This is a genomic window from Planctobacterium sp. R6 (genome assembly GCF_055755215.1).
Genome location: NZ_JBVTQY010000040.1, coordinates 1 through 40528, shown reverse-complemented (window position 1 = coordinate 40528; position 40528 = coordinate 1). Strand labels below are relative to the sequence as shown.

Annotated in this window: 39 protein-coding genes; 18 read left to right on the top strand and 21 right to left on the bottom strand. The window is 45.5% G+C overall.

From position 1 onward, the window contains the following. Positions 1-125: 125 nt before the first annotated feature. Complete coding sequence (locus AC0J20_RS19205; protein ID WP_473022965.1) at positions 126-653, bottom strand: Hcp family type VI secretion system effector; 528 nt, start codon at positions 651-653, stop codon at positions 126-128. Positions 654-825: 172 nt separating this feature from the next. Here AC0J20_RS19205 and AC0J20_RS19200 point away from each other — a divergent pair, with 172 nt between their 5' ends. Genes AC0J20_RS19200 through AC0J20_RS19190 form a run of 3 tightly spaced genes read left to right on the top strand, consistent with a single transcriptional unit; the run spans position 826 to position 2002 of the window. After that, the gene (locus AC0J20_RS19200; protein WP_473022964.1) at positions 826-1257 is read left to right on the top strand and encodes a YeeE/YedE family protein; all 432 of its coding nucleotides are present in this window, start codon (positions 826-828) and stop codon (positions 1255-1257) included. Positions 1258-1266: 9 nt separating this feature from the next. Further along, complete coding sequence (locus AC0J20_RS19195) at positions 1267-1698, top strand: DUF6691 family protein (protein ID WP_473022963.1); 432 nt, start codon at positions 1267-1269, stop codon at positions 1696-1698. Positions 1699-1708: 10 nt separating this feature from the next. Continuing rightward, positions 1709-2002 (top strand): ArsR/SmtB family transcription factor, encoded by a 294-nt coding sequence (locus AC0J20_RS19190; protein WP_473022966.1) that lies wholly within the window; start codon positions 1709-1711, stop codon positions 2000-2002. A 7-nt stretch (positions 2003-2009) separates the two neighbouring features. Here the strand turns inward: AC0J20_RS19190 and AC0J20_RS19185 are convergent, their stop codons facing one another. The 3 genes from AC0J20_RS19185 to AC0J20_RS19175 all read right to left on the bottom strand — a co-directional run bounded on the left by AC0J20_RS19185 (position 2010) and on the right by AC0J20_RS19175 (position 4439). Then, positions 2010-2507, bottom strand: coding sequence for a GNAT family N-acetyltransferase (locus AC0J20_RS19185; RefSeq protein WP_473022962.1), 498 nt, complete (start codon positions 2505-2507; stop codon positions 2010-2012). 77 nt (positions 2508-2584) lie between these two features. After that, on the bottom strand, positions 2585-3304 hold the full coding sequence (locus AC0J20_RS19180) for a rhomboid family intramembrane serine protease (protein WP_473022961.1): 720 nt from the start codon (positions 3302-3304) through the stop codon (positions 2585-2587). Positions 3305-3374: 70 nt separating this feature from the next. Then, positions 3375-4439, bottom strand: a complete 1065-nt coding sequence (locus tag AC0J20_RS19175; protein WP_473022960.1) for an alkane 1-monooxygenase — start codon at positions 4437-4439, stop codon at positions 3375-3377. Between the two features lie 144 nt (positions 4440-4583). Between AC0J20_RS19175 and AC0J20_RS19170 the strand changes: the two genes are divergently transcribed. From AC0J20_RS19170 to alr, 3 genes are all read left to right on the top strand, one after another. Continuing rightward, positions 4584-5636, top strand: coding sequence for an AraC family transcriptional regulator ligand-binding domain-containing protein (locus AC0J20_RS19170; RefSeq protein ID WP_473022959.1), 1053 nt, complete (start codon positions 4584-4586; stop codon positions 5634-5636). After that, positions 5633-6484 carry an alpha/beta fold hydrolase gene (locus AC0J20_RS19165; RefSeq protein WP_473022958.1) on the top strand — a complete coding sequence of 284 codons (852 nt, stop codon included), beginning with the start codon at positions 5633-5635 and terminating at the stop codon, positions 6482-6484. The genes AC0J20_RS19170 and AC0J20_RS19165 overlap by 4 nt, the downstream gene beginning before the upstream one ends. A gap of 254 nt (positions 6485-6738) precedes the next feature. After that, the gene (gene alr, locus AC0J20_RS19160) at positions 6739-7830 is read left to right on the top strand and encodes an alanine racemase (RefSeq protein ID WP_473022957.1); all 1092 of its coding nucleotides are present in this window, start codon (positions 6739-6741) and stop codon (positions 7828-7830) included. Between the two features lie 95 nt (positions 7831-7925). Here alr and fur read toward each other — a convergent pair whose 3' ends face one another. Continuing rightward, positions 7926-8345: a ferric iron uptake transcriptional regulator gene (gene fur / locus AC0J20_RS19155; RefSeq protein ID WP_229527538.1), complete on the bottom strand. Its 420-nt coding sequence runs from the start codon at positions 8343-8345 to the stop codon at positions 7926-7928. Between the two features lie 299 nt (positions 8346-8644). Here fur and AC0J20_RS19150 point away from each other — a divergent pair, with 299 nt between their 5' ends. Then, positions 8645-10666 carry a HAMP domain-containing methyl-accepting chemotaxis protein gene (locus tag AC0J20_RS19150; RefSeq protein WP_473022956.1) on the top strand — a complete coding sequence of 674 codons (2022 nt, stop codon included), beginning with the start codon at positions 8645-8647 and terminating at the stop codon, positions 10664-10666. A 60-nt stretch (positions 10667-10726) separates the two neighbouring features. Here the strand turns inward: AC0J20_RS19150 and fldA are convergent, their stop codons facing one another. The 3 genes from fldA to AC0J20_RS19135 form a co-directional block, all read right to left on the bottom strand. Continuing rightward, positions 10727-11251 carry a flavodoxin FldA gene (fldA, locus tag AC0J20_RS19145; RefSeq protein ID WP_229527535.1) on the bottom strand — a complete coding sequence of 175 codons (525 nt, stop codon included), beginning with the start codon at positions 11249-11251 and terminating at the stop codon, positions 10727-10729. A gap of 90 nt (positions 11252-11341) precedes the next feature. Continuing rightward, positions 11342-11551, bottom strand: coding sequence for a DUF2788 domain-containing protein (locus AC0J20_RS19140; protein ID WP_229527534.1), 210 nt, complete (start codon positions 11549-11551; stop codon positions 11342-11344). 98 nt (positions 11552-11649) lie between these two features. After that, positions 11650-12420 carry an alpha/beta fold hydrolase gene (locus tag AC0J20_RS19135; RefSeq protein ID WP_229527533.1) on the bottom strand — a complete coding sequence of 257 codons (771 nt, stop codon included), beginning with the start codon at positions 12418-12420 and terminating at the stop codon, positions 11650-11652. A 245-nt stretch (positions 12421-12665) separates the two neighbouring features. Between AC0J20_RS19135 and pgm the strand changes: the two genes are divergently transcribed. From pgm to AC0J20_RS19105, 6 genes are all read left to right on the top strand, one after another. After that, a complete protein-coding gene (pgm, locus tag AC0J20_RS19130) occupies positions 12666-14318 on the top strand; it encodes a phosphoglucomutase (alpha-D-glucose-1,6-bisphosphate-dependent) (RefSeq protein WP_473022955.1) in 1653 nt (550 codons plus the stop codon). 229 nt (positions 14319-14547) lie between these two features. Next, complete coding sequence (locus AC0J20_RS19125) at positions 14548-17082, top strand: glycogen/starch/alpha-glucan phosphorylase (RefSeq protein WP_473022954.1); 2535 nt, start codon at positions 14548-14550, stop codon at positions 17080-17082. Between the two features lie 178 nt (positions 17083-17260). Continuing rightward, on the top strand, positions 17261-18574 hold the full coding sequence (locus AC0J20_RS19120) for a putative bifunctional diguanylate cyclase/phosphodiesterase (protein WP_473022953.1): 1314 nt from the start codon (positions 17261-17263) through the stop codon (positions 18572-18574). Positions 18575-18691: 117 nt separating this feature from the next. Further along, a complete protein-coding gene (astE, locus tag AC0J20_RS19115) occupies positions 18692-19732 on the top strand; it encodes a succinylglutamate desuccinylase (RefSeq protein ID WP_229527529.1) in 1041 nt (346 codons plus the stop codon). Then, positions 19733-20155: an HIT domain-containing protein gene (locus tag AC0J20_RS19110; protein WP_229527528.1), complete on the top strand. Its 423-nt coding sequence runs from the start codon at positions 19733-19735 to the stop codon at positions 20153-20155. Then, positions 20152-20484, top strand: coding sequence for a heavy metal-binding domain-containing protein (locus tag AC0J20_RS19105; RefSeq protein WP_229527526.1), 333 nt, complete (start codon positions 20152-20154; stop codon positions 20482-20484). Before AC0J20_RS19110 ends, AC0J20_RS19105 begins: the two co-directional genes overlap by 4 nt. 6 nt (positions 20485-20490) lie before the next feature. Here the strand turns inward: AC0J20_RS19105 and AC0J20_RS19100 are convergent, their stop codons facing one another. After that, entirely contained in the window at positions 20491-21354 is an 864-nt protein-coding gene (locus AC0J20_RS19100) for a prolyl hydroxylase family protein (RefSeq protein ID WP_473022952.1), read from the bottom strand. A 90-nt stretch (positions 21355-21444) separates the two neighbouring features. On the opposite strand from AC0J20_RS19100, the gene AC0J20_RS19095 reads away from it, so the two are divergent. From AC0J20_RS19095 to AC0J20_RS19085, 3 genes are all read left to right on the top strand, one after another. Further along, positions 21445-21960, top strand: coding sequence for a hypothetical protein (locus AC0J20_RS19095; protein ID WP_473022951.1), 516 nt, complete (start codon positions 21445-21447; stop codon positions 21958-21960). A gap of 142 nt (positions 21961-22102) precedes the next feature. Further along, complete coding sequence (locus AC0J20_RS19090; protein WP_229527521.1) at positions 22103-22645, top strand: hypothetical protein; 543 nt, start codon at positions 22103-22105, stop codon at positions 22643-22645. An 8-nt stretch (positions 22646-22653) separates the two neighbouring features. Beyond that, complete coding sequence (locus AC0J20_RS19085) at positions 22654-23472, top strand: DUF2189 domain-containing protein (RefSeq protein WP_229527519.1); 819 nt, start codon at positions 22654-22656, stop codon at positions 23470-23472. Positions 23473-24133: 661 nt separating this feature from the next. Here the strand turns inward: AC0J20_RS19085 and AC0J20_RS19080 are convergent. From AC0J20_RS19080 to AC0J20_RS19060, 5 genes are all read right to left on the bottom strand, one after another. Further along, positions 24134-24547: a hypothetical protein gene (locus AC0J20_RS19080; RefSeq protein ID WP_229527518.1), complete on the bottom strand. Its 414-nt coding sequence runs from the start codon at positions 24545-24547 to the stop codon at positions 24134-24136. 13 nt (positions 24548-24560) lie between these two features. After that, positions 24561-25454, bottom strand: coding sequence for a LysR family transcriptional regulator (locus tag AC0J20_RS19075; protein ID WP_473022950.1), 894 nt, complete (start codon positions 25452-25454; stop codon positions 24561-24563). Positions 25455-25541: 87 nt separating this feature from the next. Continuing rightward, positions 25542-26777, bottom strand: coding sequence for a hypothetical protein (locus AC0J20_RS19070; protein ID WP_473022949.1), 1236 nt, complete (start codon positions 26775-26777; stop codon positions 25542-25544). Positions 26778-26839: 62 nt separating this feature from the next. After that, positions 26840-27427, bottom strand: a complete 588-nt coding sequence (locus AC0J20_RS19065) for a cupredoxin domain-containing protein (RefSeq protein ID WP_473022948.1) — start codon at positions 27425-27427, stop codon at positions 26840-26842. An 81-nt stretch (positions 27428-27508) separates the two neighbouring features. Next, positions 27509-29158, bottom strand: a complete 1650-nt coding sequence (locus AC0J20_RS19060) for a methyl-accepting chemotaxis protein (RefSeq protein WP_473022947.1) — start codon at positions 29156-29158, stop codon at positions 27509-27511. A gap of 384 nt (positions 29159-29542) precedes the next feature. On the opposite strand from AC0J20_RS19060, the gene AC0J20_RS19055 reads away from it, so the two are divergent. After that, complete coding sequence (locus tag AC0J20_RS19055) at positions 29543-31504, top strand: hypothetical protein (RefSeq protein ID WP_473022946.1); 1962 nt, start codon at positions 29543-29545, stop codon at positions 31502-31504. A 167-nt stretch (positions 31505-31671) separates the two neighbouring features. Here the strand turns inward: AC0J20_RS19055 and AC0J20_RS19050 are convergent, their stop codons facing one another. The 6 genes from AC0J20_RS19050 to AC0J20_RS19025 form a co-directional block, all read right to left on the bottom strand. Beyond that, entirely contained in the window at positions 31672-32574 is a 903-nt protein-coding gene (locus AC0J20_RS19050) for a hydroxymethylglutaryl-CoA lyase (RefSeq protein ID WP_473022945.1), read from the bottom strand. Next, complete coding sequence (locus AC0J20_RS19045) at positions 32574-34568, bottom strand: acetyl/propionyl/methylcrotonyl-CoA carboxylase subunit alpha (RefSeq protein ID WP_473022944.1); 1995 nt, start codon at positions 34566-34568, stop codon at positions 32574-32576. Before AC0J20_RS19045 ends, AC0J20_RS19050 begins: the two co-directional genes overlap by 1 nt. Positions 34569-34570: 2 nt before the next feature. Further along, positions 34571-35359, bottom strand: coding sequence for an enoyl-CoA hydratase/isomerase family protein (locus AC0J20_RS19040; protein ID WP_473022943.1), 789 nt, complete (start codon positions 35357-35359; stop codon positions 34571-34573). 9 nt (positions 35360-35368) lie between these two features. Beyond that, entirely contained in the window at positions 35369-36991 is a 1623-nt protein-coding gene (locus AC0J20_RS19035; RefSeq protein ID WP_473022942.1) for a carboxyl transferase domain-containing protein, read from the bottom strand. 97 nt (positions 36992-37088) lie between these two features. After that, positions 37089-38258 carry an isovaleryl-CoA dehydrogenase gene (locus tag AC0J20_RS19030; RefSeq protein WP_229527506.1) on the bottom strand — a complete coding sequence of 390 codons (1170 nt, stop codon included), beginning with the start codon at positions 38256-38258 and terminating at the stop codon, positions 37089-37091. Positions 38259-38262: 4 nt separating this feature from the next. Beyond that, positions 38263-38652 carry a MerR family transcriptional regulator gene (locus AC0J20_RS19025; RefSeq protein ID WP_229528025.1) on the bottom strand — a complete coding sequence of 130 codons (390 nt, stop codon included), beginning with the start codon at positions 38650-38652 and terminating at the stop codon, positions 38263-38265. 208 nt (positions 38653-38860) lie between these two features. On the opposite strand from AC0J20_RS19025, the gene AC0J20_RS19020 reads away from it, so the two are divergent. After that, positions 38861-40042 (top strand): thiolase family protein, encoded by a 1182-nt coding sequence (locus AC0J20_RS19020; RefSeq protein WP_473022941.1) that lies wholly within the window; start codon positions 38861-38863, stop codon positions 40040-40042. 50 nt (positions 40043-40092) lie between these two features. Here AC0J20_RS19020 and AC0J20_RS19015 read toward each other — a convergent pair whose 3' ends face one another. Next, positions 40093-40467 carry a hypothetical protein gene (locus AC0J20_RS19015; protein ID WP_473022940.1) on the bottom strand — a complete coding sequence of 125 codons (375 nt, stop codon included), beginning with the start codon at positions 40465-40467 and terminating at the stop codon, positions 40093-40095. Positions 40468-40528: the final 61 nt, after the last annotated feature.

Genomic DNA, 40528 nt, shown 5'->3' with positions numbered 1-40528 from the left:
AGGCCAGGAATTTAGTTCAAAAAAATCCCCACTAATTACTTAGCAGGGATTTGTGTATAAGAGACAGCTGTTGAGCGCCTTTTTTATTCGCGGCAGAAAAGACTTCTAATTCCTGTAATATGAAATCAGGTTTCACTCCAGAAAAACACATAATTCCCTGTGGTGTTTGCCTGACTGTCCTGTTCTGATGTGGTCCATTCGATATCGGTAAAGTTGAGAGTTAATTGTTCTGTGGCCATATCATTTGCTTGTGACTGGGTTTCAATGGAGCTGATCATGCAGTTGAAGAGTTTAACCGTCACTATATTACCGATGATGGAATTGCCATCTCCATCGATGTTGGCATTGCGGCATAAAAATAATTGTGTTGGTTCAATACCATCGTCAATTGGGGTAGCGGATAGCATATGCTTGTATAAGAGCGGTGATGCTTTGTCTACGTATTTAACGATTTTGAGATCTTCCATATCAGGACGCCCTGAGGTTCTGGCAGAATTACTCACATTGGTGGTCATTTGTTGTTTAAAGCCATACCCCATGGAAACAAGCTCGATACATCCTGACAAGTCTTCGCCGGACGTCATCAGGTCACCATCAATCATGCTGGATCCCGCTAATTCTTGACGTCCAGGTTTTAGCAAAACTAAATCCAACTGTTTTTCCTCTGGATGGGGTTAACCGATCCAGCATAGGAAAGATCACCGTCGTTGTAAAACTATTCTCCGCTATGACTGCGAAGGACGTAAAATAAGGAGCTGCACTTTTCTTAATCGCTAAACAGGGTTATCATATCGTATATTTAAAAAATACAATATAGGGTGGATTATGACAGAATTTACACCGTTGATGGCAATGGTTGGGGGAGTATTCATTGGCCTGGCCGGGGTGATATTGTTATTGGCTCACGGACGGGTAATGGGGGTATCTGGTTTAGTGGGTAATATTATCAATGCGCCAAAACAATCCCGTATTGCAGTTTGGTTTATTCTGGGCTTACTCACTGGCCCCGCGATAATCAATGCATTTCAGTATGATTACGCACAGATTAAATTACCTGCGGAAATATCTCTGTCCTGGTGGCAAATAATTACTGGTGCGGTTTTAGTGGGGGTGGGTACCCGCATGGGTGCCGGTTGCACGAGTGGTCATGGTATCTGTGGTATTGGGCGGTTTTCACTTCGTTCGGTCATTGCTACCTGTGTATTTATGCTAACGGGCATTGTTGCTGTCGCGCTAATGCGCCACCTGGTGATATAGGGAACAACCATGACAAAAGTATCAAATTTGATGGCATACTTATCTGGCCTGACTTTTTCTATTGGATTACTCCTGTCTCAGATGGTGAATCCGCTGAAGGTTCAGAACTTTTTAGACTTCTTTGGTAGCTGGGACCCCAGTTTACTGTTGGTTATGGTAGCAGCGCTGACAGTTTATTGGGCTGGTTATTTCATGGTTAAACCCAGGCTGTCTAAACCCTGGTGTGAAGCGGGTTTTAACCTGCCTGTTCAGCAACAACCTGACAAATCCTTGCTATGGGGGGCTGTTTTATTCGGCGCCGGTTGGGGAATAACCGGGTTGTGTCCTGGTCCGGCATTGGCCAACATACCTGGTGGGGAGCCGCGGTTATTGGTGTTCGTTACTGTGATGGTTGTCAGTATGAAAGTGTTTGACGCACTGAGATATTCAGGAAAAGGATGAATTCATGAACATGCCTTTTTCTGAAATGGAACAACATGCCGGGCAGGCGGTCGCCATGCTAAAAATGCTGGCCAATAAACACCGCCTGTTGTTGCTATGTATTTTACAATCGGGTGAAAAGTCAGTTTCTGAGTTAAATGCGCTGGTGACTATACCGCAGTCTACCTTATCTCAACATCTGGCGTTTTTACGGCGGGAAAACCTGGTGTGTACAAGGCGAGACGCACAAACTATTTATTATTCACTGGCAGACAAGAAGGTGATCCCTATTATCAGTTTATTGCACCAATTGTATTGCCAGTAAACAGGCGTTAATCGATGCCTACCACCTGACTACGGCGTTCCATTGCAACCACATTCATCCAGGTGTTATGCAGTTTACCGAGTCGTTCCTGGGTGCCCAGTGTTTTGAATCCGCATTTTTGGTGAAGCGCAATGCTGGCCAGATTTTGTTCGAAGATACCGGCTTTTAATGTCCAGATCCCTTGTTGTTCAGAGCATTTGACTAACGCCTGCAAAAGTTGTTTGCCACCGCCAAAGCCTCTGGCATCTGATGCCATATAGACGGTAACCTCAGCCACGCCGGCGTAACAACATCGACTGGAAACCGGCGACAAGGCTGCCCAACCACATACCCGGTTACTTTCGTTAACGATCACCAGGCGACAGGAATGGACAAAGGACTCGTCCCATTCCTGCCAGGACTTGACCTCAGTTTGAAAGGTGGCTAAACCACTATCAATGCCTTGCTGGTAGATAGCCTGAACACATTCAAAATCCATTTTAACAAATGGGCGAACCTCAAACATAGTGTTGTCAATTTGCAATTTTAACTGTGCTAAGTGTGAGATAAACCGCCAGGGTTCGCAACTTATAGAACCTGTCTTTAGAGTAAGTTATTGTCTTTATTAGTATTGTTCGATATTTGCGAATCCGGTGTTGGGGAGTTTTGTTGTTCGGGTAATTGCCATTCATCACCAATCACTTCATCCTCCTGGTCTTGCTCTTCCCAGGGGTATAGTGGCTCGACCGGCTTGGGATCTGCGCGGCGGAAAAACACAGCGGCTAGTAAGCCCGCAACAGCGCCAAACAGGTGATATTCAAAGGACACCCCTTGCTCTCTGGGGAAGATAGTCAGGGTCATACTGCCGTACATAAAAAATGCTATCATCATCAGGGCAATTGAACGTTTGTCCCGCCGCAATATACTGGCCAGCAGCAGGTAGAAGAAAAGTCCGTGAGTTAAACCACTGGCACCAAAGTGCCACGCTTCACGCGCAAATACCCAGGTACCCAGCCCGGAACCAATCCAGACAATAGCGATAGTCCAATATTTAGAGTTGGGGTAGCCAAAATAGAGCGCCCCCAGCAACAGTAATAACGGCAAACTATTGCTGGCGAGGTGTTCGAATGAACCATGTACTAAAGGCCCCGTGACAATGCCGACTAACCCCGCAAGTTTACCCGGGTAAACACCGAGTTCATGGAGCGAGACGCCCAGCGTTACCTCAGCAATTTTAATACACCACAAACTCACTACAAACAACAGGCCGGGTATGGCAGCCTGTTTAATACTGACTAAAGCACCAGGTTTTACAGAAGACAAACTAATTTCCAATCACTCATCGTTAAGGAAGATATAGGGTGGCTGGCCGGAAATACCAGTACTTTGTGCTTTAGTGTTGTTCATTTTGTTTAAGCAGCCATTGTCGCTCTTCCGGGGAGGCGAATTGTTCATCCCATGCTGCCAGCCTGGGTTTCATTAGGTAAAACCATAATGGAGGAACCAGAGTCAGCCCCAACGTGCCCAGATAACCGGTGGGCATCAATGGCGCCTCTTTCATCGGTTTAAGGTACTGAAAGGGCACATTGGCATTGGCGTGGTGATGCGAATGTCGGGTTAAGTTGAACAGTGACCAGCTGCTAATTTTGTTATTGGCATTCCATGAATGTCTGGGAAATACGCGTTTTCCGGGAACTCTCACCAGACCATAGTGCTCCATGTAGTTGACAATTTCCAACAAACTTTTGGCAATAACGCCTGATAATACAAAGAACAGTAGACCGGATAATCCCCCCAATACATAACTGAACAGCATTAATATCAGACTCAATATCACCCCGTGAATAAATCGATTCTGCAGCGACAATACGGCTGTGTTTGCTCGCAACAACCGCTTTTTTTCTATGTTCCATGCACTGATATTGCCCTGGATTGTGGATATCACCATGTGCTGGTAGACGTTTCTGCCGCGCGGAGCACTGGCGGCATCCTGTGTGGTTGCGATGTTGATATGGTGACCAAAAACATGTTCAATGGCAAAGTTACTATCAAAACTGAATGCCAGTAACCAACGTCCGATGCTGTGGGCTGTGCTTCCCCATTTCCGGTGCACTAACTCATGGGCTGTGACTGTACCCAGTGTGCCTGTCAGTAGCCCACAATAAAAAACGGCTACCCACCAGATTAAGTCAATTTCCCCTGTTGCTCGGGCAAGTTGCCAAATGGCACTGAAAATCAGCACTGATAATAGTGGTAATGCGCTCCAGAGTTGCCAATGATAAAACACGTTCGCTTTGGGTGCAGGCTCGGATAAATCATCACCCAACATCAGGTCTCCCAAAATAATGGACATCAGGGTGAAAAGAAAACCCGCAACAATCCACATGCCTCCCAGACTCAGAGACACAATTCCAACCAGCGCGTAAAAGTGAAACAGAAAAAATTTTAAATAGTGCATGCACGTTTTCTCAAAGTAACAGTAAAACCGGTACCGCCAGATATTGAACTAACAGCCAGCCTTGTGGGGAGGTGTACTTGTGACAAAAGGGGAGTCATTTATTGACAAGGTCAACAATAACCGGCATAACGTGCTTCTATCATAGTGATAAAAGCACCGCGAATTAGTTTGTACGTCCCGGCACATTACATAACGCACATTGGTAAATTACTTCAGGCAATGGGCATTGATGCTTTGCAGTGGCTAAAAGAGTGTGACGCATCGCCAAAACTGTTGGAAGATGACTCGTTGTGGCTCCCTCGTCGACAATATGAGCAACTTGTCGAAGCAGCGCTGCGTCTGTCACCGGTGCCTGATATCGGATTAAGACTGGGAGAAATGCTGGGGATAGGAAGCCATGGTTTACTGGGGTATGGTTTGTTGTTGTGCGAGGATCTGGCTCAGGCGACCAGGCTGTTGAATAAATACATCAGTACCCGAAGCGGTTTTATTAAAACCGCGATTGAAGAAACATCCGACAGTCTGAATATCCAAATTTGCTCCACCTTTGAAAATCAAGCTTTACACCAGGCGTTTTGTGAAACTGTAGCGGTTTCGTTGAGCAAGCTGTTTACTGTTCTGGCCGGGCAGGATCGCATGGCAGCGGTTATCAAAGCCGTTCACTTTGACTTTGCTAAACCCGATTACATCGCGAGTTTTCAGCACCACCTGCCGACTTCACTGTACTTTTCCGCTCATGAGTGCGTAATTGGTCTGGAGAAACAATGGCTTCACCACCATTTTAGTCAGGCCGATGAGATGGCGCTCAAACAATTAACCCGTCAGTTTGAACAGCAGTTAAAGCAGATTAGCACGGATATACCTGAATCATGGCAACATAAAGTGCAGGCTATATTAAAACAGGAACAGCATTGCGTGCCTGCGTTGCAGGAAGTGGCGAAGTTATTATTCGTAACACCCCGCACCTTACATCGCAGACTAATCGCTGAAGGTACCAGCTTTCGGGATTTAATGGTAACCCACAAAAAAACGCAGGCAGAGAAATATTTGTCGGAGTCCGCTATGACCATACAGCAAGTTGCCTGGGCATTAGGCTACGACGATGTAGCAAACTTTCGGCGAGCCTTTAAAGCCTGGTTTAACATGACACCCACTCAATTTCGCCAGCAAATACTGGATAAAGCAACAACACCATGAATAACACTGAACACAATTTGATTCCGACAGATATCGCTAAACCTGTTACATTGCATTTCGCCCATGCGAATGGGTTTCCGGCCAGCAGTTATAAAAAGTTATGGCAGTTTTTCCCGGATAATTTTGTGATACATGCCCATGAAAAATTCGGCCATGACAAACGATTCCCGGTTAACGACAACTGGCAAAATCAGGTGAATGAGTTAATTTGCTATTTGCAGGACAACTGCCAGGAAGCCGTATATCTAGTGGGGCATTCTTTTGGTGGTGTGATTTCCTTTTTAACCAGTTGCCAACGACCTGATTTGGTAAAAGGGCTGATAATGTTAGATCCTCCCATCATGGTGGGAATGATGAGTCACGTATTTCGGGTTCTCAAAAAAACGCCTTTGATTGATAAATTAACCCCATCGGGAAAATCTAAAATTCGCAAGGTAAGTTGGGATGATAAAGAACAGGTACTGGAATACTTTAAACCCAAAGCGTTATTTCGGAATTTTGACCCTGAATGCGTACAAGATTATGTATCCTCAGCTATCAGGGCGGAAGGCAAGGGAGCCAAACTGGCCTATCATGCAGAAGTTGAAACCGCGATTTTTAGAAATATTCCTCACAATCTGAACTTATTCAGTAACAAACTAAGCGTTCCTGCTAAGCTTTTTACTGCACAACATACTAATGCCTGCTTTCCGCCGATGGTGCGGCGCTTGCTAAAGCAACAGCCTGCAATGGAACATCAGTTAATTAAGGGCGTGGGCCATATGTTTCCCCTGGAAAAGCCTCAAATGACCGCCGGATTAATTACTCAGACACTGAATAGCTGGGAATCTGACGCTGTGCAAAAATGAACCTGTGAGCGGTAAAGACATTCAGCTTCTGCTGTCTGAATGTCGATTTTATATAAAATCGCGATGGTGTATTTCATCAGGCCGGGTTGTACTGTTACAATCGCAATTCAGTTACTGCGCGTTCATTGAGCCCCGGGTGACACAGAATTAGTGCTCAAAACAGCAATCGGACTCAAATAAGTAATTCGTTTCTTAGTTTTTCGCAGCGTACCTATTTAGTAAGGGAATAAACAGTCTTGTCTCGCCCAGCTTCTATGACAATTAATCTTGATGCTCTGCGCCATAACCTGGCCATTGCTAAAAAGAGCAGCCCGCTAAGCAAAATCGTTGCCGTGTTAAAGGCCAACGCTTATGGACATGGTGCTGTGGAAGTGGCGTTTGCTATCCAGGACCGGGTGGAAATGTTTGCGGTTTCCAGTATTGAAGAAGCCATGCACTTACGGGATGCCGGGCTAACACGCCCGGTTTTATTGCTGGAAGGCTGTTTCAGTGAAAACGAGTTAGCCCAGGCTGCAGCCTTTGATTTTTCGGTTGTATTTCACAGTGAGTATCAGGTTAACGCTTTGGAAAAGCAGTCGCTGACTAAACCCTTATCGGCCTGGCTTAAAATCGATACCGGAATGCATCGGCTTGGCGTGTATCCTGATTCAGCTTTGCGTTTGTATCAGCGCTTAAAACAATCAAATAAAACGCGAGACCTGGTCACCCTGATGACCCATATGGCCAGCGCAGATTTACTGGATGAACCATACACTGCGCAGCAACTGGCGATATTTAAACAGGTTAAAAAACACATCATCGCCTCCGGAGCCAGTGATATTTCAACCAGTATTGGGAATTCCGGCACTATCCTGGGCTGGGACGAGGGGCGCAGTGATTTTGTCAGGCCCGGCATAATGCTTTATGGCTTGTCACCTTTCGACGTTCCGCATCCTGAGGCAGATAAACTGCAACCGGTCATGTCACTTCAGTCAAAAATCATTGCGATACGCACTATTGATAAAGACGAACGCGTTGGTTATGGCAGTACGTGGGAGGCACCGCAACCTTCGCGCATAGCGACTGTGGCAATAGGCTATGGTGACGGATATCCCCGGAATGCCAAAAGTGGCACCCCGGTGTTAGTGCGAGGAAAACGAGCCTGTTTGGCGGGCAGGGTTTCCATGGATATGCTGAGTATTGATATTACGCATATTCCGGAAGTGAGAATGGGCGATACGGTAACTCTGTGGGGGGAATCGTTAAGTGCTAACGAAGTGGCACGTTGGGCTGATACTATTGGGTATGAATTGGTTACCCGAATGCCGCTGCGCGTGCCGAAAACCTATATCCTTTCGGAGACGTAAAAAAGGCTGGTTCTGATCGGCCAGCCTTGCGGTAAATATTTAACAGATTAAGAGTAGTATCCTACCTGTAATCACTAATCTGCTTAGACAGCGAATTAGTGATTACATTTACCGTCAATACATCTGCCATATAGATACAAGCTATGGTTGGTTAGTTTAATACCATGCGCTTCACAGATTTCCTTCTGGCGGGTTTCGATAACGTCATCTTCAAATTCAATGACTTTACCGCAATCAAGGCAAACCAGATGGTCGTGATGATTTTTATCACTGATTTCAAATACGGATTTACCACCTTCGAAGTGGTGTCTGTCCAGGATACCCGCATCATCAAACTGGTTTAATACGCGGTACACAGTCGCCAGGCCAATATCTTCGCCTTGCTCTAACAAAATCTTATAGACATCTTCTGCGCTAATGTGCTGATTTTTCGGTTCTTTTAAAATTTCCAGTATCTTTAGACGGGGCAGCGTAACCTTCAGGCCGGCTTTCTTTAGTTCTTGATTTTGATCCATGTTCTTGGCTTTTCAGACATTAATTATCGTTATTATAAGTGACTTCTACAGGATTGAAAGGGGGGTATTCAGAATAAAAATATTGGCTATTTGTTAAAAACAAGTTAACTGGTTGTACCACATGGCGCTATACTAGGCTAGAATTAAGAGAGTATGCTAAGAAAATCAGAGATTTAAAGCCCTATGTTGGAACATGTTTATTCAGGCCCGAAGGCAACATTAAAGGGTAACCTGGATTTGGTCGATACAAACCTAACCGATTGAATGCCAATTAGAAAAATAATGAGGCAAGGAAAGATATGCGATTTACAGTAGTAGCGAAAACAATTCTCGGCTTTATCTTGCTGGGTTTTGTGTTGTTTATCACCAATGTCATGTCATATGTTGGCCTTTCGGATATTCGCGAGTCATCTGAGTCGGTAATAAATGAAAAAATGCCTCTGCAAAGTCAGGTTCTGAAAATCCAAACCCAGTTGCTCAATCTGGGCAAAGCGTCTTTAAGCGGTTATTACCTGGATAATCTGTCAGCACTTAATAGCAATAAAGCACAATTCGACGAACTACTCGGTGAGTTTGAAGGAACGCTACGCGATTTACAGCGCATGCCGATGGGCGATGGTCAGCTTCGTTATTTGAGTGACGGCAAGCGTTCAGTGGAGTCCTACCTGCAGAATGCGAAAAACATGTATTTAGAAAGACAGAGTTTTTTAAATCAGCGGGACAACATAATCAGCTACATGGACAAGGTTTCGCTGGCAGTGGATGATACCAGCGCACCCTTACTGGATTTAGCGTATATGCCGGGTGCGGAGAGCGACGACAACCTGAAGAGTCTGGCGGGAGCCGGCAACAACATAGATACGCTGCTGATTACGTTGCTTAATTCCACGAACGAATTGGTTGTTACCCAGGACCCCAAAGTATCAGAAGACATCGCCAGTACCATGGAGTTTTCCATGAGTAATATCGATGAAGCTGATCAGTTTGTATCGCGGCTCGCTGAGTCGGTAGATACTGATGGATTAGTGGAAGATTACAAAGAACAACTGGCAAAACTCAAGCCGCTGATTTTTGGCAGCAATGGTGTCATTGCTATGCACCGATTTAAACTGGACAAACTGGCCAGCGCACAACAGGCCAAAACAGCCTCTGAAACCAGCCTGGATCAGGCAATCGAGCATTTTAAAGCGTTGTTTGACGAAGTTAATGACAGCACCCTGGCCGGGCAGAACGAAATACTGGAGATTATCGAGAGTAACATCACTATCGGTGTCATTATTATGTTGTTGGGCACGGGGTTGGCTGTCGGCACAGGCTTTGTAGTCTACAAGAGTATCTCTGTGCCAATTGGCCGAATTGCCCGCAGCTTGCGTGTGATCAGCTCAGGTGATCTGACGCATAAGGCGGACGCTTCCAGCAACTGTGAATTTGGTGACTTATCGAAGCAGGTTAATGTACTTTCAGAGAACCTGCATCAGTTGGTGGTACATATCCTTGAACAGCAGGAGGGATTAAATGCTGCAACTGCGCAAACTGTAGAGTTGGGTCATGAAGCGCTTGAAAAAGTGGATAAACAGCGGGAGGAAATCCACCTTACTGCAGAAAGTACCGAATTAGTCAGAAAAAGTAGCCAGGATAACGTTGAGCAAATCCGCATGGGAATGGAAAAACTCAATGAAGTGGCACAACAATCCGCGCAGGCAAGTGGGCTTGCTGCCCAGGGTGAAAAGCAAATTCAGCAACAGGCGACGCAGGCAGATTATTCCCGGGAGGTTATCTCAAACCTGGCTGAAAACAGTCGCAATATCGGCGGCATCCTGGATGTGATTAAGAGTATTGCTGAGCAAACAAATTTACTGGCACTCAATGCCGCTATCGAAGCGGCCCGGGCGGGTGAGCAAGGCCGGGGCTTCGCCGTTGTGGCGGATGAAGTTAGAACCCTGGCGACAAAGACACAGAATTCCACACAAGAAATCGAAACTATGATTGGCAGTTTGCAATCTGATGCTGATAAAGCTGTACGGACTATTGAAGAAGGTAAAGAGTTGTCAGATAAGAGTGTGGCTATGATCCGCGAAGTAAACAGCAAGGTTTCTCAGATCACAAATATTATCGAAGAACTGTCAGACGTGAATCATCGCATTGTGAAAGATTCAGGCGAACAGGACAGGGTGCTTAATGATGTCTCGAAACGTCTGAACACCATTGTTGATCTGGCGGATAACAGCGCAGCACTGACAGAACAGTCTAATACAGCGACCGAAGAAGTCAATTGCCTGATGGCGCAATTGCAGGACGCGGTAACGCGATTCAAAGTTTAATTGAGGTGTCAGAAAACAAAAAAGGGAGCGAGGCTCCCTTTTTTGAGTTATCAATCTGAATCAGGCTAATTCAGCCAGACACATTTCATCAAATATTTGCTTAGACCAGGCTTTAACTCTTTGTTCTGTTAATTCTGGTTGGCGGTCCTCATCAATGCCCAAACCAACAAAGTGGTTATCATCAACAAGGCCTTTGGACGCTTCAAAATCATAGCCTTCAGTTGACCAATGCCCAACGATGATGGCGCCTTTTGTCTCTACGATATCTCTGACCATGCCCATGGCATCTAGAAAATATTCAGCATAGTCTTCCTGATCACCACAACCAAAAATACCCACCAGTTTGTCTGTAAAGTCAATTTCTTCCAGCTCAGGGAAAAAGTCATCCCAGTCACATTGAGCTTCACCATAGTACCAGGTAGGGATACCTAAAAGTAAGAAATCATACTTCTCAATATCTTCTTTTGTGCTTTTAGCAATGTCATGAATTTCGATGACATTTTTGCCTATTTCTTTCTGAATCATTTTGGCGACGTGTTCGGTATTCCCCGTGTCACTACCAAAAAACAGTCCGACGATTGCCATAAACTTATATACTCACTCTAAAACATTATTCCTGAACTGGTTCAGGCCTGATAAGTTACTAAATCTAATAAAAAGCGCTGATGTCAGGCATCAGGCGCTAAAAAATACCTGGATTACGCCTTTGGCTAAAAATCCGACACAACCAAAAAACAGCACAGAATATACTACAATTCTGCCACCCATTGGGATGTTGTTCTTTTTCAGTACATCATGTACTGCAAACCCCATTAATACGAATAAGCCACTCAATGCCAGATACATTACAATGGCTTCTATCTGTTCATAGTACTCGCTTAGCATGGCGTTCTTGGTTCGACCCTTTTAAATTGGCGCGCACTATAGCACAGACGCGACTTGTTGTTAATTGTGCAATTGATTTTCATTATCATCTTGACGATTTAGTCACTGTCTTCTAAAAATCTTGAAACAATTCCCGCGAACACGTTGGGTTTTTCTGCGTGTAACCAGTGCCCCGTGCCATTAATGACCTTTGCTTCCGCGTGCGGAAAAAGCGCCCCAATAGCTGGTTGATGGTCTCGGGTGATATAGTCACTGTTACCACCTTTAATAAATAGAGTCCTGGCCCGGTAAGGGGCACTACCCAGGATCGCCTGCGACAGAATGGCATAGTCACGGATTAACAGATCTAAATTAAAACGCCAGGCATAACTGCCGTCATCCTGCTTGTATAAACTTTTTAATAAAAACTGTCGCACGCCGGGTTCCATGATGAATTCCGCCATCAGTTTATCCGCTTGCTGACGACTGTTTATTTGTGCCAGATCAACATTTTGCAGACCATTAAACACATTCTGATGCCTCGGTGAGTATTGCACCGGTGCGATGTCTGCCACCATGAGTCGCTTCACCAGTGAAGGTTGTGATAACGCCAGATGCATTGCCACTTTGCCTCCCAGTGAGTGACCCAGTAAATTCACTTGGGATACTTCAATACTTTGCAGTGTTGCGGCAACACTTTGCGCATAGTGCTCAAAACTGAAGGTGTCAGAAAACGGGGATTTTCCATGGTCCGGCAAATCAATACTAATTACCTGATATTCGCCGGCAAGCTGCCTGGCAATCACGCCCAGGTTTTCCAGGCTACCAAACAATCCATGTAGCAATACAATCGGCTCTCCACGGCCCTTAACGTCATAATTCAAAGTCATATGGTTACTTATTTACTGGTCAGCGATGTTATTTTATAAATTTAATTGAAATGTGTAGGCAATAGGTTAATTTAACAAGTATAAAAATACTGGTATTTGCATTTTGGACATGAAAACAGCCCTGATACTGCCAATGAACCAGAACAAGAGTGATATTGTGCTGCTGTCGGCAGATACAATATTATTCCCCGTTACCCCTGCAATCGTCGCTTCGTTTATTGTCTTAAAAAATAGGATTTATTGATATGGCACTTCATCCGCAGGCCGGTCAACCGGCTTCCCGAGAGCAGTTAGTTAATGTTCCCCGATTGATGACCAGTTATTACAGTAAGGTACCGGATGCTTCTGACAGCACCCAAATGGTCTCGTTCGGCACGTCTGGGCACAGAGGTAGCTCAATTTCTTCCACCTTTAATGAAACCCACATTGCTGCGATTAGCCAGGCGCTGGCGGAATACAGAATAAATCAAGGCACAACCGGTCCTATGTTTATCGGCATGGATACTCATGCACTGTCAGAAGCGGCGTTTGTTACTGCAGTTGAAGTGTTAGTTGCAAATGGCGTTACAGTGGTCGCTCAGCAAAATCAGGGTTATACACCCACACCGGTTATTTCCCACGCTATTTTGTGTTACAACCAAAACAGCAGCGGCGCCCAGGCAGACGGTATCGTTATTACGCCTTCACACAATCCCCCCGAGGATGGTGGCTTTAAATATAATCCACCCAATGGTGGCCCTGCTGATAGTGATGTTACGACGATTATTCAAACACGGGCAAATCAAATTATTGTTGATGGAAATCGCGATATTAAGAAAGTGACCTTCAATCAGGCGGTTAACAGCGATTTATACTCTGAACGAGATTTCAAGCAAGATTACATTGCGCAACTGGACCAGGTAATAGACATGCAGACAATTGCGGCTGCTAATCTGAAATTGGGCACGGACCCACTGGGCGGCGCTGGATTAGAGTACTGGGACCATATCGCCGATCGCTATGGATTGAATATCGATGTTGTTAATCGCCGTGTCGACCCGACCTTTTCATTTATGACCCGGGATAAGGATGGCAAATTGCGAATGGATTGTTCTTCACCGTATGCGATGGCCGGGCTTATTGGGCTTAAAAATAAATACGATTTGGCATTTGGTAACGATCCTGATTTTGATCGGCACGGTATCGTCACCCCTTCAGTGGGACTCATGAACCCCAATCATTACCTGGCGGTTGCTATTCATTATTTGTATCAAAACCGTCCACAGTGGCCAGGCTCACTGCAGATAGGTAAAACCCTGGTATCCAGCTCCATGATCGACAGAGTTGCCAATGCTTTGGGTCGTAATGTTGCTGAAATGCCGGTTGGCTTTAAATGGTTTGTGCAGGGGATGTTGAATGCTGAATTGGGTTTTTCCGGGGAAGAAAGTGCAGGGGGCATCTTTTTACGTCGAGATGGTTCTGCCTGGGCAACAGATAAAGACGGGATTATTTTGTGCTTATTGGGCGCTGAAATTCTGGCAAAAACCGAAAAAGACCCCGGTGAACATTACCAGGCATTAACCCAACAGTTTGGAGCACCTGCCTACAAACGCATCGACGTGGCTGCCTCACCGGCACAAAAAGATGCATTAAAGTCACTCAGTGCGAATGACGTCAGTTCAGAACAATTAGCCGGTGAAACGATTAAGCAGGTGCAGACTCATGCGCCCGGAAATGGTGCAGCGATCGGTGGCGTGAAGGTCAGTACAGAAAATGGTTGGTTTGCTGCCAGACCATCCGGTACCGAAAATATCTATAAAATTTATGCTGAAAGCTTTAAGGGCGATCAGCATCTTGATGAGTTGCTCGCTGAAGCACAAAAATTGGTTGATGAGGTATTCAAAAAGCAAGGTTGTTAATGGCTGGTTTCTCAAGTGTTAATATGGTGTTAATAAATGCGTTAATGAGTTGTTATGCATACGTTTGCGCTGAAAAAATAACAAAAAAATAACATTTAACCCCTTAAATTTGTGATCTAAACATGGTTAACTCTGCACTAAATGTAATTTAATTACAGAACGGTGTAGAGTTTTTTCATTTTTGAACTGAAAAATAAGCACCAGATGTGCATTAACGAGGTTTAAATCAATGGCAACCAGATCCACGACAAAAAGAACTACAGCTAAAAAAGCCGCCGTTTCTAAAACGGTTAAGCCAAACACACCTGTCAGCAGCGAAATTAAGTTTGACAAAGAAGCATTAAAGCAATCAATCGTTCGTCATCTGCATTGCAGCCTGGGGACAGATGAGAACAAAGCGAATAATCACGCCTGGTGGAAAGCCGTTTGTGCAGCCATTAATGAGCAGGTATTAGAGCGTTTGCGTACCACGCAAAAAACGCATTATTTTAATGATACCCGCGCGGTACATTATTTTTCGGCAGAATTTTTAATGGGCAGATTGCTGTCCAACAATATGCATAACCTGGGATTGTTTGAAAATACAGACAAAGCCTTACAGGAACTGGGCATTAATCTGACGGATATCATGGAAGAAGAACCGGATATGGCGTTGGGTAATGGCGGCCTGGGCAGACTGGCAGCCTGTTATATCGATTCACTGGCGACACTGGAGTTTCCGGCGATTGGTTATGGTCTGCATTACGAGCACGGCCTGTTTCGCCAGGAGATCCAAAATGGTGCACAGATTGAGCGACCAGACAGTTGGCGTGACTACGGCAATCCATGGGAAATTTGCCGTCCTGAGTCTATCCAGGAAATTCCCTTATATGGTTACGTAGAGACTAAATACGGCGAAAACGGCAAAATTCAAAAAGAATGGCACCCGGGTTCCATCGTTAAAGGTTTACCCTGGGATATCCCGGTAGTGGGCTATGAAGGTAAAACCGTCAACGTTTTGAGATTGTGGCAAAGTCAGTCATCTGATTACTTTAACTGGGATGTATTTAATGCCGGAGGTTATGTCGACTCTCATTCAGAAACGGTACAGGCAGAGACCATTTCCAAGGTACTGTACCCCAATGATGAGACCGAAGCGGGTAAAGAGCTGCGTTTAATTCAGCAATATTTCTTCTGTGCCTGTTCACTGAAAGATATCGTAAGACGCTACAAGCGCGCCCATGGAAACGACTGGAGCCGCTTTGCCGAGCAGGTTGTTATTCAGCTGAACGATACTCACCCGGCGATCGCCATCCCTGAACTGATGCGTATCCTGGTGGATCGCGTTGAAATGCCCTGGGAAGACGCCTGGAGTATGACCACAAAAGTATTCGCCTACACCAACCACACATTGCTTCCTGAAGCGTTGGAGAAGTGGCCGGCTAAAATGATTGAGAAAATCTTGCCGCGTCACCTTGAAATCATTTATGAAATCAATCACAGATTCATGAAGGAAGTCGATGCTAAGTGGCCGGGGCAGGCAGAGATTAAAACCAAGCTTTCGATTATTGAAGAAGGCAATGAGAAAATGGTCCGCATGGGACATTTAAGCGTTGTCGGATCATTTGCAGTAAACGGTGTTGCCGAAATTCACTCTAAATTAGTGAAAGCCAACCTGTTCCCTGAATTTGATCAAATGTGGCCTGGCAAATTTACTAACGTCACCAACGGCATTACCCCGCGACGCTGGCTTAAAGCCTGTAATCCGGAGTTGTCTGCGCTGATTGACAACAAAATCGGTACTGACTGGCCGGTACACCTGGATAAATTAACCGGGTTAAACCAATTTGCGAAAGATAAAAAGTTCCAGAATGAATTTATGGCAATTAAACGTCGCAATAAGGTCGCGCTGGCAGATGAAGTATTGCGTTTGACCGGTGAGACCATTGACCCTGATGCCATTTTTGATATTCAAATCAAACGTTTGCATGAGTATAAGCGTCAACATCTGAACTTGCTGCACATCATGGCATTGTATCGTCGCCTGCTGGAAAATCCGGACTACGATATGCACCCAAGAGTATTTATCTTTGGCGCTAAAGCGGCACCGGGCTACAAACTGGCAAAAGACATCATTTATGCCATTAACAAGGTGGCAGAACGCATCAATGCCGATAAGCGTGTAAACAGCAAACTTAAAGTGATCTTCATGCCAAACTATCGGGTGTCGTTGGCAGAAAAAATGATTCCTGCGGCTGACGTATCAGAACAAATTTCTACCGCGGGTAAAGAGGCCTCCGGAACCGGTAACATGAAACTGGCGCTAAACGGAGCCCTGACTATCGGTACTATGGATGGCGCTAATATTGAGATTGCCGAAGAGGTGGGTGAAGATAATATCTTTATATTTGGACTGACAGTGGACGAAGTCAATGCACTGCGAGAAAAAGGCTATAACCCACACGATCACTATTATCAGAACGCTGAAATTAAAGCGGTTCTGGATTGGTTGGATACTGATTACTTTACCCCGGGTAAGCCTGGTGAATTATCTTCCATAAAACGTAGTTTATTGGAACACGGCGATGCCTATTTAGCACTGGCGGATTACGAGTCTTATTCAGAGGCACACAGTCGGGTTGACAAGGCCTACAGAGATAAAACTGGCTGGGCAGAGATGGCCATAATCAATACGGCGAACATGGGTAAATTTAACTCAGACCGCTCTATCCGTGATTATGTGTCTAAAATCTGGAAATTAGACAGTTGTAAGGTAACTTCTTAACCCAAAAAGGCAGGTGAAAGTAAGACAAGTATCTTATATAACACCTTTTAAACTAAGGCGTTAAGCAAGTTTACGCGATACTTTACAGAATTAAGCCCTGATTATTGTTTCAGGGCTTTTTTTTTGATTAAAAAAGCGCTAAATTCCCTGTTGGTTTTTTGAGGTTCAGTCGTACTCTATGAGTGTTATTCACAATGTGCTTGCTGAGATTCCGAGTCGGTATGCTTTTTTGCAGAAAGTGCAAAGCTTAATCGACCAGAACGAACAGGTATCGTTGTTCATTATTGATGTTGTCAGATTTTCGGACGTTTCCACCAGCTTTGGCTACAAAGCGGGTGATTATATTTTGTCTGAAATTGTTCGACGCATTCAGTCAATTTTTGCTTTTGATGCTGAAGTGGGCAGGGTCAGTGGTGATGTCTTTGGTCTGGTATTTCCGGGGCAACACAGAACAACCCAGTTAAACAGCTTTTACACCCGACTCAACGAACATTTTAAGTCGCCAATTCACATTGGTGATCACGCCTTTATCGCCGATTTCAACGTAGGCGCAGTGTCTAACCCGGATGAAAATCGCGACGTTAATAAACTCTTTTCAGGTGCAGAAACCGCACTAAAACAAGCTAAAGGCAACAAATACGATAATTTCGCAATTGTCTCACTGACGCAAAAAAAGCACACAGGTGGGCGTGCTCTGGCCTTAAAGGCTGACTTAAAACGCGCTTTCGCAAATGACGAACTGGAGCTTTATTTTCAACCTAAGATTGATCTTAAAACACTTAAGATCATTGGGGCTGAATGTCTGTTGCGCTGGCATCACCCGTTGGACGGCGTATTGTTTCCCGGTGCGCTCATTGACGCTGCTGAATCCTACAATATGATGAATGAACTGGGGTATTGGGCGTTGCGTAAAGCGTTTGATAGCCTGTTGTATTTTCAGGCCGCAGGGTTTGATATCAATCTCGCGGTCAATGTTTCACCGACGCAATTGTACGACGATAAGTTTGTTCACCGCTTAAAACAATACAGCGAAAATATGTGTATTGATTTAAGTCGTATCGAGCTGGAACTGACCGAAGATGCAGCCATGTCTAACTCGCTGATGGTGAATCAACAACTTGCGGCTGCAAAGCGTCTGGGAGCCAAAATTGCTATCGATGATTTTGGCAAAGGCTATTCTAACCTGGCATACATTCGTGATTTGGATATCGATACCATCAAGATCGATAAAACCTTTGTCATGCAGTTACTGGAAAATCCGGTAAATAAAGCCATTGTCGAAGCGACAAAAGTGATTGCCGATTCGCTGTCCTGTAATGTCGTAGCGGAAGGTATCGAAGAGTTACAACACCTGCATATTTTGCGGGAACTGGGAATTGGGTCAGGCCAGGGATATTTGTTTTCTCAGGCTGTTCCAATGCAGGATTTTATCGCTTTGTTGCACACTGATATCAGTGTGGGGGGCTCCTACGCTTTTACCGAACGAGCCTAATCGTCAAATCTGACAAGCCAAACCGGGCATTCTTGCTGGTCCCCGTCTTATAAAAGCCTTTGCATTCCTGTATTATTGCGCTATCAAAGACTAAAAAAATAAATACCCTACATTATTATGTCCAAAACCATCGATCTTTTACTGGCACAGGGTAACTTTCTGCAGTTATCCAGAAAATCGCCCGAATTATTTGCTCATCCACTGCAATTTACCTTATCCAATCAAACGACTGTGCAGATTCACTCTGAAGGTGTCATTCAGTTTGAGCCTGCAAATTATGGGGCGAAAGATATTGTCTATTCCTGTGGTGTTCACGGCAACGAAACTGCGCCAATTGAAATTTGTGACGATATTGTTCAGGCGGTGCTGCGCGAAGAACTGCAATTAGCCCATCGTCTGCTTGTGTTATTTGGCAACTTACCCGCTATGGATATTGCACAGCGATTTGTTCATGAAAACATGAATCGTTTGTTTGATGGCGAACACAGTAATCCTCAGGTAGATAGCAACCCGGAAAGAAAGCGCGCCAAACACCTGGAAGAAAGGGTCAGGGATTTCTTCCTGTCGGTGCCAGGCGGCAGACAGCGCTATCATTATGATCTGCACACGGCGATTCGGGATTCTAAAAACGAAAAGTTTGCGGTATACCCCTTTACTCACGGCCGGGCAAGAAATCCGGAACAATTGGTCTTTTTACAGCAATGTGGCGTGTCCACTATTCTGTTATCCGAATCGCCAACAACAACCTTTAGTTATTTCAGTTGCAAACATTTTCATGCTGACGCCTTTACAGTGGAATTGGGTAAAGTGCGCCCCTTTGGTGAAAACGACATGTCGCGTTTTGCCGCAGCAAAACGAATGTTGCAACGCTGGGCAACAGAGTCAGAAGTCGCATTACCTGAATTCGACGAAACGCAGTTTCACATTTATCGGGTCAATCAGATAATCAATCGCCACAAACCGGAATTTGTACTTCACTTTGAAGACGATACCCCCAATTTCACTGATTATCCCAAAGGAACATTACTGGCTTCCGAGCCTGGCGCGGAGTACCGGGCAGAACAGGATGGCGAAGCGATTGTGTTTCCTAATGCCAGGGTGGCTTTAGGGCAACGGGCGTTACTGACAGTCGTTCCTACCAGCCTGAAGGATAAGTAAATGGACAAGCCTTTTACACTGCATCAGCGTCTGCAGGAAGATTGTTTTACGGTAAAGGACTTGCCGTTATGCCGGGTACTTTTAATGAATGAAACCAGGTACCCTTGGTTTATTCTGGTGCCTCGAGTTGCAGGGTTAACCGAGTTGATGCAGTTATCCGACGCAGATGCCCGGCAATATTGGTTTGAATCGGCTCTTACACAGCGCTTTTTAAGTACAGAGCTTAACGCCGATAAACTCAACGTGGCGGCATTGGGTAATGTGGTCCCACAACTTCACGTACATCATATTGGCCGCTTTAGTCATGATGAAGCCTGGCCTGCACCGGTATGGGGTAAATTTCCTGCGAAACCCTATAGTCAGGACGCCAGTTCAGCGTTAATCTCACAATTTATCGAATACACACAAGGAGAACCAGGATGATAGTAACCACCACACACGAATTACAGGGATATGAGATTGAGCACTATTACGGGATTGTCGTCGGCGAAGCGGTAATGGGCGCCAATCTGTTCAAAGATATTTTTGCGTCAGTCAGAGATATTGTCGGTGGTCGCAGTGGCGCCTATGAAGATGTATTAACTAAAGCTCGTAAAATTGCTTTTTCTGAAATTGAGGCTGAAGCCAGAGGTTGCGGTGCGAATGCTGTAATTGGTATCGACATCGATTATCAGATAGTTGGCGATAAAGGCAGTATGTTAATGGTGAGTATCGCCGGTACAGCGGTTAAAGCACATAAAGCGAAGGCCTGATCCACATTATAAATAGGGCCGGGCTCTGAACCAGGCTGTGAGAATAAACTTGTTGCCTTTTGTGACAGGCTTACCTTCGTGGTAGGCCTGCGTGTTGACGTCGCCTGAGGCCTGTAAATTGTTCCAGATGCAGGCGGCACCTGCGACGGGTTTGACCACTTGCTGCGCCTGAGTGAAATAAGTGTCTCCACCTTCAAAATCATCATTTAAATAAAGCAGGCAGGTCCAGGTGCGTTGCCCCTGATCTTTCATCGCTTGCTGGTAGCCCGGATGCTTTTCGTCAAACCAGTCCGCATGGTTCTGATAAGATTGCCCCGGCTCGTAGCGCTGTATTTGCAAAGGCTCACAATAAGCAGGGTGTATCCCCATGACCTTGCTGATGTGCTGCGTGACTTTTTGTTCGATGTCCCTGGCAATATCCCTGACCAGCGCGGTGTCGGAAGTACGCCCCGAGTTACTTTGCGCATAGGCTTTACCAATGACCTTTGAAGGGGCGAAATGTCGTTTTGAGCGAATGATAAGTTGCTCGCACAATTTAGCGTCCAGTATATTGGGAACAACAAACAACTGCAGTTCGTCACACCGGATCTGATGACGCATAAATCGCTGTGTAAAGTTGAGCCTGGATAATGCATAAAAATAACCGGTCGAGCCGAACACATCCGCCTGCGAGGAAATGTTGTCAGGTAGTTGCTCAATAATCGCGCCTGGTGTGGGTGGCGTATACCCGCCCAGCAAAGCAGCTACGACAGATTCAGAAAACCCTCTTTTTAACAGATAGTAAAAAAGTTGCTGCTTGTTTACCCCTTTGCGCAATTGCTGGGCAATCCACTGTTCCAGTTTTTCGGTGGCTTCCTGTAGGTCAGACATACAATTTTACGAAGTTGGATTTGCTTTCATCTTGGCTTGTTGCTTATATCCTGATTAATAATTCATTAATGTCAATGTAATTTCATCCTTATGGCAATACCCCTTTTATGGTTAGGTGCCGCTGCAGCCACCTATGCCGGCATAAAATACAGCAGTAAAGTTTCACAATATCGCGGCTATGCTGATGTGTTGCCCGGTGGTAGTCTGCAAACCGTTAAACCTGTTAATGGCGCCATTATTTGTTGTGAAGTATATGGCGTTCTGGATCACACCGGCATATGGGTGGAAGATAGCATTATCGAATTAAACGGCAATGGCCTGGTGAGAAGTATCAGTCCGGAACGATTTCTGGCCGACCGCTCAGGAGAAGTCGCCTACATTGCTTGTGATGCAACAGGCTCACCCATGATCTCGGAAAATACCCAGATAAATGCCGTAAAACACATCTATCAATATCGAAACTATGATTTATTCAGCAATAACTGCCATCGCTTTGTTTGGGAAATGCTCAGTGATATCAGAGAGCCGGTGCATTCTTTCACCGACCTCAATAAACGACTGAGTGCTTTTCATCAGGGGCCGGTTTCATGGTTAAAACTGGTCTGAAATGGCAAATTCCCCATGAAAATTTGACCTGGAACAAATTTTCTGTACAGAAATTACGCTATAACTAAACTGCCTGCTAAAATTGACAGTATAAAAACTAACCAATGTCGGTTGTTTTAACTCTATAGTGGAGGGTGTTGTTATGCAACATCAATTTCTGTTAAATAATTTGGATAAATCTGATCTGCTGCAATCTAGCTTAGTCGCGACTGGAATCAAAGAAAACGACATTCACTTTGTGACCGAAACGAACCGCGACTATGCCGGGCATCATATACATGAGGCATCAATCTTTGAAGAACGTGATTTGCTACACAGTGCTGTACGTTATGGCATTGTGGGCTTTTTTGTCGGTATTTTACTGAGTGTTATCCTGTATCAAACCCAGCCTTACGGATGGCAATTTGGAGCGGTTAACGCCGCTTTTGTTCTGGCGTTGACGACGGGGTTCGGTGGTTGGATAGGGGGCCTTTTTGGCATCAGTCACAGAAATTATCGCATTAGTCGCTATGAAAATGAGCTGAAAAATGGCAAAGCTATCATGCTTGTATATACTGATGATGAGCACGCCGATAAAGCGAAGCAGATTGTGCAACAAACAGAAGCCGGTTCGCGATACCTCGGCAAGGATACGACCTTCGATAATCCGTTGAAAAACCAAAAACTAGAAGAACTGGAAGATTAGGAGAATATATGTCGCATAAGTTTGAGGAACAACCGCAAAATGCCATCACAGACAGTAAAATTGCGCGAGTAATACGCTGCAAAGAGTTAGATTACGGCGACCCCATTAAATGGTTACGCCTGGGGCTGAAAGATATGCTGAAAGCCCCACACATTACTGCCTTTTTCGGCTTGCTGTTTGCCATTGTACCTTGGTTTATTGCATACCTCGTGGAGCAAACCGGGTGGCACCTTGTAATATTACCCGCCCTGGTTTGTTTTATGTTAATTGGCCCGTTTTTAGCTGCCGGGCTGTACGATGTTTCCTGGGAGCTGGAGAAAAATCACGTTCCCAGTATCTGGCACAGTATCAAAGCAATTACCCGCAACGCCGTGAACGAATGGGCATTTGGAATATTGCTGATGGTGTTGATGATCTTCTGGCTGAGAGTGGCCGCATTGATACATGCGTTGTACCCGCCTTATCTGGAAGACAATTTAGAAAACTTGCTTCCCTTCCTGACGGTAGGAACCTTGGTGGGGGCTGGCTTTACCTTACTGGTGTTTTTCATTAGTGCGTTTACCCAACCTATATTAATGGAGCGCAAGGTGGATCTGGCAACTGCAGTAATGACCAGTATGAATGCTGTGTGGGTCAACAAAAAAGTCATGGCTATTTGGGGTGGCTTTATATTTACCTGTGTTGCTTTTGGTTTTGTTGTCGGCATTACGCTGGATTATATTCTTGGGTTTGGTAGTTTCCTGTTTACCATGCCGTTAATTGGCTATGCCTCTTGGCATGCCTATATTGATACAATCGAAACTAAGCGGGCCAGAAAGTTCGAATAAGTTTCCTTGTTTAATTTCGAGTGGCAGTCTTCAGAACTGCCGCTTTCATTTTAATCTGATGAATATCATGTGCTTACCAGTTTAATTGACTGTTGGTCAGTTGATTTGTCTTTTTATCGCTATCACTTAAATTCAATCAGGTCCCATTTTTATGATTTGAAGGCTTGCAGGTTAAAGCCGATTATTATTCCTCTGCTAATCTGTATCCATGCTTACACAGCGAGGCGGAAGGCAGGACGCATTCAGGCCATATCAACGGGACGTTGACACTAATTTAAATTGTTAGTTGCACAAGGGAACAGTAAGCAGAGGGAGCAAGTTAATGTGAACTCAGGATGAGCTTCGCATTTAATTTTTAAGCAGGATGCTTGGGTCCGAAATTAGCCAGGGAGGCGGTTAGCTCAGCGTTGATGGGCAACAAGGGAAGGGGCAACAGTGCAGCGCCAGGTTAGCAGGAAATAACCTGTGTTGGACAGGACCAGTGACAACCCTTACAAGGAGTTGTCGGTAAAAGGGAATTGTCAGAGCAAGGAGAATTCTTCAGGGGCAGGAAGCAAGTTGTGAAGAATCTGACAGACAGACAAGGGTTGTTGTGTGGCACGCAGTTAAGTCACACAACACTCTTTTCCCCTGCATGATAATTTATCGGCTATTTTCGGTTTTATTGAGTGTTATTGGCGATCGCCTGATTGAAGTAATTTTCAACGCTAATTTGACTGTCATTCACCAGACGTTGATAACAAACCCCGGCAAAAGCATAGGAGTGAATGCCGTATTCAAGAAGTACATACGGGGCATCCGGGTTTGATTCGTCATAACTCCATTGACCACCTACAGTGGATCTAAATACTTCACCTACATAGGCACCGTAAATATTGCACAGAGTAAAAACGGCTTTGTCTTCCAGCGCCTGGTCGCGGTATTTGTTTATCCATCTTAAGATAACTTCATCAATCACCTTAATGCTATCAGCACTGCCATCAAGATTGATACCGAACTCGTCACGTGTCGTAATCACCGCATTTCTGGCACTGTCTTGCATCAATTCATCAAGTTCTTCGCGGGTCATTGCCATATTTTATTCCAAATTATTGTTGTAGTTCTCGTTGGGCCAAAATTAAATCGGTCAGCATTTTAGTACCTGGTCCCATTCTATCTGAATGTGGGTTAACAAGCGACATAGTAACTGAGCGAAAACTACTGCCTTGTATATTTAACTGCGCCAGTTCACCGTCCTCAATATGTTTTTCAACATTGTGTATAGGTAACCAGCAAAACCCAAGTCCCTGACGCAGGAATTTGATAGCAGTTTCAAAGCGGCTGACGGTCCAGCGTTGCTCAGCCTTTAACCAACCCTGTCGTTCAATTGGCGCTTTTGCAGTGTCTTTGATAACTATCTGCAAATGTTGCACCAACTCATTCGGGTCAATAGGCCCTTTTTTCTGTGCTAACGGATTTTCCGGGTGAGTGACAGCGACAAATTTGACGTTGAGTATCGGCTCACTGAGTACCCCTTTTGGAATTGAGGCTGTGAGTGCAATATCAGCCCAACCTTCATTAATCAGTTCTTCTGTGCCGGTCAGCACCGTATCTATGATGTTCAGCCGACTACCCCGACAAGATGGATAAAAGTCCATCAGGATAGGTGTCAAAAACTGGTCAGGGAACGCCAGCTCAACGGCAATGTTTATTTCTGGTTCCCACGCCTGGTTAATGCTTTTGGCCAGCTCTTCCAGGTCTTCAACGCTCTTACTCAGCAGGCGGGAACGTCGCAGCATGACTTCTCCGGCTTTGGTCAGGTAAGCCTTACGACCTCGCACTTCCAAAAGCTGTACGTCTAGTTGGGATTGTAATTTTGCGACTGCATGATTGAGTGAAGATTGGCTTTTATTCAGCACTTTGGCAGCGTGAGCGTAGCCACCGTGGTCAACAACTGCCTGTAAAATTCGCCATTGCTCGAGAGTCGTTTTAGAGCGATACATGAGAATGTTCGATTTTTGTGAATATCTGATTGTAATACTAGCGCTACCATTCTAATTTTGTAAAGCGAATTTTTACTCCCGACACTATCAGAACCGGAATTGCACCACGGCGAGTAGCTGTTGTTGTGACAATCTGGCATCTGTGTCAGTAAACTGTTGACGACTGGCTTGCCAGGTTTCGGTTAGCAGCAACTCTGTTCCTATTTGCCAGTGTTCATCAAGGTTATACCGATAGGCGGCTGTCAACCCCCAGCCGTGACCGTTGTTATTGTCCTCAGGAATCAAAGTGTCTTTATCTATTGTGTTAAAGTCATCAAATCTAAGGGCAAAATTATGCTGCTTATCGCGGTAGGCAATCATGGCATACCAACTATTAAACCCCACCAGTACTGCGCCTGGACCCATTGCAGTTCGTCCATGCATACCGTGCATAATCAAACGCCAGTTGCGGTCAAATCGATATTGCCATGACAATGAATGAAAAATGGTATGCCAGGCATATTGGCCGCCGCGAGCCAAAACGGTCTCGTCTGCGTTGTTGTTAAAATAATGGTAGCGCAATCGGGATGTTTTTTGGTAATCCCAGTGTAAGCCCATTTGATATCCCCAACGTCCGTCGATTTCCCGGTAGGGTTCAACCCAGTTGGCTTGTGGGGCCAGTGCCTGGCCCTCACCAATGGAGGGATAATCTGCAAAGAAAACTCGCTCATTCACAATAGATTGTTTGTCATGCAGACCCCAGCCTCGCCAGGCGAGTAGTGTTCCGGCGGGATCATTGCCTTTGTATACAGCCCCTGAAAATGCAAAGGTATGAGGACTGCGGTTGTGAAACCGACCTGGGCGGGTGACTTTAAATTCGCCACCTAAAGTACGGACCTCTTCGCCTATCCAACTGCTGATTGCTGAATTGGTGTAGGTATAAGGTGACAACCAGCCGATGTCAGGGTTTTCAAAGCCAAATTCAGGATAGAACATCCCCGCTTTAAATTGCCAGCGATACTTGCTGGACCAGATGGGTTTATATTTTATCGAAAGCTGGGTCAGTCCGGCATGTGAACTGGGTGAATGTGTTGCATTAAGCACGGAATGCCAGGAAACATAGTCTGTCAGATCGCCTGATAATTCTAATAAAGCCTGACTGAGCTGCAATTTATTATCAGCATCGTATCTTAAAATGCCGGTGCCACCCTCTGTAAAACTCAATTCATCATCTACAGATAAGGCCAGACTGCCCTGAATTAACCCGCGCACTTTTAGAGATTCAGCCTGAACTGAGGTGGACAGCGTAATAGCTAATGGGATGAGGAAGGCGACAGATTTCATTGTTGTTCTCGGTTTTGGCTAATATTCAAAAAACGACTGGCAACGGGTTGTGTAGCCCGCCGTCAATAATCATCAAAATCGTCTAAGTCGCTGGCTTCATCGTAGCCGGGCAATAAAGCTGTTTGCAGTTGTACAGAAACCGGGGCTGAAGGCGTTAGTAGCTCACCCTGGTGAACGGGCTCTAGTTGTGACAATCTCGCGTGCCACAATTGCCAGCGAAATTGCTCATTGTCCGGAACCTCAATAGTAACTGCACCATTGCTGTCAGATACTGCAAACCAGGGGGTATCGGTGACATATACGTAGGCTTGCATCCAGTCGTGAATATTACAGCCGATGTGAATTGCACCGGCGGCAGACATTGTTGGTCCCGTCTCAGTTTCGCCTGCCTCGATAGTTAAATCAAAAGGCTGTGCTTCTGATAAGCTATACACCTGATGTTTTATCGAATCCTGATTTGGAAATGTAACCGTTGCGCCTTTTTTTACGGCCACAACGTGTGGTGTAAACTGCTTATTACTTTGACTCAGAGTGGCGCTTTGCGGGGTGCTGTTGGCGGCCAGCTGAATTGCTCCCTCTGTTAGCGGGAACAGGCTAATAATGGCATGGGGTAGTGGGTCACCCTGGTTATCTTTGAGTTGAAATGTCACCAACGCTCCCCAGCTATGCTGACTAAAACAAAGCAGGAAAATTACACTACGACACAGGGATTGCATAAGCAGCTCTACAAGTTATTCGACCTTAAATCGATTTAATAACGTTTGCATATCTCTGGCTAACGACAAAAGTTCGACAACTTCCTTTAAGGTGTCCTGAGAATGCGCGTCGGACTCCACCGCCATGGATTTCAGGTTGTCGATGCTGCGATTAATTTCTTCTGCTGTTACCGATTGTTCTTCAACGGCACTGGCTACAGTCATGTTCATTCCTGAGATCAAATCAACGGCAGTGGTGATCTCTTGTAATGCTTGACCGGAGAGAATGGCTTTTTCATCCAAAATTTTTGAATTATTTAAAGATTCTTCCATCACTGATACGGCCTGTGCACTTTCAACGCTAAGTTGCTCGATGTTTTCACGGATTTGTTTGGTCAGTTCAGAGGTTCGCTTTGCCAGGTTGCGTACTTCCTCTGCGACAACGGCAAAACCTCGCCCTTGTTCGCCGGCCCGGGCGGCTTCTATCGCCGCATTCAGCGCCAGTAGATTGGTTTGGTCAGCGATTTCACTGATAGTGTCAGTTACATTGGAGATAGATTGGGTTCTGACATCCAACTGTTTGACCACCTCTGATGTCGTGGCAATGTTGGAGGTTATGGTATTGATGGTAGATACCGATTCGTTAACAACGGCATGGCCTTTGATCGCTAACTGATTCGCTTCTTCGGTTGCTTCAGAGGCATTCGCCGCATTTTTAGCTACATCGGTTACCGCCATACTCATTTGACTCATGGAACCAGCGACATCGTCACTGACTTCCTGTTGTTTTGAGGTCGCATGATGTAGATGGTTCATTTTCTCGCCAACAAATTCCATGGACTGCATAAAACTCACCATGGCTTTTTTAACCTGTTTCAATATCGCTGCCTGGTTACTGGCAAACTTGTTAAAAGCAATGGCGGTTTCACCAATCTCATCACAACGGTCTTCCTCCAGCCGTTGTGTTAAATCCCCATCACCTGAAGAGATTTGTTTTAATCTGTCTGTCAGTACTTTGAGTGGTTGTGCCAGCAATCGAATCGCCATCAATGTCATAAAAGTACCAAATAATACCGCGCCGATTGTTACGAATAAGATCAGTGAGGCTGAAAAGGTAACGTTTGATTCCGCCTCCTGCACAACCATTTGGCTGTCCTTTGTAACCACCGCGCTCATTTGATCTATCACATCATGCATTTCTGCAAATTTCTGCGAAGCATCCTGCAAACTAATTCGCGACGCCTCGCGCCGTTCTTCTCTGCCGTTATTTTCCCGTAGTGACACCACCTGGAAAGTCAGCGTTTGCCATTCTTTGCTCAAACGCTCGTAATCATTCATCAAACGATGGATTTGCGGATCGTCAATGACAAGTTTGAATTGCTGGAGTTTTTGCTGTGCTTCTTCAATGTTCTGCTTGTGGTAATTCACCAGATTGCGAAATGGCGGGGATGAAGTGCTAACGAATATCAGGCTGCGTTCTGCTGATATGGCTCGATACAAATTCGCATCGGCGGCCAACATCAGATTGGATGCCGTAAAGTACTTATTGGCGATGATATCGACATCATTGGCCAGTTTTTGCTGAGTCCAGAATGCCACAATGATAACCACAGACAATGAAGCAAAAAATGACCCTGTTAACAGCCAAAGTTTATTTTTGATGGATAAATTTAAAAACCAGTGCATATCTTATTATCCGGTGTGTCTTGCAAAGCGAACTATTTTTACTAGAAAGACTGCGGGCAGAAATAATTTCTGTCAATAAAAAGTGATTTGACCAAAGGTAATAAAAAGAACCGGATTTGCCTGTTTCATTTGCTATCGGAATAAATGTAATCTGCTGTAATGTGCTTATGTAAAATATTCCAGATAATGGTTTAACGCTTTGATAGCGCAACCATTTTTGAAGATGTAAGAGTGTGAAAACAGCAGTGAATGGCTGTTTAAAGTTCCAGATTTAATGAATTTGACTTAATACTGTTCCCTTGGGGCATTCGAAGAAAATGGATTTTTATACGGTTATATACATCGCTTAAAAACCGGATTTTTTATCTCATATAAGGAAAACACATGAGTACAACTAACTCTACAACCCCCCAATCCTTAACAAAAAATGAAATTGCTGGTACGGCTGTTTCAAAAAGTGGAGGGTTAGACCTGGCGTTTAATATCGCAGAAAAAGCAGTGCCTAAACCCTATAACGTTGCAGTCAAAGCAGCAAAAATAGTAAAGGGCGTTCTCTTTCCAAAGCCCAATATGACTTTGGAAACCCTGAAAGAAATCCAAGCGCAACTGGATGAAATGGACAAAAAGCTGGATGAAATCCAGATGATAAGTTCAGCCACTTATATGGCGGTAAAAACCTTAGCTTATGATTATGCGCAAAACCACTATGACAGCATTGTCACCGCACTCATTGACGCCAATATCGGTATCAATAGTAAGTTTGAAGAATTTTACACCCAACATGTTTTTCCTCGTACACCTGACGAATTCTATGAGTTTACTGCAAACCTTTGCCCGGGTGGCGTTTGCTCACAGACTGATAGCAATATTTTAAGACTTCTTGGGGCTAACGTTCCTGAGTTGGCAACAAAGGGGGTTTTAACCGAAAGTCAGGTGACCTCTTCAAATTTGGATCCCGCAGAATTATTGAACGAATTTTCTGATAGATTGAGACCTGATCGCAATATATGGAAAGACCTGAACAAGGCATACCATGATGTGCTTAAAAAGACTCATGGAGAGAGCAGCATCGACAATAAAGTTGTTTATTACATGGCTGCAATGCAACCCATTGTTACCTTACAACTTAATTTACTCTCTGATATGCAACAATTGTTTTTTATGAATCAGGTTCAGGTTGCGCTGCTATACAATCACCCAGAGCTTTATACCGGGAAGCATGCACCGTTTCCATATGCGCTATCTGATAAAAGTGGAAAAGCCGGTTATGAAGAAACGCTGGTATATATGGCAGACTTTTTTGAGGATTTGGGAAGCAAGTTCATTGCAGTCTTTGGAGCAACTGAAGATTCCGAAGACAGAACAAAAGGTATAATTCAATTTGTTGAGCAGGCAGATTACCTGAACAACTTTTGCTCTGGCGACAATGAATCTGACCGATTGTTTAATACCGAGAACATTAATAATAATTGCTGGATTGAAGAGCTCAATATGCCCAATAAGAAAAGTGAATGGCATACCGGTACCGTTACGGCATTGTGCCAAGTTTCAGATGATAGCCAGGAGCTTACTTTAAAAAGGCTTTACTTCAATTTTCCCTATAAAGTAGATAATTTAAATGGCATCACTGAACTGAATAATCCAGCAATTGAATACAAGGATGGTGTATTAAAAGCGAAAAACCCGATAGATTTTAAAAATATTGTCGATACCTCTGTGCCTTCAGGCACACCTTCGGCTTCAACATGGGTAGCACACACCTCCGGCGCTCTTGGCCGTTACCACCTGATGTACCAGAAGTACAAAATCAAACTCGATTCATCCAGTGAATTTACAGAGCATGTTTACGACGACAGAAAAAGTAAAATGAATAACTCATCGCGTCCCAATAAGTACGATATGTCGGTAAAGGATGGCAAGCTTGAATACCCAAAATGGGAAGGGCCGGTTTACAGTAGTTCAGCAAATCCAGATGGCTGGACCAGCAGCGCATACGCAGAAACCCAAAATGGGCGGGGGTATTGGGTAAATAGCTATTTTGTGCAACGCGACTATCCATCCAGCACAGGAATAAGCGACGCCAAGGGACAACTCATTTATCTGGCGCCACTAAAAAATGACACTCGTTGTGAGCAAACGATTAAAGATGGCATAGTCACGCTCAGCTGGCCTGCGGGTAATGACCAGGAAGCAACAACAGTGAGTATAGACACCACTACCAGTTGTAAATGTCCAGACAATAGCGGAACCTCAGGTGGGGGAGCATCTTTTAAGTGTGGAGAAAATGTTTTATCTGTTACTACTGAAGCGCCGATAGTGGAAATCCAGCCTTTAGCTCCTAAATAGTCCGAAAAAATTGCTGTGACAGCAAATTGCAGTTAGCAACTAGCCAAGCTTTATATCAGGATGGCTGTAGCTACAGCCATCCTGACTAATTATAAAAGCGCCAAGCCATTAATTGCGCAAACACTTAAGAACACTTTCCCAGTACAGGAATGTCACACAGTGGTGGGTTAGCCTTTGGCTAACAGCGCGTTGGCAACTTTGGAGTTATTGCTGCGATTAAGTGCTTTGGTGATCTTGTCACCAGCCTGCACTAAAGCATCCAGGTTAATACCTGTCTCAATGCCCATACCATTTAGCATATAAACCACATCTTCAGTGGCCACATTGCCTGAGGCGCCTTTGGCATAAGGACACCCACCTAAACCTGCGACAGCAGCATCGATGACATTGACGCCCATTTGTAACGCCATCAGGATATTACTCAGCGCCTGGCCGTAAGTGTCATGAAAATGCACAGCCAGTTTCTTTACAGGTATATCCTGCAAAACTGCATTCAACATCTGTTGGGTTTTCAGCGGTGTGCCAACACCAATGGTATCGCCAAGAGAGATTTCGTAGCAGCCCATATCCAGTAACTGTTTCGACACTTGTTTAACCGCTTCCGGGGCAATGTCACCTTCATAGGGACAACCCAAAACGCAGGAAACATAACCGCGTACCTTGACGTTTTGCTGCTGTGCGGCCTCAATTACCGGTGCAAAACGCGCCAAGCTTTCAGCAATCGAGCAGTTGATGTTCTTTTGTGAAAATGACTCAGACGCGGCACCAAAAATCGCCACTTCATCGGCTCCGGCTTCCATAGCTGCTTCAAAGCCTTTAAGGTTTGGTGTCAGGGCAGAGTAGGTGACGCCTTGCTTGCGTGTCACCTGTTTAAATACCTCTGCAGAATCGGCCATTTTGGGCACCCATTTGGGCGAGACAAAACTTCCGGTTTCTATCATGGATAGTCCGGCATTCGCCAGACCTTCCACTAACGCAATTTTATCTTGCAATAAAATATCGGCCTTTTCGTTTTGCAGCCCGTCACGAGGTCCCACTTCAACGATGGTTGCTGATTGCGGTAATGTCATTATTCGCTCACCTCAAAGGCCAGAAGTTCCGCGCCACCGTCCACCAGTTCACCGGCCTGAAAGAAGAACTCTGTGACTTTACCTTTTGCCGGTGCTTTGATGGTGTGTTCCATTTTCATGGCTTCCATGATTAGCAATGGTGTATCAGCGTCAACTGTCTCTCCGGCCTCAACCATGAGTTTTACGACAGTGCCGTTCATGGGAGCAGTTAAACCCCCATCAGAATCCTGCATATCATCTAAACCTAAATCAGGCTCTTCTTCACTGAAGTGCAGAGCTGTTTGTGCGGTGTACAAAGACATATCACTGCCATGAACTACCAGTGTGGCTTTTTGGCGATGTCCATTAACATTGGCGATTAATTCATTGCCGCTCAGTTTTCCAGAAACCAACAAATCTTCACCATTGATATTCAACTCAAACTGTTCAGCATCCACATGGGTAACAGTCACTTCGAATTTTTCACCAGCTACACCCACAACGACAGTCTGGCTATGTTGCTCATTGGCACGCCAGGCGTTGGTAAATTGCCACGGAGAAGAGATATCAGCACTGTTGGCTTTGGGTTGAGTCTGTTTTTTATTGAGCAGAATGGCAAGCACCATTAACGGCAAACATTGATTGAAGTCATAGTCGCTGTTAACAAATATCTTATCCTGGTGCTTCTCGATGAAGCCAGTGTCCAGTTCGACATTTCTGAAGGCATCGGTGCTGGCCAGGTTGTACAAAAATGGCAGGTTAGTGGTCATGCCATTAATATGGTAATCGCTAAGTGCCGAAGTCAGACGATTAAGCGCTTTGTTGCGATCTTCGTCCCAGACAATTAGCTTGGCAATCATAGGATCGTAATAAACTGATACTTCATCGCCCTGGCGCACGCCGGTATCAACCCGCACATGGCGGTTTTCTAATGGGGCCTGCAGATAGGTAAGTTGACCGGTAACTGGCAAGAAGTCATTGTCGGGATCTTCGGCATAAACTCGTGCTTCAAATGCATGTCCGTTGACTTTGAGTTGCTCCTGAGTGAGCGGCAAAGGCTCGCCAGCAGCGACATTCAGCTGCCATTGCACCAGATCCTGGCCGGTAATCATTTCGGTAACCGGGTGTTCTACCTGTAAGCGGGTATTCATTTCCATAAAGTAGAAGCTACCGTCTACGTCATACAAGAATTCCACGGTGCCGGCACCGACATAGTCAATGGCTTTAGCCGCTTTTAATGCAGCTTCACCCATGGCTTTTCTGACTTCTTCAGACAAGCCAGGTGCTGGCGCTTCTTCGATAACCTTCTGGTGACGGCGTTGTACCGAACAATCCCGCTCGAACAAATACACGCCGTTACCATGTTTGTCACAAAACACCTGAATTTCCACGTGTCTGGGTTGTGTCAGGTATTTTTCCACCAGCATGGTGTCATCACTAAAGCTGGACAAGGCTTCTCGTTTTGCCGCAGCTAAGGCCCCGGCAAATTCTTTTTCAGACCATACCTGGCGCATACCTTTACCACCGCCACCAGCAGCCGCTTTGAGCAATACCGGATAACCCATGTCATCGGCGGCTTTTTTGATAACGGCTTCCGACTGGTCATCACCGTGATAGCCAGGTACCAGAGGTACACCTGCTTTTTCCATGATGGTTTTGGCTGCGCTTTTACTACCCATGGCTTCTATAGCGCCGGTAGGCGGCCCTACGAAAGTAATGTTGTTGGCTTCGCACAGATTGGCGAATCTGGCATTTTCAGATAAAAATCCATAGCCAGGGTGCACCGCATCTGCACCGACTTCCTTACAAACATCAATGATGGTTTGGGCTTTCAGGTAGCTGTCTTTGGCTGCTGGGCCGCCAATGTGTACCGCTTCATCCGCCATTTGCACATGCAAGGCATTGGCATCAGCATCAGAATATACGGCAACAGTGGGTATCCCCATTTTGCGCGCAGTTTTAATAACACGGCAACAAATTTCACCGCGGTTAGCGATTAGTAATTTCTTAAACATGTTTAATCCTTGCGCCAGTTGGGTTTACGTTTTTCCAGGAATGCGCTCAATCCTTCTTGACCTTCGTCAGAGACACGGACAGTGGCAATTCGCAAACAGGTCTTTTCAATAACCTCTTCTTCACCGGGCTGATTTTTAACATCAAAAATCAGCTGTTTTGCTGCCGCGACCGCCTGTGGGCCGTTGCGCAATATGTTATTCAGCAGATCTTCAATGGTGGTATCCAGTTCTTCCTCGGTAACTGTTTCGCTTACCAGCCCCAGTCTTCTGGCCCGCCGAGCAGAAAACACTTCCGCGGTCATAAAATAGCGACGAGCAACCCGTTCGCCCATGGCCGCAATCACATAAGGACTGATGGTGGCAGGGATCAAGCCAAGACGTACTTCGCTTAAACAAAATTTACTGAGTTTGCTGGCGACTGCCATATCACAACAGGCCACCAGACCCACTGCGCCACCATAAGTGGCTCCCTGAACCCTGGCGATGGTGGGTTTAGGCATGTAATTCAGGTGCCATAACATGTCAGCAAGCTTTTTCGCATCAGCAACATTCTCATCAAAGGAGTAATCCGCCATGCGCTTCATCCAGCCTGCATCTGCGCCAGCGCAGAAACTTTGGCCATTGGCTTGCAATACCATAGCGCGCACGTTTTTATCTTCACCGATTTGTTTAAACAGGTGCGTCAGTTCAGCGATGAGGGCATCGTCAAAGGCGTTGTGCTTTTCCGGGCGATTAAGGGTAACCGTGGCTACGCCACGTTCATCAAGATTATAAAGTACAGAGTCAGTCATCATCACACCTTACATTCTAAAGACGCCGAATTGAGTTTCCTCAACAGGCTTATTCAGGGCAGCTGACAGGCTCAACCCTAATACAAAACGGGTGTCAGCAGGATCGATTACACCATCGTCCCATAAACGGGCTGAGGCGTAGTAGGGGTGTCCCTGATGTTCGTAGTTGTCCACGATAGGTTGCTTAAAGGCTTGTTCTTCTTCTGCGGACCAGGTTTCGCCAGCGCGTTGTTTTTGTTCTTTTTTGACTTGCGCTAGTACGCCTGCCGCTTGTTCGCCACCCATTACCGAAATACGGGCGTTTGGCCACATAAACAGGAATCGAGGATCGTAAGCGCGGCCACACATGCCGTAGTTACCGGCACCAAAGCTACCACCAATGAGTACAGTGAACTTAGGTACGTTGGCGCAGGCTACTGCCGTTACCATCTTGGCACCATTTTTGGCTATACCGCCAGACTCATACTGTTTACCCACCATAAAACCAGTGATGTTTTGCAGGAAGACCAGTGGAATTTTGCGCTGGGCGCAAAGCTCAATAAAGTGCGCGCCTTTTAGTGCTGATTCGGAAAACAAAATACCGTTATTAGCAACGATGCCAACGGGATAACCGAATATGCGGGCAAACCCGCACACCAGTGTGGTGCCATAAAGCGCTTTAAACTCATCAAATTCGGAGCCATCAACGATGCGGGCGATAATTTCACGTACGTCATAGGGCTGACGAGTGTCTTTCGGAATAATGCCGTAAATTTCTTTGGCATCGTAAAGCGGTTCTCGGGCTTCGCGAATATCAATATTGGGTTGTTTTACGCGGTTTAAACGGGCAACAGAATCACGGGCGATCTTAAGCGCATGGTGATCGTTGTTGGCCAGGTGATCCACTACACCTGAAGTCCGGCAGTGTACATCGCCACCGCCCAGCTCTTCTGCCGATACTACTTCACCTGTTGCGGCTTTAACCAGCGGTGGTCCACCCAGGAAGATTGTGCCCTGATTTTTAACGATAATGGATTCATCTGCCATGGCGGGAACATAAGCGCCACCAGCAGTACAACTACCCATAACCACTGCGATTTGTGGAATGTTTTTGGCTGACAGGTTGGCCTGGTTATAAAAAATGCGACCAAAGTGTTCTCTGTCCGGAAATACATCGTCCTGACGAGGCAGGTTTGCACCACCGGAATCCACCAAATAAATGCAGGGCAGGTTGTTCTGTTCAGCAATGGTTTGCGCACGCAGGTGCTTTTTCACCGTCAGAGGATAGTAGGTACCGCCTTTAACTGTGGCGTCGTTGGCGACTATCATGCATTCCTGACCGGATACCCGACCAATACCCGCGATAACTCCAGCGGCGGGCACATAGTCTTCATAAACGTTCCAGGCTGCCAGTTGCGAGATCTCCAGAAAGGGAGAGCCGGGATCTAATAAGGTATTGATACGTTCTCTGGGCAATAATTTGCCTCGGTCGGTATGACGCTTATTGGCTTTTTCGCCACCACCTTGTTTGATTTGCGCGATTTTTTCTTGCAGATCGTTCACCTGCAGCGCCATGTGCTCAGCATTTTCTGCAAACGCAGCACTTTTCACATTAATTTTTGATTGAATTGGATTACTTGCTTGTGTCGACACATTTAACTCCGTTAAATCCGCTTCATAAAAAATCGGATTTGCGAAAAATCCGATTCATTAATTACAACCGGGCTTGTATCTGCCCGGTCAATATACTTTAGACTGATTCTTTGAATAATTCGCGACCAATCAGCATACGACGTATTTCAGAAGTACCGGCGCCGATTTCATAAAGTTTGGCGTCCCGCAGCAAGCGTCCAGTCGGGTATTCATTGATATAGCCATTACCGCCCAATAACTGAATCGCATCCAGCGCCATTTTGGTGGCCAATTCTGCCGCATAAAGAATCGCACCAGCAGCATCTTTACGGGTGGTTTCACCACGGTCACAAGCCTTGGCTACGGTGTAAACATAGGCACGCGCGGCATTCATCTGAGTGTACATGTCGGCAACTTTACCTTGTACCAACTGGAATTCACCGATGGATTGACCAAACTGCTTGCGGTCGTGAATGTAGGGCACAACGATATCCATGGCGGCTTGCATAATACCGATAGGGCCACCAGAAAGTACCAGACGTTCGTAATCCAGACCGCTCATCAGCACGCGTACACCGCCGCCAACCTCGCCCAGAATGTTTTCTTCAGGAACTTCTACATCTTCGAATACCAGCTCGCAGGTATTGGAAGAGCGCATACCTAGCTTGTCTAGTTTTTGCGCCTGAGAGAAACCGGCAAAGCTTTTTTCAACGATAAAAGCGGTGATACCTTTGGAGCCACCATTGACGTCAGTTTTTGCGTAAATCACGAAAGTGCTGGCGTCAGGGCCATTGGTGATCCACATCTTGTTGCCGTTAAGAATGTAACGGTCGCCCTTCTTATCCGCACGCAGTTTCATGCTGACAACATCAGAACCTGCGTTAGGCTCACTCATGGCTAATGCACCAATGTGCTCACCACTTACCAGCTTAGGCAGATACTTTTCTTTTTGCGCTGCAGTACCGTTTTTGTGGATCTGATTAACACATAAATTACTGTGGGCACCGTAGCTTAAACCAATGCCAGCTGATGCACGGCTGATTTCTTCCATAGCGACAACGTGGGCCAGATAACCCATATCCACACCGCCGTATTCTTCTGCGACGGTCATGCCTAACAGACCCATTTCACCGAATTGAGTCCACAGCTGGTTGGGGAAGGCGTTATCTTCATCGGATTTTTCTGCCAGAGGCGCAATTTCGCCCTGCGCGAACTGGTAAATACCTTCTCTTAACGCATCAATATCTTCGCCAAGATCAAAATTTAATGTAGGGTAGGGAGTATTCATGGATTTACACACCTTTGGTTAATTCAGATAATTCTTCTTTACAACGCAGCTCCACGTCATTTAGCTCATTCATCAGCATCTGAATATCTTCCATTTGCTGTTTCATGATGGCGCGTTTCTCATGCGTCATGCGTAGCATTTCTTCTAGTTGTACTTTAGAGCTTTGATGAGAATCATATAGCTCAAATAAGGTTTTGGTTTCAGCTAAAGAAAATCCCAGACGTTTGCCGCGTAGGATCAACTTTAGCCGAACTCTATCTTTTTTATTGTAGATACGACTTTGACCGGCTCGCTCTGGTGCCAACAGGCCTTGCTCTTCGTAAAAACGAATAGAGCGGGGGGTAATGTCAAATTCTTTTGACAATTCACCAATAGAATAAGTTTGCTCACTCACAGGTTTACCTTTACGTTCACGTAAGGAATAAGTTAACGTAAAGGTAAAGTAACCCTGACAACTTTTCAACATTCTATTTACAACCGATTTCGACAAAGTTATCGCTTGCGTCCAGAATGTTGTACAGGATGGAGATGGTCCTAAAGTACAGTCGCTCAGATTGACCAAATAGACCACAATGCCAACATCATCAGCAAAGGTAATGAAAATGACAACAGAAAATATCGTTATTGTATCTGCCAAACGCACCCCAATGGGCGCATTTATGGGCAGCTTATCCCCTCTGACCTCTACAGAACTGGGAGCTGGTGCCATTGCCAGTGTCCTGGCCGATAGTCAGGCAGACGCCAATCAGGTTGATGAAGTGATTATGGGCTGTGTTTTGCCTGCTGGTTTGGGGCAATCGCCTGCAAGACAAGCGGCACTGGCGGGCGGTTTGCCGCTTTCTGCTGGCGTAACCACCATTAACAAAGTGTGTGGTTCGGGTATGAAGGCCGTTATGATGGCTCATGACTTTATCAAAGCTGGCAGTGCTGAAGTGGTGATCGCAGGTGGTATGGAAAGCATGTCTAACGCGCCATATTTATTGCCTAAAGCACGTGGCGGTTATCGCATGGGTCATGGCCAGGTTCAGGATCACATGATGCTGGATGGTCTGGAAAATGCCTACGACGGTCAGGCGATGGGCTGTTTTGCTCAGGCGACTGCCGACGCTGAAGGTATCACCCGGGAAGACATGGACGCGTTTGCTTTGTCCTCTTTGGATAAGGCCAAAACGGCGATAGCTGAAGGTTACTTTAAAAATGAAGTGGCTGATGTGGTGATTCAGGGCCGTAAAGGCAATGTGGTGGTCAGCGAAGACGAGTCTCCGGCTAAAGCTATGCCAGAGAAAATCCCCAATTTACGGCCTGCATTTAAAAAAGACGGCACAGTAACAGCAGCAAACTCCAGCTCTATTTCTGATGGTGCCGCAGCACTTATGATTATGACTGAGTCCAAAGCTAAATCATTGGGCCTTGAGCCACTGGCTCGCATTGTAGCTCATTCCACCAATTCCATTGAGCCAGAAAATTTCACAGTCGCGCCAGTGGGAGCAATGCAAAAGCTGATGGACAAAGCAGGTTGGTCGTTGAATGACGTAGATTTATTCGAAATCAATGAAGCCTTCGCCATGGTGACCATGTTGGCGGTGCGTCAGTTGGAGCTTGACGAAAGCAAGGTTAATGTCAACGGTGGTGCTTGTGCGCTGGGTCATCCTATCGGCGCATCAGGTGCCCGTATTCTGGTGACTCTGATCCATGCATTAAAACGTCTGGGTAAATCAAAAGGCGTCGCCTCATTGTGTATCGGTGGTGGTGAAGCCACTGCGATTGCTGTTGAAGTGATGTAATTCTGGTAAGTTGTTCGACAAAAGCTGGCCGGTGTGCCAGCTTTTTAGTTTTAAGCACTTAAAGAGTGGCTATCTAAATAGGATTTGATACTGATTAATTCGTTTGCCAGCTCATCACAGGCGTTTATTAGCTGTTCAGCACCTTGTCCTTCCCGGATGGCTTTTTTGATTTGCATACACAGATTATAAGCCTTTGGAAATGCCAGTTTATTGGATTGTTTTTGCAATTCGTTAATGCTCGAAGCCAGTTCCAGTGATTCTGACACTGCCTCCTGTTGCATTTTATCCAGAGCAGGTGGTAGTGATGCAAAAAAGGTTTTCATGGCGCTGTGCCAGGCTGAAAAGCTGACACTGTGATTATGTATGCCTACTGCCTTATCAGTACCAGGAATACTGTTAATTAACTGCATATCGGCGTTTTTCAAGGTAGTTGTCGCCTAAGCCGTTAAGCTGCTTCTTTTTTGCTCTCCGGATTAAGTTCCACAA

Excerpts from the sequence above, each read along its gene's own strand:
- AC0J20_RS19045 (WP_473022944.1), bottom strand. The coding sequence starts at position 34,568 with ATGTTTAAGAAATTACTAATCGCTAACCGCGGTGAAATTTGTTGCCGT.
- AC0J20_RS19095 (WP_473022951.1), top strand. The coding sequence starts at position 21,445 with ATGGCAATACCCCTTTTATGGTTAGGTGCCGCTGCAGCCACCTATGCC.
- AC0J20_RS19150 (WP_473022956.1), top strand. The coding sequence starts at position 8,645 with ATGCGATTTACAGTAGTAGCGAAAACAATTCTCGGCTTTATCTTGCTG.
- AC0J20_RS19085 (WP_229527519.1), top strand. The coding sequence starts at position 22,654 with ATGTCGCATAAGTTTGAGGAACAACCGCAAAATGCCATCACAGACAGT.
- AC0J20_RS19110 (WP_229527528.1), top strand. The coding sequence starts at position 19,733 with ATGGACAAGCCTTTTACACTGCATCAGCGTCTGCAGGAAGATTGTTTT.
- fldA (WP_229527535.1), bottom strand. The coding sequence starts at position 11,251 with ATGGCAATCGTCGGACTGTTTTTTGGTAGTGACACGGGGAATACCGAA.
- AC0J20_RS19165 (WP_473022958.1), top strand. The coding sequence starts at position 5,633 with ATGAATAACACTGAACACAATTTGATTCCGACAGATATCGCTAAACCT.
- AC0J20_RS19090 (WP_229527521.1), top strand. The coding sequence starts at position 22,103 with ATGCAACATCAATTTCTGTTAAATAATTTGGATAAATCTGATCTGCTG.
- AC0J20_RS19080 (WP_229527518.1), bottom strand. The coding sequence starts at position 24,547 with ATGGCAATGACCCGCGAAGAACTTGATGAATTGATGCAAGACAGTGCC.
- AC0J20_RS19020 (WP_473022941.1), top strand. The coding sequence starts at position 38,861 with ATGACAACAGAAAATATCGTTATTGTATCTGCCAAACGCACCCCAATG.
- pgm (WP_473022955.1), top strand. The coding sequence starts at position 12,666 with ATGGCACTTCATCCGCAGGCCGGTCAACCGGCTTCCCGAGAGCAGTTA.
- AC0J20_RS19195 (WP_473022963.1), top strand. The coding sequence starts at position 1,267 with ATGACAAAAGTATCAAATTTGATGGCATACTTATCTGGCCTGACTTTT.
- AC0J20_RS19070 (WP_473022949.1), bottom strand. The coding sequence starts at position 26,777 with ATGAAATCTGTCGCCTTCCTCATCCCATTAGCTATTACGCTGTCCACC.
- AC0J20_RS19185 (WP_473022962.1), bottom strand. The coding sequence starts at position 2,507 with ATGTTTGAGGTTCGCCCATTTGTTAAAATGGATTTTGAATGTGTTCAG.
- AC0J20_RS19075 (WP_473022950.1), bottom strand. The coding sequence starts at position 25,454 with ATGTATCGCTCTAAAACGACTCTCGAGCAATGGCGAATTTTACAGGCA.
- AC0J20_RS19135 (WP_229527533.1), bottom strand. The coding sequence starts at position 12,420 with ATGACTTTGAATTATGACGTTAAGGGCCGTGGAGAGCCGATTGTATTG.
- AC0J20_RS19060 (WP_473022947.1), bottom strand. The coding sequence starts at position 29,158 with ATGCACTGGTTTTTAAATTTATCCATCAAAAATAAACTTTGGCTGTTA.
- AC0J20_RS19125 (WP_473022954.1), top strand. The coding sequence starts at position 14,548 with ATGGCAACCAGATCCACGACAAAAAGAACTACAGCTAAAAAAGCCGCC.
- fur (WP_229527538.1), bottom strand. The coding sequence starts at position 8,345 with ATGGATCAAAATCAAGAACTAAAGAAAGCCGGCCTGAAGGTTACGCTG.
- AC0J20_RS19140 (WP_229527534.1), bottom strand. The coding sequence starts at position 11,551 with ATGCTAAGCGAGTACTATGAACAGATAGAAGCCATTGTAATGTATCTG.
- AC0J20_RS19105 (WP_229527526.1), top strand. The coding sequence starts at position 20,152 with ATGATAGTAACCACCACACACGAATTACAGGGATATGAGATTGAGCAC.
- AC0J20_RS19055 (WP_473022946.1), top strand. The coding sequence starts at position 29,543 with ATGAGTACAACTAACTCTACAACCCCCCAATCCTTAACAAAAAATGAA.
- AC0J20_RS19190 (WP_473022966.1), top strand. The coding sequence starts at position 1,709 with ATGCCTTTTTCTGAAATGGAACAACATGCCGGGCAGGCGGTCGCCATG.
- AC0J20_RS19175 (WP_473022960.1), bottom strand. The coding sequence starts at position 4,439 with ATGCACTATTTAAAATTTTTTCTGTTTCACTTTTACGCGCTGGTTGGA.
- AC0J20_RS19040 (WP_473022943.1), bottom strand. The coding sequence starts at position 35,359 with ATGACTGACTCTGTACTTTATAATCTTGATGAACGTGGCGTAGCCACG.
- AC0J20_RS19050 (WP_473022945.1), bottom strand. The coding sequence starts at position 32,574 with ATGACATTACCGCAATCAGCAACCATCGTTGAAGTGGGACCTCGTGAC.
- AC0J20_RS19120 (WP_473022953.1), top strand. The coding sequence starts at position 17,261 with ATGAGTGTTATTCACAATGTGCTTGCTGAGATTCCGAGTCGGTATGCT.
- AC0J20_RS19030 (WP_229527506.1), bottom strand. The coding sequence starts at position 38,258 with ATGAATACTCCCTACCCTACATTAAATTTTGATCTTGGCGAAGATATT.
- astE (WP_229527529.1), top strand. The coding sequence starts at position 18,692 with ATGTCCAAAACCATCGATCTTTTACTGGCACAGGGTAACTTTCTGCAG.
- alr (WP_473022957.1), top strand. The coding sequence starts at position 6,739 with ATGACAATTAATCTTGATGCTCTGCGCCATAACCTGGCCATTGCTAAA.
- AC0J20_RS19100 (WP_473022952.1), bottom strand. The coding sequence starts at position 21,354 with ATGTCTGACCTACAGGAAGCCACCGAAAAACTGGAACAGTGGATTGCC.
- AC0J20_RS19200 (WP_473022964.1), top strand. The coding sequence starts at position 826 with ATGACAGAATTTACACCGTTGATGGCAATGGTTGGGGGAGTATTCATT.